The 49,919-nt window shown below is 65.5% G+C and carries 56 protein-coding genes and 2 pseudogenes (1 of these 58 cut by a window edge); 28 read left to right on the forward strand and 30 right to left on the reverse strand.

The window, feature by feature from the left end; all coding sequences use genetic code 11:
• Together A5756_RS22685 and A5756_RS22690 are read right to left on the reverse strand one after the other, a co-directional pair.
• Positions 1–628, reverse strand: the 5' portion of a protein-coding gene (locus A5756_RS22685; protein ID WP_066957674.1) for an amidohydrolase family protein. Its footprint begins 563 nt before the window's first position; 628 of the gene's 1,191 nt are visible here — the first part of the coding sequence; its start codon is at positions 626–628; the stop codon falls past the left edge of the window.
• A gap of 85 nt (positions 629–713) precedes the next feature.
• Entirely contained in the window at positions 714–1,136 is a 423-nt protein-coding gene (locus A5756_RS22690; RefSeq protein WP_066957676.1) for a lipoprotein LpqH, read from the reverse strand.
• A 111-nt stretch (positions 1,137–1,247) separates the two neighbouring features.
• Between A5756_RS22690 and A5756_RS22695 the strand changes: the two genes are divergently transcribed.
• Both A5756_RS22695 and A5756_RS22700 read left to right on the forward strand, forming a co-directional pair.
• Positions 1,248–1,994 carry an enoyl-CoA hydratase/isomerase family protein gene (locus A5756_RS22695; protein ID WP_066957678.1) on the forward strand — a complete coding sequence of 249 codons (747 nt, stop codon included), beginning with the start codon at positions 1,248–1,250 and terminating at the stop codon, positions 1,992–1,994.
• Positions 1,995–2,095: 101 nt separating this feature from the next.
• Positions 2,096–2,419, forward strand: a complete 324-nt coding sequence (locus A5756_RS22700) for a hypothetical protein (RefSeq protein ID WP_082948258.1) — start codon at positions 2,096–2,098, stop codon at positions 2,417–2,419.
• On the opposite strand, the gene A5756_RS22705 is transcribed toward A5756_RS22700, so the two are convergent.
• Positions 2,335–3,045 (reverse strand): TetR/AcrR family transcriptional regulator, encoded by a 711-nt coding sequence (locus tag A5756_RS22705; protein ID WP_066957682.1) that lies wholly within the window; start codon positions 3,043–3,045, stop codon positions 2,335–2,337. The two genes, A5756_RS22700 and A5756_RS22705, sit on opposite strands and share 85 nt — an antisense overlap.
• A 207-nt stretch (positions 3,046–3,252) precedes the next feature.
• Here A5756_RS22705 and A5756_RS22710 point away from each other — a divergent pair, with 207 nt between their 5' ends.
• Positions 3,253–4,548 carry a cytochrome P450 gene (locus tag A5756_RS22710; RefSeq protein WP_066957684.1) on the forward strand — a complete coding sequence of 432 codons (1,296 nt, stop codon included), beginning with the start codon at positions 3,253–3,255 and terminating at the stop codon, positions 4,546–4,548.
• Between the two features lies 1 nt (position 4,549).
• Here A5756_RS22710 and A5756_RS22715 read toward each other — a convergent pair whose 3' ends face one another.
• From A5756_RS22715 to A5756_RS22730, 4 genes are read right to left on the reverse strand one after another with little or no spacing between them, the layout of a single operon-like run.
• Entirely contained in the window at positions 4,550–4,834 is a 285-nt protein-coding gene (locus tag A5756_RS22715) for a cytochrome C oxidase subunit IV family protein (protein ID WP_066957687.1), read from the reverse strand.
• 6 nt (positions 4,835–4,840) lie between these two features.
• The gene (locus A5756_RS22720) at positions 4,841–5,437 is read right to left on the reverse strand and encodes a cytochrome c oxidase subunit 3 family protein (RefSeq protein ID WP_066957689.1); all 597 of its coding nucleotides are present in this window, start codon (positions 5,435–5,437) and stop codon (positions 4,841–4,843) included.
• Positions 5,437–6,243 (reverse strand): hypothetical protein, encoded by an 807-nt coding sequence (locus A5756_RS22725; protein WP_066957691.1) that lies wholly within the window; start codon positions 6,241–6,243, stop codon positions 5,437–5,439. Before A5756_RS22725 ends, A5756_RS22720 begins: the two co-directional genes overlap by 1 nt.
• Entirely contained in the window at positions 6,240–7,025 is a 786-nt protein-coding gene (locus A5756_RS22730) for a hypothetical protein (RefSeq protein WP_066957693.1), read from the reverse strand. Before A5756_RS22730 ends, A5756_RS22725 begins: the two co-directional genes overlap by 4 nt.
• Before the next feature lie 98 nt (positions 7,026–7,123).
• On the opposite strand from A5756_RS22730, the gene A5756_RS22735 reads away from it, so the two are divergent.
• A complete protein-coding gene (locus A5756_RS22735; protein WP_066957695.1) occupies positions 7,124–7,726 on the forward strand; it encodes a TetR/AcrR family transcriptional regulator in 603 nt (200 codons plus the stop codon).
• Between the two features lie 15 nt (positions 7,727–7,741).
• Here the strand turns inward: A5756_RS22735 and A5756_RS22740 are convergent, their stop codons facing one another.
• Positions 7,742–8,125 (reverse strand): hypothetical protein, encoded by a 384-nt coding sequence (locus tag A5756_RS22740; protein ID WP_197505495.1) that lies wholly within the window; start codon positions 8,123–8,125, stop codon positions 7,742–7,744.
• A gap of 217 nt (positions 8,126–8,342) precedes the next feature.
• Here A5756_RS22740 and A5756_RS22745 point away from each other — a divergent pair, with 217 nt between their 5' ends.
• The 3 genes from A5756_RS22745 (at position 8,343) to A5756_RS22755 (ending at position 10,365) form a co-directional block, all read left to right on the forward strand.
• Positions 8,343–9,098, forward strand: a complete 756-nt coding sequence (locus tag A5756_RS22745) for a hypothetical protein (RefSeq protein WP_066957836.1) — start codon at positions 8,343–8,345, stop codon at positions 9,096–9,098.
• Positions 9,095–9,709 (forward strand): hypothetical protein, encoded by a 615-nt coding sequence (locus A5756_RS22750; protein WP_066957697.1) that lies wholly within the window; start codon positions 9,095–9,097, stop codon positions 9,707–9,709. Before A5756_RS22745 ends, A5756_RS22750 begins: the two co-directional genes overlap by 4 nt.
• A gap of 134 nt (positions 9,710–9,843) precedes the next feature.
• On the forward strand, positions 9,844–10,365 hold the full coding sequence (locus A5756_RS22755) for a hypothetical protein (RefSeq protein ID WP_066957838.1): 522 nt from the start codon (positions 9,844–9,846) through the stop codon (positions 10,363–10,365).
• Positions 10,366–10,429: 64 nt separating this feature from the next.
• On the opposite strand, the gene A5756_RS22760 is transcribed toward A5756_RS22755, so the two are convergent.
• The 10 genes from A5756_RS22760 to A5756_RS22805 all read right to left on the reverse strand — a co-directional run bounded on the left by A5756_RS22760 (position 10,430) and on the right by A5756_RS22805 (position 23,046).
• Complete coding sequence (locus tag A5756_RS22760) at positions 10,430–12,175, reverse strand: MCE family protein (RefSeq protein ID WP_066957699.1); 1,746 nt, start codon at positions 12,173–12,175, stop codon at positions 10,430–10,432.
• Positions 12,176–13,432, reverse strand: coding sequence for an MCE family protein (locus A5756_RS22765; RefSeq protein WP_066957702.1), 1,257 nt, complete (start codon positions 13,430–13,432; stop codon positions 12,176–12,178).
• Entirely contained in the window at positions 13,429–14,847 is a 1,419-nt protein-coding gene (locus tag A5756_RS22770) for an MCE family protein (protein WP_197505815.1), read from the reverse strand. The genes A5756_RS22765 and A5756_RS22770 overlap by 4 nt, the downstream gene beginning before the upstream one ends.
• The gene (locus tag A5756_RS22775) at positions 14,844–15,962 is read right to left on the reverse strand and encodes an MCE family protein (RefSeq protein ID WP_066957704.1); all 1,119 of its coding nucleotides are present in this window, start codon (positions 15,960–15,962) and stop codon (positions 14,844–14,846) included. Before A5756_RS22775 ends, A5756_RS22770 begins: the two co-directional genes overlap by 4 nt.
• Positions 15,962–16,984, reverse strand: coding sequence for an MCE family protein (locus A5756_RS22780; protein ID WP_066957706.1), 1,023 nt, complete (start codon positions 16,982–16,984; stop codon positions 15,962–15,964). The genes A5756_RS22775 and A5756_RS22780 overlap by 1 nt, the downstream gene beginning before the upstream one ends.
• The gene (locus tag A5756_RS22785; protein ID WP_066957708.1) at positions 16,981–18,237 is read right to left on the reverse strand and encodes an MCE family protein; all 1,257 of its coding nucleotides are present in this window, start codon (positions 18,235–18,237) and stop codon (positions 16,981–16,983) included. Before A5756_RS22785 ends, A5756_RS22780 begins: the two co-directional genes overlap by 4 nt.
• A 19-nt stretch (positions 18,238–18,256) precedes the next feature.
• A complete protein-coding gene (locus A5756_RS22790) occupies positions 18,257–19,102 on the reverse strand; it encodes an ABC transporter permease (protein ID WP_066957710.1) in 846 nt (281 codons plus the stop codon).
• 9 nt (positions 19,103–19,111) lie between these two features.
• Positions 19,112–19,930, reverse strand: a complete 819-nt coding sequence (locus A5756_RS22795) for an ABC transporter permease (protein WP_066957712.1) — start codon at positions 19,928–19,930, stop codon at positions 19,112–19,114.
• Positions 19,931–20,314: 384 nt separating this feature from the next.
• A complete protein-coding gene (locus A5756_RS22800) occupies positions 20,315–21,520 on the reverse strand; it encodes a CaiB/BaiF CoA-transferase family protein (protein ID WP_066957714.1) in 1,206 nt (401 codons plus the stop codon).
• Positions 21,517–23,046, reverse strand: coding sequence for an aldehyde dehydrogenase family protein (locus A5756_RS22805; protein ID WP_066957717.1), 1,530 nt, complete (start codon positions 23,044–23,046; stop codon positions 21,517–21,519). Before A5756_RS22805 ends, A5756_RS22800 begins: the two co-directional genes overlap by 4 nt.
• Positions 23,047–23,327: 281 nt before the next feature.
• Here A5756_RS22805 and A5756_RS22810 point away from each other — a divergent pair, with 281 nt between their 5' ends.
• The 6 genes from A5756_RS22810 (at position 23,328) to A5756_RS22835 (ending at position 27,771) form a co-directional block, all read left to right on the forward strand.
• Complete coding sequence (locus A5756_RS22810; protein WP_066957719.1) at positions 23,328–24,029, forward strand: SDR family NAD(P)-dependent oxidoreductase; 702 nt, start codon at positions 23,328–23,330, stop codon at positions 24,027–24,029.
• Positions 24,030–24,086: 57 nt separating this feature from the next.
• The gene (locus tag A5756_RS22815; RefSeq protein WP_066957721.1) at positions 24,087–24,287 is read left to right on the forward strand and encodes a ferredoxin; all 201 of its coding nucleotides are present in this window, start codon (positions 24,087–24,089) and stop codon (positions 24,285–24,287) included.
• 48 nt (positions 24,288–24,335) lie between these two features.
• A complete protein-coding gene (locus tag A5756_RS22820; RefSeq protein ID WP_066957723.1) occupies positions 24,336–25,700 on the forward strand; it encodes a cytochrome P450 in 1,365 nt (454 codons plus the stop codon).
• Between the two features lie 120 nt (positions 25,701–25,820).
• Complete coding sequence (locus A5756_RS22825; protein WP_082948252.1) at positions 25,821–26,267, forward strand: hypothetical protein; 447 nt, start codon at positions 25,821–25,823, stop codon at positions 26,265–26,267.
• Between the two features lie 56 nt (positions 26,268–26,323).
• A complete protein-coding gene (locus tag A5756_RS22830) occupies positions 26,324–27,202 on the forward strand; it encodes a hypothetical protein (RefSeq protein ID WP_066957725.1) in 879 nt (292 codons plus the stop codon).
• Positions 27,199–27,771, forward strand: coding sequence for a hypothetical protein (locus A5756_RS22835; protein WP_066957727.1), 573 nt, complete (start codon positions 27,199–27,201; stop codon positions 27,769–27,771). Before A5756_RS22830 ends, A5756_RS22835 begins: the two co-directional genes overlap by 4 nt.
• A gap of 58 nt (positions 27,772–27,829) precedes the next feature.
• Here A5756_RS22835 and A5756_RS22840 read toward each other — a convergent pair whose 3' ends face one another.
• Together A5756_RS22840 and A5756_RS22845 are read right to left on the reverse strand one after the other, a co-directional pair.
• Positions 27,830–29,005, reverse strand: coding sequence for an acyl-CoA dehydrogenase family protein (locus tag A5756_RS22840; protein WP_066957729.1), 1,176 nt, complete (start codon positions 29,003–29,005; stop codon positions 27,830–27,832).
• On the reverse strand, positions 28,989–29,987 hold the full coding sequence (locus A5756_RS22845) for an acyl-CoA dehydrogenase family protein (protein WP_066957731.1): 999 nt from the start codon (positions 29,985–29,987) through the stop codon (positions 28,989–28,991). Before A5756_RS22845 ends, A5756_RS22840 begins: the two co-directional genes overlap by 17 nt.
• 126 nt (positions 29,988–30,113) lie before the next feature.
• Between A5756_RS22845 and A5756_RS22850 the strand changes: the two genes are divergently transcribed.
• From A5756_RS22850 to A5756_RS22875, 6 genes are all read left to right on the forward strand, one after another.
• The gene (locus A5756_RS22850; protein WP_066957733.1) at positions 30,114–30,494 is read left to right on the forward strand and encodes a carboxymuconolactone decarboxylase family protein; all 381 of its coding nucleotides are present in this window, start codon (positions 30,114–30,116) and stop codon (positions 30,492–30,494) included.
• 8 nt (positions 30,495–30,502) lie between these two features.
• Positions 30,503–31,396 (forward strand): NAD(P)-dependent oxidoreductase, encoded by an 894-nt coding sequence (locus A5756_RS22855; protein WP_066957734.1) that lies wholly within the window; start codon positions 30,503–30,505, stop codon positions 31,394–31,396.
• A 238-nt stretch (positions 31,397–31,634) separates the two neighbouring features.
• Positions 31,635–32,726 (forward strand): amidohydrolase family protein, encoded by a 1,092-nt coding sequence (locus A5756_RS22860; RefSeq protein ID WP_066957844.1) that lies wholly within the window; start codon positions 31,635–31,637, stop codon positions 32,724–32,726.
• Positions 32,727–32,755: 29 nt separating this feature from the next.
• The gene (locus A5756_RS22865; RefSeq protein WP_066957736.1) at positions 32,756–33,901 is read left to right on the forward strand and encodes an amidohydrolase family protein; all 1,146 of its coding nucleotides are present in this window, start codon (positions 32,756–32,758) and stop codon (positions 33,899–33,901) included.
• A 1-nt stretch (position 33,902) separates the two neighbouring features.
• Positions 33,903–34,301 (forward strand): Rieske 2Fe-2S domain-containing protein, encoded by a 399-nt coding sequence (locus A5756_RS22870; protein ID WP_066957738.1) that lies wholly within the window; start codon positions 33,903–33,905, stop codon positions 34,299–34,301.
• Between the two features lie 14 nt (positions 34,302–34,315).
• The gene (locus A5756_RS22875) at positions 34,316–35,182 is read left to right on the forward strand and encodes an alpha/beta fold hydrolase (RefSeq protein ID WP_066957740.1); all 867 of its coding nucleotides are present in this window, start codon (positions 34,316–34,318) and stop codon (positions 35,180–35,182) included.
• Positions 35,183–35,187: 5 nt separating this feature from the next.
• On the opposite strand, the gene A5756_RS22880 is transcribed toward A5756_RS22875, so the two are convergent.
• Positions 35,188–35,661, reverse strand: a complete 474-nt coding sequence (locus A5756_RS22880; RefSeq protein ID WP_066957742.1) for a hypothetical protein — start codon at positions 35,659–35,661, stop codon at positions 35,188–35,190.
• Between the two features lie 36 nt (positions 35,662–35,697).
• Between A5756_RS22880 and A5756_RS22885 the strand changes: the two genes are divergently transcribed.
• Both A5756_RS22885 and A5756_RS22890 read left to right on the forward strand, forming a co-directional pair.
• A complete protein-coding gene (locus tag A5756_RS22885; protein WP_066957744.1) occupies positions 35,698–37,005 on the forward strand; it encodes an NADH-ubiquinone oxidoreductase-F iron-sulfur binding region domain-containing protein in 1,308 nt (435 codons plus the stop codon).
• The gene (locus A5756_RS22890; RefSeq protein ID WP_066957746.1) at positions 37,002–37,298 is read left to right on the forward strand and encodes a ferredoxin; all 297 of its coding nucleotides are present in this window, start codon (positions 37,002–37,004) and stop codon (positions 37,296–37,298) included. The genes A5756_RS22885 and A5756_RS22890 overlap by 4 nt, the downstream gene beginning before the upstream one ends.
• 65 nt (positions 37,299–37,363) lie before the next feature.
• Here A5756_RS22890 and A5756_RS22895 read toward each other — a convergent pair whose 3' ends face one another.
• Together A5756_RS22895 and A5756_RS22900 are read right to left on the reverse strand one after the other, a co-directional pair.
• Positions 37,364–38,107: a hypothetical protein gene (locus tag A5756_RS22895; RefSeq protein ID WP_066957748.1), complete on the reverse strand. Its 744-nt coding sequence runs from the start codon at positions 38,105–38,107 to the stop codon at positions 37,364–37,366.
• Positions 38,107–39,039 carry an NAD(P)-dependent oxidoreductase gene (locus tag A5756_RS22900; protein WP_066957750.1) on the reverse strand — a complete coding sequence of 311 codons (933 nt, stop codon included), beginning with the start codon at positions 39,037–39,039 and terminating at the stop codon, positions 38,107–38,109. The genes A5756_RS22895 and A5756_RS22900 overlap by 1 nt, the downstream gene beginning before the upstream one ends.
• A gap of 184 nt (positions 39,040–39,223) precedes the next feature.
• Here A5756_RS22900 and A5756_RS22905 point away from each other — a divergent pair, with 184 nt between their 5' ends.
• From A5756_RS22905 to A5756_RS22935, 7 genes and pseudogenes are all read left to right on the forward strand, one after another.
• Positions 39,224–39,544, forward strand: a complete 321-nt coding sequence (locus A5756_RS22905) for a hypothetical protein (RefSeq protein ID WP_066957752.1) — start codon at positions 39,224–39,226, stop codon at positions 39,542–39,544.
• 150 nt (positions 39,545–39,694) lie between these two features.
• Positions 39,695–41,347, forward strand: coding sequence for an OB-fold domain-containing protein (locus tag A5756_RS22910; protein WP_066957754.1), 1,653 nt, complete (start codon positions 39,695–39,697; stop codon positions 41,345–41,347).
• Positions 41,344–42,222 (forward strand): alpha/beta hydrolase, encoded by an 879-nt coding sequence (locus tag A5756_RS22915; protein WP_066957756.1) that lies wholly within the window; start codon positions 41,344–41,346, stop codon positions 42,220–42,222. The genes A5756_RS22910 and A5756_RS22915 overlap by 4 nt, the downstream gene beginning before the upstream one ends.
• Positions 42,222–43,037, forward strand: coding sequence for an NAD(P)-dependent oxidoreductase (locus tag A5756_RS22920; RefSeq protein ID WP_066957758.1), 816 nt, complete (start codon positions 42,222–42,224; stop codon positions 43,035–43,037). Before A5756_RS22915 ends, A5756_RS22920 begins: the two co-directional genes overlap by 1 nt.
• Positions 43,025–43,834 (forward strand): annotated as a pseudogene (locus A5756_RS22925) (NAD(P)-dependent oxidoreductase); the annotation flags it as partial. The gene A5756_RS22920 and the pseudogene A5756_RS22925, both read left to right, overlap by 13 nt.
• A gap of 112 nt (positions 43,835–43,946) precedes the next feature.
• On the forward strand, positions 43,947–45,152 hold the full coding sequence (locus tag A5756_RS22930) for a cytochrome P450 (protein ID WP_066957762.1): 1,206 nt from the start codon (positions 43,947–43,949) through the stop codon (positions 45,150–45,152).
• 13 nt (positions 45,153–45,165) lie between these two features.
• On the forward strand, positions 45,166–45,366 hold the full coding sequence (locus A5756_RS22935) for a ferredoxin (protein WP_066957765.1): 201 nt from the start codon (positions 45,166–45,168) through the stop codon (positions 45,364–45,366).
• A gap of 4 nt (positions 45,367–45,370) precedes the next feature.
• Here the strand turns inward: A5756_RS22935 and A5756_RS22940 are convergent, their stop codons facing one another.
• From A5756_RS22940 to A5756_RS26570, 7 genes and pseudogenes are all read right to left on the reverse strand, one after another.
• Entirely contained in the window at positions 45,371–45,604 is a 234-nt protein-coding gene (locus A5756_RS22940) for a DUF1330 domain-containing protein (RefSeq protein ID WP_231989117.1), read from the reverse strand.
• 60 nt (positions 45,605–45,664) lie between these two features.
• Positions 45,665–45,853, reverse strand: coding sequence for a ferredoxin (locus tag A5756_RS22945; RefSeq protein WP_046181688.1), 189 nt, complete (start codon positions 45,851–45,853; stop codon positions 45,665–45,667).
• The gene (locus A5756_RS22950; RefSeq protein ID WP_066957768.1) at positions 45,850–47,121 is read right to left on the reverse strand and encodes a cytochrome P450; all 1,272 of its coding nucleotides are present in this window, start codon (positions 47,119–47,121) and stop codon (positions 45,850–45,852) included. Before A5756_RS22950 ends, A5756_RS22945 begins: the two co-directional genes overlap by 4 nt.
• Before the next feature lie 130 nt (positions 47,122–47,251).
• Positions 47,252–47,767 carry a hypothetical protein gene (locus tag A5756_RS22955; RefSeq protein WP_066957770.1) on the reverse strand — a complete coding sequence of 172 codons (516 nt, stop codon included), beginning with the start codon at positions 47,765–47,767 and terminating at the stop codon, positions 47,252–47,254.
• 17 nt (positions 47,768–47,784) lie between these two features.
• Entirely contained in the window at positions 47,785–48,378 is a 594-nt protein-coding gene (locus A5756_RS22960) for a TetR/AcrR family transcriptional regulator (protein ID WP_066957772.1), read from the reverse strand.
• A gap of 122 nt (positions 48,379–48,500) precedes the next feature.
• Positions 48,501–49,649 (reverse strand): thiolase family protein, encoded by a 1,149-nt coding sequence (locus A5756_RS22965; protein ID WP_066957774.1) that lies wholly within the window; start codon positions 49,647–49,649, stop codon positions 48,501–48,503.
• A 4-nt stretch (positions 49,650–49,653) separates the two neighbouring features.
• Positions 49,654–49,919: pseudogene (locus A5756_RS26570) on the reverse strand (hypothetical protein); the annotation flags it as partial.

A 49,919-nucleotide genomic window follows, 5' to 3' on the forward strand; every position in this document is an offset into this window, starting at 1 on the left:
ACGACCGGGGACCGCGGAAGCCGGGGACCGGAGCCGGGCGGACCAGGATGCAACGCGCGCCTCGCTTGACCGCCCACTCCAGCTCCTCGATCGCCTTCTCGACGATCGGCAGGGTGATGACCGGGGTGGTAAAGATGCGGTTCTGGTAGTTGAAGCCCCAGACCTCGTCGAGCCACTCGTTGAGCGCATGCACCAGAACGTGGATGGCAACGGGGTCGTCCGACAGCCGCTCCTCGAGGAGGCTGGCCAGCGTCGGGAACATCAGGGTGCGGTCCAAGCCCAGCTCGTTCATCTTCTCCAGGCGCGGGCCGGGCTCGAAGAACGCCGGGATCGCGCGCATCGGCTCACCGAACAACTCGCGCTTGGTCTTGCCGTCCGGGTTGCCGAATTTGAAGTACTCCTCCCAAGCGCCCGGCCGGGCGACAACCTCGAAGGTCGGGTTGGGAATGTAGTTGCTGATTTGGCCGCGGATCGCGATCTTGGTCCGCCCGTTGACCTGCACGTACTGGACGAAGTCCTTGTACTCCTTGGGCAAGAACTTCGTCAGCGCTTCCGGCGGCTCGTAGAGATGGTTATCCGCATCAAAGATGGGGAACGGGACGTCCACCTTGTGCGACAACTGACCCATGGAATCCTCCTTCGCGATTTTTGAGAATTGTATTCTCTGCAGGCGTCGAACCGCAACGTACCCCCTGGTTCGCCAAAGGGGCGGATCAGCAAGCGATGACGATTTTGAACGTGGCCGTGGTGGGTTCGTTGGGTTTGTCGGCCTTGGAGCCGTGTGCGGTGCCGGTGATGGTGAACCTGCCGCCGCTCGAACTCATGTCCACATCCCCCTCCCCCCCGCGCGAGTACATGCCGGTGAAGTTGCCCAGATTGCGGATGCGGACCGACTCGGCGGAAACCGGTTCGGCCCGCTCGTCGACGATGACATTAGCTCCGGCGAAGTCGCCGCCGATGTCGATCGTCCGGGTCCATTCCCTCTGACTGCATTTGACGACGTTGAACTTCGTGTCGATCCCGTTGACGGTCACGGAAGCAGTGCTGGAGATTTGAGTCGGCGGCCGCGGGGTGCATGCGCCGAGCATGCTGACCGCGAGTGACGCCGCGAGCACTGCCGCAATTCGATCCCGCATGTGGGCGCCCCTGTCTTCGCTGACGATAGCTCTTCGGCCTGCGGCGACGATGTTATTCTCGCACCGAGAGAATGCCAATATCGTCTGTTCTCGTCCTAGGAGCAATAACGCATGGTGGACCTGGAGATCGACGACGGGTTGGCGGTGCTGACGATCGATCGGCCGCACGCGCGCAATGCCATCGCGCTGGACACCATGCAGCAGCTGGAGAAGGCGTTGGACGCCGCGGCGGGCGCCAAGACCCTGGTGATCAAGGGGGCGGGAGATCGGGCTTTCGTATCCGGCGGTGACCTCAAGGAGCTGCGCGCGCTGCGGACCGAAGAGGATGCCGCGGCGATGGCCAAGCGGATGCGCGCGATTTGCGACCAACTGGCCAGCTTCCCCGCCCCGGTGATCGCCGCGCTGAACGGCCACGCCTTCGGCGGTGGCGCCGAGGTCGCGGTCGCCGCCGACATCCGGCTGGCAGCCGACGACGTCAAGATCGCCTTCAACCAGGTGGAACTCGAGATCATGCCGGCCTGGGGCGGCGCCGAGCGGCTGGCCGAGCTCGTCGGAAAGAGCCGGGCGCTGTTGTTGGCCGGCACCGGTACCGCCCTCACCGCGGACGAGGCCGAGCGAATCGGCCTGGTGGACCGGGTGTTCCCCCGCGAGTCGTTCGACGAGGGATGGCAATCCATCGCGAGGTCGCTGGCTCGCCACCCGGCGACCGAGATAAAGCGCGTGATCAGCGGAGTTTCGGCGGACGAAGCGATAGCATCCTTCGCACGGCTGTGGGTCGCCGACGCACACTGGCGGGCCGCAGAGCGGGTGATGAACCGCACCACGAGTGCGCGACGGGCAGCCGGAGGAGCGAAATGACGGTCAGACGGTTGAGTGTGGGCGCAGTGAGTTTGTCGGCGGTGCTGGCGGGTGCGACCGGTTCACTCGTGAGCGCGGGCCACGCCCATGCCGACCCGGCCATGCATCACGTCACGTACACGGTCACCGCGCAGAATCCGATCTACACCGACATCTACTACCTGGACCACCAGCCGGAGAAATTCTCCGATTACAGCCACAACCCCTACTCCTTCACGCCGCATGTGGATGTCGACCTCGCCCCGGGCAAACCGTGGAGCTTCGACTTGGACATGTCGAACCCCAATGACTACGCGATGGTCGTGGCGAGCACGGGCACGGAGCCCGGCACGCCCGGGCTTCACTGTGATCTGGCGGTGGACGGAGCCGTCGTCGTATCCAAGGACGGCCCCAAGGGCGTGCTCTGCTCGCTGCGCAACTGGTGAACCACCCAGGTCGGCGGGATACCTTCGATGGGTCGCGGCTCGCCTTCTAGGCGGCGCAGATATTTTTCGACCAACTCCACGGTTTCGGCGTGACCGCCGGACATGCCGATCGCCTGCTCGAGCACCAGCATTCGCGACAAGCTGCTCATCAGCACCGTCCAGACCACCGCGGGCACGTCGTCGTTCTCGGCGCCGTAGCGCTGCAACGCGGCGGCCACCGCTTTGCGCTCCTCCTCGCGGAAACGCTCGGCGTAGTAGGCGATTTCGCGCCGCATATCTTTGCGATGGTTGGCCAATGCCATGAATTCCATCGAGATCCGGGTGAACGCCGGGTCGGTGCCAAACCGCCAGAGCGCCCACAGTGGTTGCGGCGATTGCAGTAGCTGGGCCTGCGCCTGCAGCCCTTCGTCGGCGCGGCGGCGGAAGACTTCCAGAAACAGCTCCTCCATGGTGCGGAAGTAGTAGTGCACCAATTGCGGTTTCAGCCCCGCCTTGTTCGCGAGACGGCGCGACGTCACGGCGGCGTAGCCCTCTTCGAGCATCAGCTGCTCGGCCGCGTCGAGCAGCAGGCCGCGATTCTTCGCGTCCGGCGCCCCGATCCGGCGGGCCGCAGAAGCAGATGTCATGCCGTCACTCCATGCTCTCGAGACTCCGGTGTCGACCTAGTCAGATCGTAGCCAGGTCAGCGCGATGCCTCGGCGTTGCGACCTTGACCCTGACATTACCGCCATGCTAAGCAGGTGCTCAGCACATTTTCGGTTTTCCGAATCGCGCGGCCCCATAGCCTGCCGCCGAACACAGCCGGTAATCCAAGCCCAGGGAGACGCAATCCGATGAGCGACTACGAGTCGATCGACTTCTTCACCGACCCGTCTCTGGTACCTGATCCGCACCCCTACTTCGATTACCTGCGCAGTCAGAACCCGGTGCTGCGCCTGCCGCACTATGGCGTCATCGCGGTCACGGGGTACGACGAAGCCTGCGAGATCTACAAGGACCCCGACACGTTCTCCAACATCGTCGCGCTGGGCGGCCCGTTCCCGCCGCTGCCGTTCACGCCCCAAGGCGACGACATCAGCGCTCAGATCGATGCGCACCGCAGCTCCTTTCCGATGAACGAGCATATGGTGACGATGGATCCGCCGGACCACACCAAGGCCCGGTCCGTGCTGGCCAAGCTGCTGACCCCGAGCCGGCTGAAGCAGAACGAGGAGTTCATGTGGCGCCTCGCCGACCGTCAGCTCGACGAATTCCTGAGCAACGGCGAGTGCGAGTTCATCGCCGAGTACTCAAAGCCCTTCGCCACGTTGGTGATCGCCGACCTACTCGGCGTCCCCGAGGAGGACCATAAGGAGTTCCGCACCGTCTTGGGCGCCGACCGCCCCGGAGCGCGGGTCGGGGCACTCGATCACCAGTCGGTCGGCATCAACCCGCTGGAGTGGCTCGACGAAAAGTTCTGCAACTACATCGAGGACCGGCGGCGCGAGCCCCGCAACGACGTGCTGACGTCGCTTGCGTCGGCGAAGTATCCGGACGGCTCGACGCCCCCGGTCATCGAGGTGGTCCGCTCGGCGACGTTCCTATTCGCAGCCGGTCAGGAGACCACCGCCAAGCTGCTCAGCGCCGCCCTGCAGGTGCTCGGCGACCGGCCGGACATCCAGCAGGAGCTGCGCGAGGACCGCAGCCTGATCCCCGGGTTCATCGAGGAATCGCTGCGGATGGACAGCCCCGTCAAGAGCGACTCGCGGCTTGCCCGCAAGGCCACCACCGTCGGGGGCGTCGACATCCCCGCCGGCACCGTCGTGATGGTCCTGCCGGGCGCCGCGAACCGCGACCCGCGACGCTTCGAGAATCCGCACGAATTCGACCTGCGCCGCAAGAACGTTCGCGAGCACATGGCCTTCGCCCGGGGTGTCCACTCCTGCCCGGGCGGTCCGCTCGCCCGCGTCGAGGGCCGCGTCTCGATCGAGCGCATCCTGGACCGGATGCCGCGCATCGAGATCGACGAAGCCCATCACGGACCGGCCGCCGAGCGTCGCTACAGCTACGAGCCGACGTACATCCTGCGTGGCCTGAGCGAACTCCATCTCACCTTCACCACCGCGGACGCGGTCGCTGTCGCGGGCTGAATCAAAGGTTCATGCCGACGAAGTAGCAGCTGAGCAGGGCGACGGCCATCAGCAACACCCACGCGTCCGTGAGCCGGCACAGCAGCACCGGAGCGTTTCGCACCTCCATGAATTCACGAAAAATGATGCGCACCTTGACAAGTGCGATCACGATGACGCTCGACGTGACCACCGCGCTGGATTTCAACGTCCCGGCATGGCCTGCCCAGCGGTCTAGCCAGAGATAGCCGAGGGTGAGGGTCGCCAGGATCGTCCATACCACCAGCAGTCGTTTGTTGAACTTGATCGGAGATCACCTCACCACGTAGAGCAGCGCGAAGATGAGCACCCACAGGAAATCGACGGTGTGCCAATAGGTAGCGCAGGTTTCGACGAGCTGCTGGGTTTCCGGGGTTTCGTGGGGCTTTCGCGCCTTCGCGCGAAGTTGGTAGACGACGACGCCGAGGGCGACGAAGCCGATCAGCAGGTGCACGAAGTGGATGCCGGTGAGGAAGAAGTAGTAAGTGAAGAAGTCGTTGCTGTCCAATCCATTGCCCATGTGCACCAAGCGAGCCCACTCGAACACCTTGAAGAAGAGGAAGACCACGGCAAACCCGGCGGTGATGAAGACGTCGCGCAGGGCCGCACTGTAGGCGCCCACCCGGGCGGACTGGACACACCGCGCCACCGACCACGAGCTCAGCAGCAGGACCAGGGTGTTGAACACCCCGACCCGCAGGTCGAGCTGCGACTGCGCATGCAAGAACAGCTCGGGGTTGCGGGCGCGGTAGAACAGGTAGAAGCCGAAATAGCCCGTGAAAACCAGTGTCTCGAAGAGCACGAACGCCCACATGTCCGGCTGTCCCGGCACGAATCTCACCCGTTGCTTCTCGTCGGCTACATCGGCCATCACGCGGCCACCGTCTCCCGCTTGAGCTCTGGCAGGCGCCCGGTGCCGAGGTCCTCGCGCTGGATCATCCGGAACAGCATGACGATGAAAATGACTTGATAGACCCCGAACACGACCATGTCGAGCCACCAGGCGATCTGACCGTTCCATGCCAGCACGCCGCGCTGGAAGATCCAGCACGGCGCCACCACGACCTCGGTGAGGGCGTTGCACAGGTTGAGATATCCGAACCACTTTGGGAAGACCCGATTCCGGTCGAGCAGGATCGCGACCATCCAGATCAGCGATCCGATCAGGAAGACCCCCATCGTTCCGTCGAAAGACAGGAAGGCGAAGTCGTAGAGCCAGCCGACCGCTTCGGGGTCGCGTTCGGGGCGAAGCGTCCCGACGATCAGCGCGATGTTGAGCAGCAACATGCCGGGAATAGCACTGAGCGAGTAGATGATCAAATACGAATACGCGAACGCCGGACTGACCGACATCCGCCGCATCGAATAGGCGATGAGCGCGTTGTTGATCGCGATCATGCCGCTAATGGCGAAGATAACGCCGAAACCGACGGGTATCCCGAGGTGGCGTTCGTGGAACCAATGGACTTGCGTCGCCAGGTCCCAGGTGGGCTGCGGCGGCGGCTGGACTTGCGCCACGATGAAAAACACCGGGAAGAAGAGGCTGTAAAAGACGACGAGTATTCCCCACGCCACCCACAGCTCGCGCTTGGGGCCGCGCAGCAGGTGCCAGCCGATTCGGCGAAGCAGCGGACCTGGAGGTGGCGTGGAGGCCGAGGGCGCAATCACCGCGCTCATGCACTCACCAATTCTTGCCCGGGACCGGTCTTTTCGGCACGCTCGCGATAGATCGCCCGGCCTAACACCACGCCCATCACCACGATCCAGACGCCAATCGCAACGTTCTTCACCCAGAACGACAAGAAGCCGTCCCAGGCCAACGGGCCCGTCAGGGTCGCGCCGACGAACGCCGCGGGCACCAGCGCGCCGGCCACCAGCAGGTTGAAGTGGGCCACCCACCGGCTGAAGACCGGGCACGGCCGCTCGTCGAAATAGATTGCCAGGGCGAGGATCACGCTTTGCCCGATCAGAAACGGGACCAGGATCGTGAATGTGATCCAGGCAAAATCGTTGAGCAACTGGGTCAGCTCGGGGTTGCGTTCAGGACGAAAGGCGGCCAGGAGCCAGCACACGTTCGCAACGAGGAACAGCGTCGGACCGCCTGCGACGCAACCCAGCATCGCATAGGAAAAGATCGGCGTCCGATGGGCCATCCTGCGGATCTGCAAGACGATCAACGCCAAGATCGGCACCAGGCACACCCCGAACCAGTTGAACAGGATCATGCTGTACCGGATCTCCGGGAGGTGGGCCGGATCGCGATAGAACGCGGCCACCTGTTCGGCCGGCATCGTCGGTGACATCGGCGGATTGAAGCCGGGAAACAGCAAGAATGCGGCGATCCAGAGGACAAGCGCCGCCGGCAATGTCCAGAGCAGGACCAGCTCGCCGTTGGTCCGCCGCAGCGCGGTTCGCGTCAACCCCGGACACCGCGCGTCGCCAGCCCCGACGTCGGCCATCGGCCCCTCCCCTACGAGATCGCCTTACCTCACACGAATAATCAGCGAAGCTAGCCGATCGGCTAGCTTCGGTCAATAAGGTCGTCTAGTCTCGGTTCGTGGAAACAGCGCGGCAACCGGTCTCCGATGAGCAATTCTGGCTGATCGAGCGCAGCCCGGCCCGGACGCGGGTACTCGACGCCGCGTTGGACCTGTTCGCCACACACGGTGTCAGCGGTACGTCGCTGCAGATGATTGCGGATGCCGTCGGTGTCACGAAAGCTGCTGTCTACCACCAATTCCGGACTAAAGAGCAGATCGTCATCGCGGTGACCGAGCGGGAACTCGGCCGGCTCGAGCCGGCTCTCGAGGAGGCCGAAGCGTACGACGACGGCCCGCAAGCACGAGATGCCTTGCTGGTGCGCGTGATTGAGATGGCCGTTCGCGACCGCCGGTTGGTGCGCACGCTGCAATTCGATCCCGTAGTCGTCCGATTGCTGGCCGAGCACAAACCCTTTCAAGCCTTCATGGACCGTCTGTACCGGGTGCTGCTGAGCGATGCGGGTCTGGACGGGCGGATCGAGGCGGCCATGTTCTCCGGCGCGCTCAGCACCGCTGTCATGCATCCGCTGGTTGTCGACATCGACGACGAGACGTTGCTCGCCAGGGTCACCGATTTGAGCCGGCGCCTGCTCGGTCTGCCCCGGGACGGGCTCGGCTGACCGGAGACGCAGCGGCTACGTGTCGGCGCGAACCCAGGTCATTATGCCGTCGTGGGCAAAGCAAACGAGGAACAGGCCGTCGGGCGCCTGCGCCACGTAGTTCTGATAATTCTGGCAGTTGGCGCCTTCTTCTTTGACTCCCGCCATTGGCGGCGACCGGAACCACCGCGGCTGGTACCTCCTCGGCGAGCCACAGAACATCAGCCGTCCGGGCTCCGAGGCGAACGAGACGTATCCATCGGCGACGCCGAAGGCGTAGTAGGTGGTGTTGTCACACGGGGCACCCAAGACCTGGTGCGGCATGATGCCCGGGGTGCACGCGGGGTAGTCGCAGACGGTCGGCCCCGCCGAGGACGGCGGCGCGGTCAGCACACCGGCGCCGAGCAACGCGCCAGCCATCGCCACGACGAATCGCACGCAATTACTGTGCCACACCCGAAAAGAAAATTCTCCTAGTTGGAGAAGATCAGGCGTACCGGACGGCCGCCCGCGCGGGGCCAACCCCACCTGCTCCGCTTCGCGAGGTGGTGGGTAGGCATTTGCGCACGTGAGGGCCACCATTGCGGCCCTCCGATGGCGCCGTTGAGGGCGGGCGGTGGTGATAAGCTCATTCTCCGTGCACGATCCGGATGGACCTGATCCCGACGATGGGGTCGCCGCCGGCGCCGATGCGCCCGTCCCGGATGTGGACGAAGCAGACGAGGTCGCCAAGGCCGAAGCGCGCGCCGCGGCGGCTCGGGCGCGCCTCGCGAGGCTGCGCGGGGAAGCCGAAGCAAGAGACGCCGACGACGGCGCGGCTTTCCACGATGGCGAGCAGCGGCCCGCCAAATCGGCCCGGGCGCGACCGCGGATTCCGCGGCGGCCGGGGAGACCGCGGTGGCTCCGACGCCCAAGGCGGAGAACGATTGCCGCCGTCGTCGGCATCCTGCTCGCCTCCGCTTCCCTCGCCGCGAGCGGTTACATGGTGTGGCGGCACCGCGCCACCGTGCACCAACAACAGCTCGCGGCGGAGTTCACTGCGGCGGCGCGGCAACGGGTTACGACGCTGATGTCGATTGACGCCAACCACGCCCGGGACGATTACCAACGCATCATCGACGACTCCACAGGCGACTTCAAGGCCCAGATGTCGGCGATGTCAGCCTTGATGGCCAAGCAGACGGAGGAATCCAAAGTCAGCAGCAAGGCCACCGTCGAAGCCGTTGCGGTGGAGTCGATGAGCGACAATTCGGCGGTCCTGCTTGTCGCAGCGAGGTCCGATGTCATCAACGCCGACAACAGCCATCGTCCACCTGTCGTGTGGCGGATCAGCGTCGACCTCACGCGGGATGGCGGTCAGCTCAAAATGTCGAAAGTCGACTTCTTGCGATGACTATCGAGAATGGTTCCTCGCTGGACGGCGTGCAAGCCACGCCGTCCGACGAGACGGGATCGCCACCCGCTATTCAACGGGCCCGCACCGACCGTCCGGCCGCGGTCAAGCGCTGGACCGGCCGCTGTGCGAGCAGGTGGCGTTCGATAGTCGCAACTGTGTTGGTCGTTGCCGCGATGGGGCTGGCCGTCGGTCTCTACTTCTTCGTGTACCGACCCGATCAGCAGGTCTCCGAAGCGGCGGCACACCGGGCAATCCAAACGGCGTCAGAGGGTTCCGTGGCGGTGCTGTCGTACTCTCCCGACCACCTGGACCACGATTTCTCCAAGGCGAAGTCATATCTCACCGGTAATTTCCTCGCCTACTACACCAAATTCACCGAACAGATCGCGGTGCTGGCCCAGCAGAAGCACGTCACGGAGACGGCACGCGTGATTCGGGCCGCCGTTTCGGAATTGCACGCGGATTCGGCCGTCGTGCTGGTGTTCATCGACCAGACCGCGACGAGCAAGGAGAAGCCGGAACCGCAGACCACCGCGAACACCGCCCGGGTGACGTTGACGAAGGTCAAGGGTTCCTGGCTGATCTCAAAGATGGATCCGCTGTCGTGATCGCTTTCCATTGTTGGTCCGATCGCCATTTTGCCGGAGCCGAAGCGGTGTTAATCTCATTGCACGAAAAGCCGCAGCAATGTTGATACCCCATTAATAATGGCGGTTAGTTGAAGCGGATCGAGGAGCACCTGATGCGTTCAGTTCGAACACTCACCACCGCAACGCTGGTCGCTGCCACCGCGTTCGGCGGTGTCAGCACGGCATCCATGGCCCGGGCAACGACCAAGGAAGAAGTGGCCGTCAACGGGACGTTCCGCGCCACATCCATCGGCGACTGGGCCCAGAGAAACGACCAATACTTCGGCGAGCCGACGGTCGTACAAACGTGGACGATCAGCTCGACGTGCGACACGTTTCAGGAATGCCACGGCACCTTGACCAGCGACCAGGGATGGAGCGCGCCCCTGTATATGAATGACGGGGAGATGTGGAAGGTCAAACGCGAAGTGCCCAACTGGGAGCGGTGCGAGGACGGCACCGCATTTCCCGGACAGCAGACCTTCTATTTCTATCCGGTGAATCAATACGGCGGATACCAACTCGGGTCGTCCACCTACGCGGGGAAGGACAAGACGGTCGGGCCGTCTGGTGCCTGCGGGCAGAATCAGTGGCTTGACGTCGCGATGCCGTTACGCCTCGACAAAATCGGCTGACCGGGCTTTTCCACTCACTTACCTCGCCCCATCCTCGTGCGCCGCGCATCGCCGGGCAGCGGCCTCAGGTGGGAAGCATGTCCTGCCACGTCTTGGGCGCTTTCGGCGCAACGAGATCCGACTGCTGATAGAGCTTCCCGTCCGGACCCACATAACGACCAGTGCGCGGGTCATACCGGGCGACCGTGACGGCCGGCACCTGCTTACCCGGTCCACCACCGAATGAGCTCGGCGCGGCCTGCGGCCCTTCGCCGCCGGCGGTGTCGGCTGGTGCCGCGTCGGGGGCAGCGGGCGGTGCGGGCGCGGGTGGTGGCGAGGGAAGTTCCCCGGCTGCGGGGACGTCGAGTGGCGCGAAGGGCGGAAGGTCGGCCGACATTCTCGACATGGGCGCCAGCGGAGGTGGTCCCGACGACGGCACGGGCGGTACGGCCGCTCCAACCGTGCCCGGTGGTGGATTTTCTCCGCGCGGCCCCGCCGGTGTGCCGCGCGGCACCGCCCCCGGCGGCAGCGGCGTTCCCTCCACCGGGCCAAAGATCCTGTCGTTCACGGTAACCCGGTCGTCGGGCGGGACGCCCTGGGCGAGCAGGTTGGGGTCAAGCGGGTAGGGGCCGAGAACGTGCTGCTTCATCGACAGCGGCATGAAAGGCTTGTCGCTGTTGCAGATTTCGACGGTGGGCGCGCGCTTGCCGGGGTGTCCCATGCAGGGATAGTTGCGGGCACCGCGCACCCCGATCGGTGAATCCTGCGGGAGTTTGCAGTACAACCCGTCCGGTGTGTCGATGTCAGTGAGGTCGTCCGGGGATCGCCAGGTGTTCGGAGGCATGAAGCCGACCGTGCAGATCGGCGGGTCGTCGATCGTGAGCGCGAAGTCGCCCTGGGCCGTTCCCTCCGGATGGTTTGGCGCCGCCGCGGCCTGCTCGATGGCGACCGCCGACGGCAGCAACACCAGCAGCTGCTCCAGCGAGGGGTGATAGGTGACGCCGATCTGCCCGATGGTGGTCAGGTTGGCGAGCAGCACCGGCAGCGTTGGCTTGACTTGCTCGAGCAGCCGGGAAGCTTCATTGGCGGCCTCAGGACCGTTTTGCAGGATGGTCCGGAAGTGGGAATCGTTGTCGACCAACACATCCGAGATGCCGGCCAAGCTACGCGCCCACGTCCTGATCGAATCGGTGGTCTGCGCCTGGGTGTCCAGTAGCGGCCCGGTGTCTTCGGTCAGGGCTCGGGTGCGGTCGACGACGCCGTTGGCATCGCGGGACAACGTCTGCGAGGAATCGATCAGGGATCCCAGGTCGTACCCGGTGCCGTTGAAGCCCTGGAAGGCCTCGTCGAGCAGCTGGCCGAGTTTGGTCTTCGGGATGCTTTGGACCAGGGCGTTGAGCTGGTCGAGCATCGGCCCGACCGGCTGTGGAATCCTGCTGTCGCGCGCGGAGATTACCGAACCGTCGTGCAAGTAGGGCGGCGAATCGGTCTTGGGCCGCAGGTCAACGTACTGTTCACCCACCGCGGAGACGCTGAGCACCTCCGCCGTCAGGTCCTCGGGGACCTTCGGTGAAGTGCTAAGCGACAGCGTCGCTTTCGCGCCGGTCGGCGTCAGGCCCACCGACGTGACCTTGCCGAGCTGAACACCACGGTAGGTCACGTTGGAAAACCGGTACAGGCCGCCGGTTGCCGGCAGCTCCAGCGTCACCGTCATCCGACCGATGCCCAGCAGGGTCGGCGCTTGGATGTAGAAGAGCACCATCGCGATCACGCCGATGGTGCCGGCGATCGCGAAGACCGCCAGCTGGATCCGGACGAAGCGGGTCAGCATCTAGCCGCCACCTTCCGTCGGCGCCGTTGCCGGCGGTGGCGTTTGACCCGCGTCCGGCGCCGGTGCTGCGGTCGGCGGAGGCCCGGGCAGCGGGGCCGCCGGCCGAGGACCCGGCAGCGGAGGCAGGGCCGCGGGGTCGACCCACGGTGGCCGCAGGGGGTCATGCATCGGATCGTGGGTGTACTGCAGGTAATACGGGTCTCCGGGTGCCGGCACCAGCGGCTGGTCAAGCTGCCCCCAGTGGGTCCCCAACATCAAGCCGCGCTTGAGCCGTGGAATCGACAGGTCCAAATCGACGTGGAGGTTGAAGTAGTCGCCCCGGACCGCCCGGTCGACGAAGTTCTGGGTGAACGGGAACACAAACGCGGCCGCGACGGCCACGCCGAGCTCGGGTCCGACGTCGGCGAGGGCTTTGAGGGTCGGCTCCAGGTTTTTCAGGTTCTTGACCAGGTCGGCCTGGGCGTCGTTGACCAACCGGGTGGCGGTGTTGCTGAAGACGCGGAGTTTGTCCAGGGCGGCGGTCAGCCGGGGGCGCTCCTTGACCAGAACATCGAGCGCGGGCGGAATCTTCTGCAGCGCTTGGGTGAGAACGTCGCGTTGGTCGGCGAATGTGCTGGCCAGCCGGTTCAGCGCCTGGATCGAGTCGACGAGGTTGTCCCGCTGATCGTCCAGCGTCCCGACGAATGTGTCGAGGCGGGTGATCAGATCACGCACCGCGCCCTCATGCCCGGACAGGGCGGCGGAGAAGTTGTGGATGATCTCCCCGATCTGTCCAAGCCCGCCGCCATTGACGACTGCCCCCAGCGACGACAGCGTCTGCTCCGTCGACGGGTAGGCAGATGATCGACTGAGCGGGATGGTGGCGCCCGGCTGCAACCGTCCGCTTCCCGGCTGGCCGAGCGGCGTATTGAGTTCCACATGCATCGACCCCAGCAGGCTGGTCTGGCCGACGGTGGCAACCACGTTGGCCGGGACGACGACATCTCGCTTGACCGAGATCTCGACATCGGCGTGCCAGCCGCGCACCCGCATCGTGCCGACGCTGCCGACGACGACGTCGTCGATCATCACCGGCGAATTCGACTCCATCGTGCCGACATTCGGCAGCTCGACGTGATAGATGTCGGCCCCCGGCCCGCGCCCGACCGCGCCGGGCAGGGGTAGCGAGTTCAGGCCGTGGAACGCACATCCCGTCGCCGTCACCACCACGCAACAACCGAGGGCGAACACCCGCCGCACCGCAGCCCGGGCGATCATTGTTGCGGCCCGTCGGCTGGCAACAGCATGTCTGACGTGCTCTGCGCTGGGGACGGTGGGGGCGGCATCGGTGTCGACGGCGGGGGCGGCAGCGGCATCGCCGCGCCCGGTATCGGCGCCGGAGGCACGGCTCCCGGGGGGCCAACCGGGTCACCGGGCAAGCCGGTGTAGGCCGACACCGCGGGCGGGATCTCGGGCGCTGCGGGTTTCGGACCCTCGCCGCCGGGCGCCAGGCGCGGTTCGGTGTAGAGGATGTTGGCCGGGTCCACCGACTTCTGCAGGAAGATGTTGATGGGGATCGGCAGGTTGTTGAAGTTGAGGACTCGCAACCCAGGACCGAGGAACAGGGAGCACAGCTTGCCCGACTCCACCGCGGTGACGTTCTCGATGGCGCCGAGCGCCGTGCAGCCCGGGACGGGGAGCGGAACCATCAAACCCGAGAACGTGGGGTTGGCGAAGTTCATGATCCCGAACCCTCCCACGATGGTTCCGGTGTCGGCGTTGTAGTCGTTGAAGAAGTTGCCGAGCGCATTGGGCGCCGCGTGCAAGATGTTCTCCAGGTCCATGTGGTGATCGACCAAATTCTGTGTGACATCGGCCAACCGGGCGATCTGCTCGCTGGTCTGGTTCCGCGTCCCGGCGATGAAGCGCTGCACCTCGCCGACCGCCGTCGACAGATCGGTCAACGCCGCGTCGAGGTCGGATTTGCTGTCGTTGACCACACTGGTGAGCGTCGCCAGGCGGTCGTTGAACTGCACGATCTGGACGTTGCTGTCGCGCAGCGCGCCGACGAAGGTCTGCAGGTTCTTGATGATGTCGACGATGTTGCCGCTGCCGTTGGCGAGGATGCGGCCCACCCCCGACAGTTGACCCAGGGTTTGCCGCAGCTTGTCACCGTTACCGTCGAGCGCGTTGGCGGCGCTGTCGATGAACCGGCCCACCGACGTGCCCGATACACCGCTCTTGGGTCCCAAATCCGTTGCCAACCGCATCAATTGGGTCTTGACCTCATCCCATTCGACCGGCACTGCGGTCCGCTCGACCGGTATGACCGCGCCGTCGTGCATGACCGGCCCGGTGTCTCGGTAGGCCGGCGAGAGCTGGACGTAGCGGGCAGACACCAGATTCGAGGCGACGATCACCGCCTTGGCGTCCGCCGGGATGGGCACGCCGTGGTCGACCTTCAGGGTCATCTTGGCCTGTGTGCCGTGCGGCTCGATGGATTTGATGTTGCCGACCTTGACACCCGAAACCCGCACCTCGTCGTTGGGGTAGATCGCGGTGGCGGTGGTGAAGTAGGCGGTGATCGTCTGCTGCCGGAACAACGTGTTGCGGACGAGTACGGCAGCTCCGGCAACGATCAGCCCGACCAGGACGATCCCCACCACGGCCGTCAGTCGGTTGTGGCGGATCACTGTGATCCTCCGACCCTGCCGCCCAGCGTGCAGCCAGGGCACACCGGAATACCGTTGTAGGGCCAGGGAGTCAACGACCGAGGCAGCGGCGACGGGTAGCCGGGGCCCTTCGAAGTGTCGAAGGTGCGGAATCCCCAGAGGTAGTCGATGATCGGCTGGAAGAGTTGCGGCGCAAGGAAGTTCGGGACGAACGCCTGATAGGCGTACATGCTGGAAATGCCCTCACCGACCGTGATCTGGAACTTCTTGAGGCCCTGCATCGCCTTGCCGATGTTGTCGCGGTTCTTCTCCAGCATCGCGGTCACCGAATTCAGCCTCTCAAGCGTCGGTGCCAGTTTGTTTTCGTTCTCGTGCACCAGAGCCGTGAGCTGTTTGGCGACCACCGACGTGTTCGCCAACAGGTCCACGATCTCTTGGCGCCGAGCCACCAGCACTTGAAGCAGCGAGCCGGAGTTGAGGATGAGTTTGTTGACCTGCTGGCTGCGTTCGGAGAGAACCCCGGTGACGTCGCCGGCGCTCTTGAACAGCTCGCCCAGACTCTTGTTGCGGCTGTTGAGGGTACGGGACAACCGGGTGAGCGCGTCGAAGGCCGGGCCCATTTGGGGCGCGATCTGGTCGAGGGTACTCGCCAGCGTGTCCAGCGACCGGTTCAGCGCCGCGGTGTCGGTTCCAGCCGTGTCGGTCGTCAAGTCGCTGACCGCTTCCGTCAGCGAGTAGGGAGAAGACGTGCGCGAGACGGGAATCAGCGTCATCGGATGCATCGTGCCGCTGCCGGCGGAGTCCAGCGCCAGCATCCGCTCGCCCAGCAGCGTGCCGGTGCCGATGTGCGCGGAAGTCTCCGACCCGAGCAGGATGTTGCCCTTCATCACGAACGTGACCAGAGCATCGCCACGACGCAGCTTCACATCCGACACCGTGCCGACCTTCACGCCCGACACGATCACGGGGTTGCCCGTCGCAAGGCCACCGGCTTCCGTGAACAGCGCCTGGTACCTGACCATCGTCGCCCACGAGATGAACCGGTCGGGCGACAGGCCGACGAGGATGACCAGCACCGCCAGAACGACGCCGATGAGTCCGGCCTTGACGAGCCCGGCTCCGTGATACTTGAGCATTAGGGTTCAGTGCACCTTCCAGCGTCTGACCTGAATATGGGGGCTTTCACAGTCCGGCCCTGAAGGTCCGTGCCGCGGAGCTCCAACTGGCAGAGGTAGTACGGGATGGTGGCCCCGTCCGCGCCGAGCCGAACCAGCTTGCGGTAGTTCCTCGGCGCCTTGCCGATTGCGGCGTCGAGGCGGTCCTTGTCGTTGTCGAGGATCGGCGCCAACCGATTCAACTGATCGATGGTGCCCGACAGTGGCGGCCGCGCGTTGCTCAGCAGATCCGCCAGCGAGGCGGTTCCGCTGTCCAGGGCGTCGATGGCGGAGCCGATGGTGTTGCGGTCGTCCGACAGCCCGCTGACCAGCCGCTCGAGGCGATCGATTGCGCCGGAGAACTTGGTGCCGTCCTTGGAGATCGTGCCGATCACGACGTTGAGGTTGTCGATCAGTTGCTGCACGGTTTGATCGTTGTCGGCCAACGCATTTGAGAACGACGTCGTCTTGGCGAACAGCGAGTCGAGCGTCCCGCCCTGGCCCTGGAAGACCTGCAACAATCCCGCGGTCAACGCGTTGACGTCGCGCGCGTTCAGGCCCTGGGTAACTGGTTTCAGTCCGCCGAGCAGCAAATCGAGGTCGAGCGCGGGCGCCGTCCGGTTGACCGGGATCTGACCGCCGGCGGGCAGGTGCTTGGTCGAACCCGGGCCATCGACGAGCTCGAGGTAACGATCGCCCACCAGGTTCAGGTAGCGGACCGCCGCCCTGGTGCCCTCGGTGAGGACGACGCTGCGATCGGCGTCGAACTCCACCACCACTTTCTTGTCCGGCTGCAGCGAAACACTATTGACCGTGCCGACCCGGATACCGGCGACCCGCACCGACTGCCCCGCCTTGAGACGCGAGACGTCGGAGAACACCGCCGTGTACCCGGTCGTCGCACCCGTCCGGTACTGGCCGAAGATGAAGAACAGGAAGGCGGTCAGCATCGCCATCACGACCGCGAAGATCGTGAACTTGATAAGCGTGGCGCGTGTTCTCATCCTGGCATTCCCACCTGGGCGGAGTTGCGCGGCGGGCCGGCGATCGGTCCGTACAACAGCTGCTTGAGGAGATCGGAGTTGATCAGTACCTGCGGGTTTCCATAGCCCACCGGGTCGGCACCGATATCGGCGATGAGTTGCTTCGGGTGTGTGTTGAACGGCAGGTTCGGCAGACCCATGCACTGGGGGCCACCCGTGGCCGCAACCTTGGGCAGGTTCGTCGGATAACGGTAGCGCTCACCGCCCCAGGTGAGGCTCGCCGAGATGTTGATGCTCGGCTCCGACAGCGGCGGACCATGCGAGATGTTGATCAACCCGCCGAAACCACAGGTGAACACCTCGTGATATTGGTTGGTCAGGTCGAGCGTCGGCACCAGCAGATGCATCACGTTCGTCAGCGGTTGGCGGTTGGTCGACAAGACGTCGTTGCCGATGTCGGCCAAGCCGATCGCGCTGATCAGCAAGGCATCCAAATTGCGCTGCTCGTCGACGATCGTCTTGCTGATCCGGGTCGCGTTGGCCGCGGTCTTCACCAGGTTCGGTGCCGCGTCCGCGTAGGCGTTGGACACCACCGGTAAGACCGAGAGGTCATGCCTGAACGCAGGCAGGCTCGGCTCCAGCTTGGCCAGAAACGAATCCAGATCGCTCAGCGACTGGCCCAGCTGTGGGCCCCGCCCACTGAACGCTTGTGCGAGCGCACCCAGCGATTCGTTGAGCTTGGGCGGGTCGATCTGCTCGAGAACCGAAACGAGTTGCTGGAACACGGTATTGACTTCGACCATGACGTGCTGGCCTTCCAGCGTCTGGCCACCGTGCAGGCGCTGGGCCGCGGGCTGTGCGGGTTCCACCAGCTGGACGGACTTCGCGCCGAACACCGTCGACGACGCGATGTCGACAAGCACGTTGCTGGGAATGAAGCGCAGTTGCGACGGGTCCATCGCCAAGTGAATGGCCGCTTGGCCGTTCGGCAGCGATTCGACCGAGGCGACCTTACCCACCTGCACGCCGCGCATCTTGACCTTGGCATCCGGGTTCATGACCAGGCCGGCGCGTTGCGAGATCACGGTCACCGGAACGGTTTCGGTGAAAGAGCCCTGAAACAAACCGACCGCCACGGCGAAAATCAAGCCAATGATGAGAACAGTCGCCAATCCGAGCAACGGCGCCAGATAGCTTCGCCCGGCGGGCCGGGCATGGCCGGCGCGCGGAGGTCGCCCGGCGGCCGCGCGACCCGCTGGCACTCTCTGCGTCACTGCCGTTCCACCTCCTTCGCTAACCGGACAGGTTGAAGTTGCCGTTCGTACCGTAGATAGATAGCGAGACCAACAGCGTTACCGACACCACGACGATCAGCGAGGTGCGCACTGCGTTACCGGTCGCGTTGCCGACACCGGCAGGTCCCCCCGAAGCGAAATAGCCGTAGTAGGTGTGGATCAGCAGGATCGTGAGCGCCATCAGGATGGCCTGCAGGAATGACCACAACAAATCAATTGGGTTCAGGAACGTGTTGAAGTAGTGCTGGTACAGACCCTGCGATTGGCCGAGCAAGAACGTCGTGGTGAACTGACTGGCCACGAACGACAAGATGACGGCGATCGCGTACAACGGCGTGATGGCCAACATTCCGGCCAGGATCCTGGTGCTCACCAAGTAGGCGACCGGCCGAATCGCCATGCTCTCCAACGCATCGACTTCTTCGTTGATCCGCATGGCACCGAGCTGAGCGGTCACCCCGGCGCCGAAGGTGGCCGCCAGACCGATCCCGGCGACCACCGGTGCCGCGATGCGCACGTTGATGAACGCAGACAAGAAGCCCGTCAGCGCCTCGATGCCGATATTGCCCAGCGAGGTGTAGCCCTGAATGGCCAGGGTTCCGCCCGCCGCCAGCGTCAGGAAGCCGACGATCACAACGGTTCCGCCGATCATCGCCAAAGTGCCCGCGCCCATGCTGATCTCGGCAACCAGCCGAACGACTTCACGCGTGTAACGGGTGGCGGCGAAGGGCACTCCGGCCAGCGCCTTACCGTAGAACAGCGTGTGGTCGCCGATCCGCCCCAACGAGGCGACCGGCCTCTCGAATTGGCGGATTAATCGCGGATATGTGGCCCTCAGCGCCATTGGCTGCCCCTACTTCGCCGTCATCTTGATGCCGATCGCGGTGACGACCACGTTGACGACGAACAGGGACATGAAGGCGTACACCACGGTCTCGTTCACCGCGTTGCCGACGGCCTTGGCGCCCCCGCCGGTGATCGAAAGGCCCCGATAGCAGGCCACCAAGCCGGCGATGAGGCCGAAAAGGGCTGCCTTGACGCACGAGATGATGACCTCGGGCACGCCCGTGAGCAACGTGATACCCGCGGCGAACGCGCCCGGGTTGACGTCTTGCACAAAGACCGAAAAGACGTAGCCGCCAAGGACGCCGATGATCACAACGAGGCTGTTGAGCAAGAAGGCGACCAATCCGGACGCCAGCATGCGCGGTGTGACCAAACGCTGCACCGGATTGATGCCCAGCACCTCCATCGCGTCGATCTCTTCACGGATCGTTCGTGCTCCCAGGTCCGCACACATTGCCGTAGCACCCGCGCCCGCCACGATCAAAACCGTGACCAACGGTCCGAGCTGGGTGACTGCACCGAACGCGGCGCCCGCACCGGATAGATCCGCCGCGCCCAGTTCGCGCAGGAGGATGTTGAGCGTGAAGCTGACGAGGACGGTAAACGGGATGGCTACCAACAAGGTGGGAGCCAGCGACACCCGTGCGACGAACCAGGACTGCTCCAGGAACTCCCGCCACTGAAACGGCCGACGGAACGCGAACTTGACCGCATCCGCCGACATTGCGAACAAGGCCCCGACGGCCTGCATAGGCCCCGACATGTCCCATTTCAGCCTCAGCTGGGGCAATCCCGCTGACCAGTGGTCCGCTCCCTTAGTTGCCATCGGCCTCAGGCTCTTTCCCGAGTTACGAGACTGACAGTCTTGTTCTCGCTTACTGACTGTTGTAGATTTGACTCAACCGTCGGCCACGGGGGCGTGTTGGAGACGTCGAAAGGCCCTGTGGGCGACCGGAATCCGGCATATGCCTCGGGCATGACAGCGCTGTCCATCCTCACGCCAGGACCTCCGTTCTGTTGCGTGAGTAGACGCTTCAAAACGTGGGGCCCCGTGTCTTGAAGCGTCCGGCGATTATGACTCATGCTGAGTCCGGGTGGAACGGAAAATGCATAACCGTTATCGGACAAGCCATCAGCACACCGCTTAGCCAGGACGATTGAGGCACAACGGACGCGACGGTCGGCACAAACATTGAGGGCACCTCCGGCTCTAGGTGACGGCGCCGGCCGTCTTGAGTTCGATGATGCGGTCCCAGTCGAGTCCGAGTTCCGTCAAGATGTCGTCGGTCTGCTCGGCGAAGCCGGGCGCCGGGCCGGTCTGTGGGGCCGCGACGTCGAACTGGACCGGGTTAGCGACCAACTCGAGTTCGCCTGCCTGCACGATGTACTCGTTGGCCCGGATCTGCGCGTCTTTGGCGGCTTGCAGGGTGTCCTGCACGGGCGCCCAGGGACCGGCCAGCGTTGCGAAGCGTTCGCTCCACTCTTCGAGCGTGCGGGTGGCGATGACCTTGGTCAGGATCTCCACCGCCTCCGCCGTGTTGGCAGCGATCTTCTCCACCGTTTCGAAGCGCGGGTCCTCGGCCAACTCCGGCAGGTCAACATGCCGGCAGACGTCGGCCCAGAACTTGGTGGGCTGCATCATCACGAAGGAGATATAGCGACCGTCGGACGTGGTGTAAAGCCCGACCAACGGGTTGTTGGGAGCGCCGTGCACCCCGGGCGGCGGCGCTTCAAGCCGCTGGCCCAGATGGTTCGTCAGCGCGACCGTGTGCCCCATTGACCAAAGACCGCTGCCGAGCAGCGACACATCGACCACGGACGGCTCGTCGGTGCGCTCCCGTTTGAGCAGCGCCGCCGCGATGCCACCGGCGAGGTTGGTGCCGGAGATGGTGTCGCCGTACGCCGGACCGGGCGGCGCGATCATGCCCGGCATGCCGGCGGGGGTGATCGTCGCTGCGGTTCCGGCCCGGCACCAGAACGCGGTCATGTCGTAGCCGCCCTTGACCGCCTCCTCGCCCCGCGGGCCGAGCGCGCTTCCGCGCGCGTAGATGATCTTCGGGTTCACGGCCCGAATGTCGTCGACGTCGATCCCGAACTTCTGACGGGCGCCGGGCAGGAAGCTGGTGAGGAACACATCCGATCGGCGGGCCAGCTCGTAGAGCACCTCCTTGCCCTCGGGCACGGACATGTCCAGCCCGATGCTGCGCTTGCCGCGGTTCGCGTGCTCGATGTTGGGGTTGGGGTCACCTTCGACGCGCAGCATGCCGGTCTGTCGCAGCCCTCGCTGCGGATCGCCGGTCACCGCATGCTCGACTTTGACCACGTCGGCGCCCCATTCGGCGAGCACCGCACCCGCCGACGGGACGAACCCGTACATGGCGACTTCCAGGACGCGGATGCCCTCGAGCGGCCTCACGCCGTGGCCCGCCGCACCGCCGGGACTGCATATGTTTTGCGTTCCAAGAATTCCTCCAGCCCGGCCACACCCATCTCGCGGCCCACCCCCGACTGCTTGAAGCCCCCGAACGGGCTGTCCGCGCCGAAGTAGTTGCCACCGTTGATCGAGAAGGAGCCGGTCCGGATCCGGCGCGCCACCGCAAGCGCCCGGTCCTGGTCGCCGCTGAAGACGGCGCCGGCCAGGCCGTAGATCGAGTTGTTGGCGATGCGCACCGCGTCGTCGTCATCGTCGAATGCGATGACGACGAGCACCGGCCCGAAGACCTCCTCCTGAGCGATCTCGCTGTCGGGATCGACGTTGGTCAGCAGCGTCGGTGCGTAAAAGTAGCCCGGCTCCAACCGCCGGCCACCGGTGACCAGCGTCGCGCCTGCGGCAACAGCCCGCTGCACCATGCCGTCGACCTTGTCCCGCTGGCGCTCGTTGATGAGAGGGCCCATGTAGGTTTTCGGATCGGCCGGGTCGCCGTGGCGGACCTTGGCGAAGTTCTGTGCGATCAGCCCGACGATCTCGTCGTGATGCGACCGGGGCACCAGCAGCCGGGAGGTCAGCGCACACCCCTGCCCCGCGTGGGTCACCATGCTGAACGCCGCGAACATGGCCGCACCGGCGAAGTCGGCATCGTCGAGCACGATGGCGGCCGACTTGCCGCCCAGTTCCAGGAAGACGCGCTTGACCGTTTCGCTCGCGGCGGCCATGATCTTGCGCCCCACCGCGGTTGACCCAGTGAAGGTGACGACGTCGACGCCGGGACTGGTGGTCAGCGCCTCGCCCGCTTCGGGGCCCGAGGAGCTGAGCACATTGACCACGCCGTCGGGTATGTCGGTGTGATTGGCAATCAGCTCACCGAGCGCCAGCGTGACCAACGGCGTATCCGGCGCGCCCTTGAGGACCACGGTGCACCCGGCTGCCAGCGCGGGGGCCAGCTTCGCCAGCGCCAGCTGGTTTGGGTAGTTGTAGGCGATGATCGCGGCGACCACCCCGGCCGCTTCCTTTTCCACCCAGCGGTGGTGGAGCATGCCGCGCGATTCTTTCTCGCCGAGGTCTTCGGAGAACGCGTAGCTGCGAAGCAGATCCGCGTAGAAGCGCACGATGCCGATCGGCTCGTCGAGCTGGGCGCCCTGGGTCAGCGCTCGGGTGGCGCCCACTTCGGCGATGGTCAGTTCCCGCAGCTCGTCGGCGTGTTCGAGCAGCGCCCGGTGCAGTTGGTCGAGGCAGCGGATCCGCAACTCAACGTCGGTGGGCCAACTGGTGGTGTCGAACGCAGCCCGGGCCGCGGCGATCGCCGCTTCGGCCTCCTCGGCACCGGCATCCGGGGCGTGCCCGATGACAGCGCCGGTGGCGGGATTGATCGACGCGAAGGACTTATCGGTGGTGACCAGCCGGCCGCCGATCAACAGTCGGCGGTCGGCGGTGGACCCAGGCGCGGCGTCCGCGATGGTCGCTGCAGTCGCAGTGGCGGGCTCTGCCGTGTCCTGGGCAGGCATTCCGTACCCCCTAATGTGGTGACGGTCACGATAATTTGATTCTCTTCCCCGGCGAATCTTACATTCGACTCTCGATAATTCAAGAAAGTCTCAGGAATCAGGACGGGCGGCTGACCAGCAACGCGAACGTCGACGGGCCGCCGTGTCGAGTAGTTTGACGCAGGCCGAACAGGGTTTCCAGAGTGTGTTGCACCACACTCTGGCGTGAGAGTAAGGTTCTCATAATTGTAAGCGAGATTCTTTGTGACTGAGACGGTCACCTTTGGAGTAGAGGCCTCAACGTGAAGACTGCGGTGGTCACCGGTGGCGGATCCGGCATCGGCCTTGCCGTCGCGCAACGGTTGCGCGCCGACGGTCTCGACGTCGCCACGATCGACCTCCGGCCGTCGGACGGCGACCATTCCTTCACGGCGGACGTCACCGACCGACCGCAGGTGGACGAGGCCTTCGCCGCGATCCGCGCGAAGCTCGGGCCGATCACCATTCTCGTCAACGCCGCGGGCCTGGACGGATTCAAGCGCTTCAACAACATCGCGTTCGAAGACTGGCAACGGGTCATCGACGTCAACCTCAACGGCGTCTTTCACACCATTCAGGCGGTCTTGCCCGACATGATCGAGGCGAAGTGGGGACGCATCGTCAACATCTCTTCGTCCAGCACGCATTCCGGGGCTCCCTACATGAGCCATTACGTGGCGGCCAAGTCCGCGGTCAACGGGCTCACCAAATCCCTGGCGCTCGAGTACGGCCCCAGCGGCATCACCGTCAACGCGGTGCCGCCGGGCTTCATCGACACCCCGATGCTGCGCGCCGCGGCGCAGAACGGATTCCTGGGGGACATCGACGAGACCATCGCGCGGACCCCGGTGCGCCGGATGGGTAAGCCGGAAGACATCGCGGCGGCATGCGCTTTCCTGGTGTCCGACGAAGCCGGCTACATCACCGGTCAGCTCTTGGGCGTCAATGGCGGTCGCAACACCTGAGCGGTGACGATTCGTCAGCGGTGTCCGGAAACCAGATCAGGTGAGAGGAGACAGCCCGTGAAGGTTTGGGTGGATTCGGAACGATGCCAGGGCCACACCCTGTGCGCGATGATCGCGCCGGAGTCGTTTCAGCTCAGCGACATCGACGGCAGTTCTTCTGCAATCGACGAAGTGGTCCCCGTAGACCGGCAAGACCAGGTGCGTGAAGCCGCTCAATCCTGCCCGGAACAGGCCATCGTCATCACCGACGACGCCTGAGTCCGGCATCCCGGTACTGACCGACGAAATACCTAGGGAGACAGAGCTTTGAGTGTCGACGACGTCGTCAGCGACAGCGACCGCAAAAAGAACCGGTACCACTTCGATCGGCATTCCCCGGAGTACCGGTCGCAGTTCAAGTCGATCACCAAGGAGATGCACGCCAAGTGCCCGATGGCGTGGAGTGAGACCTACGGTGGGCATTGGGTCGCGGCGGGCAGCCACGAGGTCTTCGAGCTGGCCCGCTGCCCGGCCGTCTCCAACGATCACGACATCAACGACGAACGCCGTGGCTACAAAGGCATTTCGATCCCCACCGCCAGCCGGGTCAGCGTGGTGCGCGGCGGCATCCTGGAGATGGACGATCCCGATCACCGCATTTACCGCACCGTGCTCAATCCCTACCTGTCGCCGGCAGCGGTCAAGCGCTGGGAGCCGTTCATCGACGACGTGACGCGCGCCTGCCTCGACGAAAAGATCGAGGGCGGCAGCATCGACTTCGTCGACGATCTGGCCAACATCGTTCCGGCCGTCCTGACGTTGGCGATGATGGGCATCCCGCTGAAGAAGTGGAACATGTACAGCGAGCCGGTCCACGCCGCGGTGTACACGCCCGAACATTCCCCCGACATCGAGCGCGTCACCGAGATGCACAAGCAGATGGGCCTCGACATGGTGAACAACATGCTCGAGATCCGCGAGAATCCGAGGCCGGGAATCGTGAATGCCCTGCTGCAGATGCGCATTGACGGGGAGCCGGCGCCGGACCTGGAAATTCTGGGGAACCTCGGCTTGGTCATCGGCGGCGGCTTCGACACCACGACGGCCCTGACCGCCCATTCGTTGGAGTGGCTTTCCGAGCATCCCGAGCAGCGGGAACTGCTCAGCAACGAGCGCAAAACGCTGCTCGACCCCGCCACCGAGGAATTCCTGCGCTACTTCACCCCCGCCCCCGGCGACGGCCGGACATTCTCCGACGATGTCGAGCTCGACGGCACTCAGTTCAAGGAGGGTGAGCGGCTGTGGATCTCGTGGGCGATGGCCAACCGCGATCCAGCCGTGTTCCACGACCCGGATGACATCGTGCTGGACCGTAAAGGCAACCGCCACTTCAGCTTCGGCCTGGGCGTCCATCGGTGCGCCGGGTCGAACGTGGCACGCACGGTGTTCAAATCCATGCTCACCGCGGTGCTCGATCGGATGCCCGACTACCGATGCGACCCCGAAGGCACCGTCCACTACGAGACCATCGGCGTCATCCAGGGCATGCGCAAACTGCCGGCGGCCTTTACGCCCGGCCGCAGGGTCGGCGCCGGCCTGGACGAAACCCTGGAGAAGCTGCAGCGCATCTGCGACGAACAGGAACTCGCCCGACCGATCACCGAACGCAAGGAAGCCGCGGTAATCGATTGAGCCACCCCAGGCGGCCGGGCGCGTTACCCAGCCGAAAGTGCGCCGTTGACCCCCGCAATTTTTACGAGTAGGCCTGTTCAACGTGACCGCGCCTTATATTTGCAGCAACCGCGTGCACAGATGGGAGACGCATCGGTGAAGATTTTCGCGCTGAGCCTTGCGCTCGCCATGGCCGCGCTGACCCTCGAGCCGACCGCCCACGCGGACATCCAGGTTGGCAACTACCGGCTGGACACGCCACGCGACCCCGGCCACAGCTGGATTTGGGCCATCCGACCCTGCCGATACGACCAGGGACCGGAATGCCTGACCATCCAGGCGGTTCCGCAACCCAACGGGCAAGCGGCGTTCTGGAACGCCAACGCCCACCTGGTCAACGGCCGCTACACCATGGCCGTCGATGTGCCCGACGGTGTGCGCTGCGTGGTCCAGTTCTTTCCCTCGCACGACGTCTACTCGTGGGACCCGGTGACGATGGCGGGTCAGGTGGACTCGACGTTCGACACCGGCTGCGGAGGCGGACCGGGGGGCACCAACAGTTGGCCGTTCTCGCTCGTGCGATGGTAGCCGCGTGAGGCGCACAGCGAGTCGGTCGATGATGAGGGCGACGGACAGCGAGCACGATGGCTGAGTCGAAGAGACCACAAGATTCGGCGACCTCGAAAGCCGACGTGCAGGCGTTGCTCGAGGAGGCCGAGGCCGAAGCGGCCGAGGCCGAGGCGCTGGCCGCCGCGGCGCGCGCCCGCGCCCGTGCCGCCCGGCTCCGGCGTGAAGCGCAGGCCCAAGCAGAGGCCGAGGCCGAACCGGAGGCGGAGGCGGAGGCGGAGACCGCCGAAGAAGCGCCGGACGCCGACGAGGACACCGCCGACTCCGACGAGCCGGAGACCAAGGACGATGTCACCGACACCGTCGAAGCGGCCGGCCAAGCGGAGGCCCTTAAAGAAGAAGACGTCGACGAAAACCCGGACGAGTCGGGGTCAACATCCAAGCCGGGCCGCTCGCGGCGACGCCCGCGGGTGCCATCGTGGTCCGTGACATGGAAAGTGGCCGTCGTCGTCGCCATCTGCGCCTTCGTAGCGGCCAGCGGATACATGATGTGGGAGCGTCATGAAACCGCCGAGCGCAACCAGCGCACCGCCAACTTCATCGCGGGGGCCAGACAGGGCGTCGTCAACATGTTCTCGATGGACTTCAATCGGGCCAAGGAGGACGTTCAGCGGGTGATCGACAGCTCGACCGGCCAGTTCAGGGACGACTTCCAGCAGCGCGCAAAAGATTTCACCACCGTCGTTGAGCAGTCCAAGGTGGTCACTCAGGGCACGGTGAACGCGGCCGCCGTCCAATCCATCGATGGGAAGTCCGCGCTGGTACTCGTGGCGGCGTCGTCGCGGATCAGCAACGCCGCGGGCGCCAAAGACGAACCGCGCAATTGGCGGCTCAAGGTGACCGTCACGGATGACGCCGGGCAATACAAGATGTCCAAACTGGAGTTCGTTCCATGAGCGAGGACAACCACGGCAGCGACGCCGGGAAAGCGTCTTCCAAACTCACCGAAGACGGCGCACGCAGCGAACCCCGCGCGCGGCGCAACGTGAAAGCCGTTCCCATCGTCCTGATTTCGCTGCTGCTGCTTTCCGGTGGCGTGGCGACCTGGCTGTACTTCAAGCAGTACCGGCCCGATAAGCAAACCGACCCCGGCGTCGCGAGCGCCGTCGTAGGTGCGGCGTCGGACGGAACGGTCGCCTTGCTGTCCTATTCGCCTGACACTCTCGACAAAGACTTCGCCGCCGCAAAGTCGCACCTTTCCGGGGATTTCCTGTCGTATTACAACCAGTTCACCGACCAGATCGTCGCTCCGGCGGCCAAACAGAAGGCGCTGAAGACCAGCGCGCGGGTGATAGGCGCCGCGGTCTCGGAGTTACATCCGGACTCGGCGGTGGTGCTGGTGCTGGTCGACCAGAGCACCACCAGCAAGGACAACCCGGACCCCGCGATGGCGTCCAGCAGCGTGCTGGTGAGTTTGACCCGAGTCCACGGCCAGTGGCTGATCACCAAATTCGACCCGGTCTAGACCCGTCGGATGCCGCTGCCGCAGAGCGGAACTCGCGAACCGACGTCGCGCCGCTGCGCTAACCGCGTGGGAGGCCGAGCACCCGTTGGGCGATGATGTTGCGCTGGATTTCGGAGGTGCCCCCCGCGATCGTCCCGGAAAAGCTGCGGGCGTAGCGCTCGAACCAGCTGGCGAAATAGTGGTCGAGGTTCATGTGCGCGTACGGCCCGGTCAGGCCCGGGTGAACGAGCCCGTCGGAGCCCGCCGACGTCAGTGCAAGCTCCATGCCACGCAACTCGGCCTCGGACCCGAGCAGCTTGAGCACCGAGATTGCCGCCACGTCGTCTTCGCCGCACGACGCGCGAGCCAGCGCCACCGAACCGAGCAGGCGCAACGCCTGCTTGTCCATGATCGTGCTGGCGTACTGGTCGCGCTCGACCTCGGTGCTGGGATGGAAGTCGTCGATCATGTTGTCGAGCCGATCGGCGAAGCCCAGCCACATCATCGTCCGTTCGTGCCCCAGCGATCCGTTGGCGACCCGCCAGCCCTGGTCGAGCTCACCGACCAGACTCTCGGCCGGCACCCGGACGTCGGTGAAGAACACCTCGTTGAAATCAAGATCGTCGGCACCGCAGATCGACGGGAACGGACGGCGCACCAAGCCCGGGGTGTCGGTCGGGATGATCAGCGCGCTGATTCCCTTGTGCTTCGGCGCATCTGGATTGGTACGCACAAAGGTCAGCAAGATGTCGGCGTCGTGGGCGCCCGAAGTCCATACCTTCTGACCGTTGACCACGAAGTGATCGCCGTCCAGCACCGCGCGGGTGCGCAACGACGCCAGGTCGGAACCCGCGCTGGGCTCACTCATCCCGAGTGACGCGGTGATCTCGGCCCGCAGGATCGGGACCGCCCAGCGCCGCTTCTGTTCGTCGCTGCCGAACGACAACAGCGAAGCCCCAACGATGTTCACGCCCTGCGGGTTGAAGCTGTGGTAGATCCGCCGTCGGCTGAGCTCTTCAAGATAGACGAACTGCTGAATGACCGTCGCGTTGCGACCACCGAACTCCGGTGGCTGGCTCGGCAGTAGCCAGCCGTTGTCGAACAGCAGCCGCTGCCAGTCGCGTGCCCACTGCGGCATGTGGGAAACCGACCGCGGCCGCTCGAGCGTTTCGCTTGCGGGAGGCAGGTTCTCGTCGAGGAAGGCCGCGAACTCCGCGCGGAACTCCTCGACGTCGGAGTCAAAAGTCAGCTGCACGGTATTCCTCCGCGATCCGCGCCCGGTGCTCGGCGGCGCCGCCGAGCATCAGCTCACCGGCTTTGGCTCGCTTCAGCGCGAACTGCAGATCGTTCTCCCACGTGAATCCCATTGCGCCGTGAAGCTGTAAACCGTGCCGGAACACCAGCGACTGGCACTCCCCCGCCGACGCCTTGGCCATCGCCGCCGCGAGCCGGCGGCGAGGATCGTCGGCCGCGATGGTCAGCGCCGCGAAGTACGCCAGGGCACGGGCCCGTTCCACCGCTACATGCATGTCCGCGGCCTTGTGCTGGACGGCCTGGAACGACCCGATCGGCACACCGAATTGCTGACGGCTGCGGACGTGTTCGAGCACCAGATCGAGAATGCGTTGGCAGGCACCGACCATGGTGATCGCCATGCCCGTCAGGGCCGTGTGGTGCGCGCGTTCGGAATCGACCGTGAGGCGGGCGCTGTCGGGCACCCGTACGCCGCAGAACGACAGGTCGGCGACGTGCAGGACGGGGTCGAAGACGGCGGCGCGGCGCACCGACACCTGGTTCGACCCGGTGATGAACACCCCGGCGTCTGTCACCACCGCCAGGCGGTCGACGCGATCGCCGTCGAGGACATGGCGCGCCGTACCATCCAGCACCCAACCCTCGGCGTCCCGGTGTGCCGCCACCCCGGTGTACACGGCGGTGCCCGATTCGTGCGGGTCGAACTGTTCGGCGGCCAAGGGGGCGAACTGGGTCATCGTCGCCAGGAACGGGGTGGGGTCGGTCGCGCGCCCCAACTCCTCGAGGACGATGGCAAGTTCGACGGCGCTGACCGGATCGTTCAGCTCGGTCCAGCCCTGATCGACGTACGACTTCCACAACGGGCTGGGATCGACACCGTCCTCGGCCACGCCGCGCACCAGCGAGGGCGGGCACTGCTTCGCCACGGCGTCGCGAACGGTCTTCTGCCACAGCCGCTGATCGGCATCGAACTCCAACAGCATGAACGCCGCCTCCTGTCATCACCGACGCTGCGAGAATATCATTCTCGCACGCGGAAGTAATAATCTCGCAAACCGGTTACGGGGTGCCCATGGGGACGAGCGCCTCCACGACGAAGGAGAAGGCCATTGGATCGCGAAACCTATCAGCGGGGGCTGCACATCCGCTCCGACGTGCTCGGCGAGGACTACGTCAACCGGGCCCTCGCCGACGCGGACGACTTCACCCGGCCTCTGCAGGATCTCGTCACCGAATACTGCTGGGGCGCGATTTGGGGTCGCGAGGAGCTGCCCCGGAAAACGCGCAGCATGCTCAACCTGGCGATGATCTCGGTACTGAACCGGCCCAACGAATTACGCACGCACGTCAAGGCGGCGCTGACGAATGGCGTCACCCGCGACGAGATCCGCGAGGTCTTCCTGCAGGTGGCCATCTACGCGGGCGTGCCCGCCGCGGTCGACAGCTTCCGCATCGCGCGCGAGGCGTTCGCCGAACTGGATGAGGGCTAGGGCCGGGCATGGAGGTCGGATTCATCGGGCTGGGAAACATGGGTTTTCCCGTGGCGCGCCGCTTGATCGAGAGAGGCGACGATGTCGTCGCCTTCGACACGCGTGCCGCCGCCCTCGATCGCATCGTCGCCCTGGGGGCGCGCCCCGCGGCATCGTCGAGGGAGGTTGCCGACCGTACCGAAACCGTCATGGCCAGCCTCCCGACGCCGAACGCCTCACTCGAGGTGGCGACGGGTGCGGCCGGCGTGATCGAGGGCGCAAGAATCAAGCGCTATGTCGACCTGTCCACCGTCGGCAGCCGCACGGCAAGGCAGATCTTTGACCGACTTGCCGAGCGGGACATCGTGGCGATCGACAGCCCGGTCAGCGGCGGCGTCGGCGGGGCGGAGAAGGGCGCACTCGCGGTCATGGTGTCGGGGCCGCGCGATGAATTCGACGTCATCCGAACCACGCTCGAGGCGATCGGCCGGCCCTTCTACGTGGGAGACAAACCGGGGTTGGCGCAGACGATGAAACTGGCCAACAACATCCTTGCCGCCAACGTGTTGGCCGCGACAGCCGAGGTCGTCGTGATGGGCGTGAAGGCCGGCCTCGACCCCAGTGTGATGATCGAGGTGCTCAACGCCGGCTCGGGGGCGACGAGCGCGAGCCGGGACAAATTTCCCCGCTCGATCCTCTCCCGGACTTTCGATTACGGCTTCGCTACCGGCCTGATGGTCAAGGACGTGCGTCTGTACCTCGAGGAAGCGGAAGCGCTTGGCGTGCCAACGGACGTCGCCACAACGATCGCCCGCCTCTGGGAGACGACCGCCGATGACCAGGGCCCCGACTCGGACTTCACGACGGTGATCAAACCGCTCGAGAAGGCGGCCGGCGTGATCGTGGGCCGCTCGCCGGCCTAGCCGGCCGGTCCCCCTGGATAGAGGCGGATGGCCCTTATCCGCGATCGGGAGAATGGTATTATCGCAATTCAAGAACCGTACTTGCACGAGGACCGCGAAAGTGGTCGCTACCAGGCACGTTGATTAAACGAAACGCTTACCGGAAACCCGTTGATTGGCCCCCGAGAAGAATGTTAGGTTATCTATCATATGACCCGACTGGGTTCGCTCTGAGTGCCCGAGTCGAAGGATGGCTTTCGTGATCGAACACGCTGACGGAACCAGCACACCGCTCATCGACGCGAGCGTGCACATCTTCTTTCCCTCCAACAAGGCGCTGCGGAAGACCCTGCGTGAGCCGTTCAAGAGCCGAGGCTTCCCCGATTACGAGATGGACTGGTACGGCGCCCCAGGCGGTGAATACGCGCCCAATACCGAGGGCCCGGATCGTCAGTACCCCGGTTCCGATCCGGATTTCGTTGCCAATGAGCTCTTTTCGAAACGCGGGGTCGACATTGCGGTCCTGCACCCGATGGCCCGCGGCATCATGCCCGACCGGCACCTGGGCAGCGCGCTGCACGCCGCGCACAACGAAATGATGGTCTCGGACTGGTTGGAGTCCAGCGAGTTCGGCGAGCGATTCCGCGGCACCATCCGGGTGAACCCCGATGACATCGCCGGCGCGCTGCGGGAGATCGAGAGGTGGCGTGGGCACCCTCGGGTGGTGCAGATCGGCGTTCCGCTGCAATCCCGCGAGCTCTACGGCAAGCCACAGTTCTGGCCGCTGTGGGAAGCCGCGGTCGACGCAGGACTTCCCGTTGCCGCGCACATCGAAGTCGGGTCGGGCATCGCCTTTCCGCCGACGCCCAACGGGAACACCCGTACCTACGAGCAGTACGTCAGCTTCATGGCGCTGAACTACATCTATCACCTGATGAACATGATTGCCGAGGGCGTGTTCGAGCGCTTCGACGGCCTGAAGTTCGTCTGGGGCGACGGCGCGGCGGACTTCGTGACGCCGTTCATCTGGCGGATGGACACGTTCGGCCGTCCGCACCTCGAGCAGACACCGTGGGCACCGCGGATCCCCAGCGACTACCTGCCCGGTCACGTGTATTTCGTCCAGGGCAGTCTCGACGGTCCTGGCGACACCGAGTTCGCCGGCGAATGGTTCGGCTTCACCGGCAAGGACGACATGGTGATGTTCGGCTCCAGCTATCCACACTGGCAGTGCGGCGATATCAAGAAGCTTCCGCGCGCCCTCTCCGCCGAACAGCGCGAGAAGCTGTGCTGGCGCAACGCGGCGCAGCTCTACAACATAGACATTCCCGCCGGGGTGGGCGCACAGTAGAAGTACGACCTGATACCGAGGAGTTTCAGATGACGTTGACCCATTCGCAGGAGCGGGTTCCCGCTGCCGAGCGCATAGCCGTCCGATGCGTCGACTCAGATGTCCACCCCGCACCCAAGCGCGGAGAGCTCCTGCCGTACATCCCCGAGCCATGGCGCAGCAAATACTTCCTCACCCGCGCCGTGGGTGAGCAGATTTACTACGACGCCCCGGACTACGCCCACTCCTACGCGATGCGGGTGGACTCCTTCCCCGCCAACGGCGAATTCCCTTGCAGCGACCCGGATATGGCGTTTCGTCAGCTGATCATGGAGGCCGGCTCGGACATCGCGATTCTCGAACCGGCCGCCTACCCGGCCCGCCTGCCCGAAGCGCAGCACGCGATGTCGAGCGCGTTGAACGACTGGCAGGCCAATCACTGGCTGGACAGCCACAACAACTGGCACCAGCGCTGGCGCGGGTCGATTTGTTGCGCCATTGAGGAGCCGGCAGAGTCCGTGCGCGAGATCGAGAAGTGGGCCGGTCACCCCTACATGGCCCAGATTCTGATCAAGGCCGAGCCGCGGCCGTCTTGGGGGCATCCGAAATACGACCCGATCTGGGCGGCCGCCACCAAGCACGACATCACGGTGAGCTGTCACCTGTCGCGCAGCCAGTTCGACGAGCTACCGATCCCGCCGGTGGGATTCCCCAGCTACAACCACGACTTCATGGTGACCTACTCGCTGCTGGCCGCCAACCAGGTGATGAGCCTGATCTTCGACGGCGTGTTCGACCGGTTCCCGACGCTGCGGATCGTGTTCGTCGAGCACGCGTTCAGCTGGATCCTGCCGCTGATGTGGCGCATGGATTCGATCTACGAGGCACGCAAGTCGTGGGTCGACATCAAGCGCAAGCCGTCGGATTACGTCAAGGACCACATCAAGTTCACCACCCAGCCACTGGACTACCCCGAAGACAAGACCGAGCTGACCCGGGCGCTGGAATGGATGGAGTGCGAGAAGATCCTGCTCTTCTCCTCGGACTACCCGCACTGGACGTTCGATGACCCACGCTGGCTGGTCAAGCACCTGCCCAAGCACGCCCGCGACGCCGTGATGTACAAGAACGGCATCGCGACCTACCACCTGCCCGAGACCGTTCCGGTCCTCGAGGGTCAGACCAGGGTGCTCTGAGTTGACGGAAGAAACCAAACGGCCCGAGCCCCGTCTCGCCCAGGGCCGCGAGCATGTTGTTGCGACCGTGGACGAGATCCCGCCGGGCAAGCACAAGCTGGTGCCAATCGGGCGGCACGGCGTCGGCGTATACAACGTCAACGGCAGCTTCTATGCCATCGCGAATTACTGCCCGCACCAAGGCGGTCCGCTCTGTTCGGGCCGGGCCCGGGGCCGCACGATAGTGGACGAGACCGCGCCCGGAGACTCGGTCATGGTGCGCGACCTGGAGTACATCTATTGCCCGTGGCACCAATGGGGTTTCGAGCTGGCGACCGGTACCACCGCGGTCAAGCCCGAATGGAGTATCCGGACCTATCCGGTGCGCATCGTCGGCAACGACGTTCTGGTGCAGGCCTAACCACAGGAGAATCGGTGCCTTCAATCGAGATCAATGGGGGAAATGTCGTCTACGAAATCCTCGGTGACTCGGGCGATCTCATTGCCCTGACGCCCGGCGGCCGGTTCAGCAAGGAGATCGAGGGCTTGCGTCCGCTTGCCGACGCGCTCGCCGCCGGCGGCTACCGCGTGCTGCTGTGGGACCGGCCGAACTGCGGTGCTTCCGATGTGCAGTTCTACGGTCAGAGTGAATCACACATGCGCGCCGAGACGTTGCACAAGCTGGTGACCGGGCTGGGCTTCGAGCGCTGCATTCTGGCCGGCGGCTCCGGCGGCGCAAGGGATTCCATGCTGACCACGATGCTCTACCCGGAGATGGTCACCAAGCTCGTCGTATGGAACATCGTCGGTGGCATCTACGGCAGCTTCGTGCTCGGTTCCTTCTACATCATCCCGAGCATCCTCGCGGTGCGCGGCACCGGCATGGACGGCGTGGTGAAGGTGGCCGAATGGCGTGACCGCATCGGGGAGAACCCCAACAACAAACAGCGGTTCCTCGACTTCGATTCCGACGAGTTCCTCAAGGTGATGCTGCGCTGGCTGAACGCGTTCGTTTCCAAGCCTGGACAGACGATCCCGGGCGTCGAGGACGAGATGTTCGACCGGATCAAGGTGCCCACCTTGATCATTCGTGGCGGCGAGAACGATATGGATCACCCGAAGCGAACGTCACTGGAGGTCAGCTGCTTGATCAAGGGATCAAAGCTCATCGACCCCCCGTGGCCGGAGGACGCATGGGAGCGTGCGTCCGAGGACCGCGCGGCCGGGCGGGTGAAGCACTTCAACATGTTCGACACGTGGGTGCAGGCGGCGCCCGCGATCCTCGAGTTCCTGGGTTCGTGATGTCCCTACACGGTGCGAATGTGAACCTCGCAGTTGAGCGAGGCCTCGAGAGCCGTGTGAACCCGGCTCTCGGGAATGCGTTCGAGGTCCTTCTCGCGCAGCGTTACGTACACGATGTCGAAACCGTCGCCCCCGGGCGTCCGCTCGATGTCACCGGTGAGCCCGAAGCCGGACAACACACCGTGGGCGTCGTCGTCGGTCCCCCGGCTGATGAAGGTGACGACTCCCGCAACCGGTTCGGCGGCGAACACCCTGCCGCACAGGCGGATCGCCAAATCTCTCGCCGCGTCGACGTCTTCGGCCGCGATCAGCAATTCGACTTCGCGGCGCCCAGCGGGCATCGACGCGAGGTCGTTCTCGACGACGTCTGCACCCTCCGCACGCGCAAGCCCGAGGAGCGCTGCCATGCCGTCTCGTAGCTGTGGGACCGTGCAGACACTCTCCGGGTCGACATTGACGCGCACGACCGCAGTTCGCATGTGCGCAAGCCTAACTAAGACGATGGCAGGCCAGCCGTGAACACCGCCCAATCCACCACCATCACCACCGCGAACTTTCCCGGTTTGGAACCCCGGCTGCTCTTCGAACAAACCGGCCAAGCCCGCGAGGGCCTCGCGACGTATCGACGGTTCGGCGGCTACCGCCCGCTTGCCGACGCCGATGGATTGCTGAGCGAGGTGGAGGCCAGCGGGTTGGTCGGCCGCGGTGGTGCGGCGTTCCCGCTGGCAATCAAGTTGCGCACGGTGCGCGATAACGGGCGCATTGCCGGCGGTGCCGTGGTCGTCGCGAATGGCGAAGAGGGCGAACCGGCTTCGGTCAAGGACCGCTGGCTGCTGCGCAACCGGCCCCACCTGATCCTGGACGGGCTGCGGTTGGCCGCCGCGGTCGTGGGCACGAACCGCGCCCACATCTACCTCTCCGATCCGGAGTCGGCGCACAGCGTCGAAACCGCGCTCGGCGAGCTCGATTCCGACGCGCTCGGCGATATCACCGTCAGCATGTTGACCGTGCAGCCCGGATACGTGGCCGGCGAGGAGACCGCCGCCGTCCGCGCGATCAACGGCGGGCCGGCCAAGCCGACGGACAAGCCGCCCCGCCCATTCGAAGCCGGCGTCGATGATCGGCCCACACTGGTGAGCAACGTCGAGACGCTGGCCAATTTGCCTTTCCTGCAGCGGCATGGCGCGAGCGCGTTCCGCTCGCAGGGCACATCGCTCTCCTCTGGCACCTTCCTGGCCACCATCACCGGGGCCGGACGCCCGCCAGTTCTCTACGAGCTTCCGCACGGCTTGCCGTTCACCGACCTGCTTGCCCTGCACGGTGTTTCACCGGACCAGGTACGTGGGGCGTTGATGGGCGGCTACTTTGCCGGCCTGCTCAACCGGAGCGTGCTGGAGACAACCTTGGACCACGAGACGATGCGACGTGTCGGCAGCGGTTTGGGAGCGGGCGCCATCGCGGTGCTCACCGACGACTGCCCCGTCGCGGTCGCGGCGTCCGTGCTGGCCTACTTCGACCGTGAAAACGCCGGGCAGTGCGGCTCGTGCTTCAACGGAACGGCGGCCATGGCGGCAGCCGCCGGTGCGCTGCGCGACGGCGCCGCGACGACCGAAGACGTCGAACGGTTGCGCCGCTGGTCGGTGCTGCTGCGCGGACGGGGCGCGTGCGCGACGCTGGACGCCGCCACCAACGTCGCGGCCGGCCTGCTCACACAGTTCCCGGGCGAAGTCACCGCACATCTCGACGGCACGTGCCAGGGCTGCGCCCGCGGCGCGTTCCGCGCCGACCGTCCCTACGAGGCCGAAACTTTGAGGCTGGCATGAAAATCCGCCTGGACCGCACCGTCTGCGACGGTTTCGGCATCTGCGCGAAGTACGCGCCCGGATACTTTTCGCTCGACGATTGGGGTTACGCGTCCCTCATCGGCGATGGCACCGTGGCAGAGGCGGATCGCGACGCCGTCATGCGCGCGCTGATGGACTGCCCGGTCCACGCCATCGCCGAGATCGGCGAGCGCACATACCCCACACCCCGCCCTCCGCTCGCCGACGCGGACGACCCGGCAGAGCGCCTCAAGACCGAGGAGAACGAGGCGGAGTGGGGCTTTACCCGTTGACCCGCTGATCACAAAGCCCGACAGAGCGACGAACTCCTGGACGCCATCGGGATGCGGCCCTACGCCTACGGCACATAGCGGTCCCACTCAAACGGCACCACCGCGAAAAACGGTGCGGCGAACAACGGTTCGACACCCGGCTCCTCCCAGCGCGCCGACAACACCGGCCGCAGGCGTTCCCCGACGGCGACGGGATCGTCATCGAGGAAGCAATACGTAATGGTCTGGCCCGCTTGAGCACTCGCCAGATTCGCGTCGACTTGCCGCGATGTCCCAGACCATACGCCGGCGACACCGGGCACTTCCACCAGCGGGCCCGCCGGAGCCGATCCCCGCTCGACCAGTAGGAACGCCCCCCGCGCGGGCAGCCAGGGCAGGACGTCCGACCCCACTCTGACCCGGGGCGCGGCCGTCTTGGCCCGCACCTCGTAGACGCCGCGCTCGACCGGTGGCAGCAGCGGGAGCTTGCGGCCGGCGTTTCCGAGTGCCGAGGACAGTTCGTTGAACCCACGCAGCCCGGCCGGGTCGGTGAAAAAGTACGTCATGACGTGGTCGACCCCGTCCAACGGTCCACCGCTGATCGTCCGCGCAGAGCGGCAGGCCGGCGTCGACACCAACCGCAACGAGGCGCGCACCGCCGCCAACCGGTGTTGCTCGGGTCGGTGGTCTAGGGTGTGCCAGCGCAGGTACTCGGCGTCCAGACCGTCGGGATGGCGAGTCGCCATGGACACGAACAACGTGGAGATCTCTCCGCGCCCGGCGGCGAGGATCTCGGCGACCTGGTCCGATGGCGTGCCGGGAAGCTGCATCACGGCTGTTCGCACCATCTCGTCGAGTCGTATTCGGGCAGCGCGATTTCGGGGTGCCGGCTCTCGATCATGCGCCGGAAGCCTTCGCGCCAGGGCATTTTCGTGCGGCCGAGCATCTCGTGCATGCGGGCGACATCCGGCCACAGCGGCGTGTGCGCGTCGGTCGTGTATTCGAAGATCGGCTCGACACCGATCAACTGGCCCATGAACGTGCAGTAATCCTCGACGCTGACCGTTTCGCTACCGGCCCAGTTCACCACGACCGGCGGCACCGCGGCGACCTCCATCGCGCGGATGCCGAGCTCCACGTAGTCGTCCTCGTAGATGGGGTTGTAGTTGTTCGGCTTATCGGGATGCAGCCGAATTGGTTTGCGCGCCACCATGGCATCGAGGCGATCGGCGGGAGCACCGCCCTCCGGCCCATAGGTTGAGCAGACCCGGATGATGGTCAACGGTATTCGATAATGCCTGGCGATCCAGGTGCACACCGACTCCGCCGCGACCTTCGAGAAGCTGTAGTTGGCGCGCAGCGGCACACCCGGCGGATCGGTTTCGGCCAACGGTCGCTGACCTTGGTACGCGTAGATCGACCCAGTTGAACAGAAGACGAAGCCCTTTGCGGCGCGGCAGTGGTACAGCAGTTCGCCGGACATGTGCGCATTCGTTTCGACGCAGCGGTTCCAGTCGCCCGCGCCGGTGTCCACCGCAGCGTGAAAGACGTAGGTGAAATCCTCTGGAAGATCGGAGAAGTCACCCGCGCCGATGTCCAGCGGGACGGGTTTGATGCCGGCGTCGACGAGCCTCCTTTGGTCGGCGGGGTCTTTGAGGCGCGCGGCGCCCCACACCTCGTTTGAAGCCGCCAGAGCGCGCGCGATGGGAAACGCAATCTTGCCCGTCGCCCCGGTGATCAGGATCTTTTCTGCGTCGAGCAACCAGCCCTCCCGAATGTGAAGTACTTGATATGCCGGTTGGCAGCATAACTCCCCGCTGAAGGAACATGGCAGGACAGGTCCGTTCGGAATCGCGTCGTGACCGCGGCTCTTACCTGGTCATGACGGTTTCAAGGGAATAAACTGAGACCGCCAAGGCCAGGATGGCCCCACCGGGAGGCCCACCATGAGATGGTTTGCTCGTCGTCTGACCGCCGTCGTCGCGGTCGCCTTCGTGGCGATGGCGGTCGCGGTGATCGCGACGCCCGGAATCAGTTCGGCGCAGTGCGATCACAACATGTCGTTTAATCCGGTGACGTTCGAGTGCAAACCGCCGCCGGCATCACCGGCGTGGTACACACTCCCGCCGGCATACGCGCCCTCATTCGCCGGGCAGGAAGTTCCGCCGCCGCCGCCACAGCCATGGTGGACGTCGGAGCCCCCGATGTGGAGTGTCGGCTTCCACCAGTGGGGAATCTATGTGGGCGGCGTTTGGGTGCCGCTCTGACCGGTCCGCGGTCTTCCCGCGACGCCGCTTGACGGGCAACGCAGATACCGTCTCGATCACCCTTACGCGCGAGTGATAACGTAATTCTCCGATTCGTATAACGGTCCTACCAGGTTGCAATTCGGGGACCGTTCGACTCGCGGAGGTGACGTGTCTGCACCGGGACGCCCGCTGCCCCTGATCACGCAGGAAAACGAATTCTTCTGGACCTCGGGCGCCGACGGGAAGCTGCGCCTGCAGAACTGCAATGCTTGCCAGTCGCTGATCCATCCGCCGGCACCGGTGTGCCGGTACTGCCGATCTCGCGACATGGGCGTGCGGGCGGTCTCCGGGAAGGCGACGCTGGCCGGCTTCACCATCAACGAGCGGTTCAGCCTGCCCGGATTGGTCGCACCCTATGTGATCGCGCAGGTGGCGATCTTTGAAGATCCGCGGGTTCGGCTGACCACCAACATCATCGAGTGCGAGCCCGATCAGCTCGAACTGGGCCAACAGGTCGAGGTCGTCTTCGAACACGTCGAAGACGTGTGGTTTCCGCTGTTCCGACCGGCGCAGACCGCGGAACCCGGTCCACTGCCCACGGACGAAATAGCGCCCGAGCGATTCGGCGAACACGTCCGGCCGATGCTGACCGTCGAGAAGTTCGAGGACAAGGTCGCGCTCACCGGGATCGGCATGTCGCCGATCGGGCGCCGGCTGATGCAGCTGCCGCTGGCGCTGACGGTGCAAGCCTGCGAAGCGGCAATCGCCGACGCCGGCCTGACGTATGCGGACATCGACGGCCTGTCCACCTACCCGGGCGCCATCAACGTCGGCGGCTTCGGAGAAGGCGGCGTCACCGCGCTGGAAGCGGCGCTCGGCATCCGGCCAACGTGGCACAACGGCGCCATGGAGACGTTCGGCCCGGGCGGATCGGTGATCGCCGCCATGCAGGCGGTCGCCTGCGGCCTGGCCCGCCACGTGCTCTGCTTCCGGACGCTGTGGGAAGCGACTAATGGCGAGCTGATGAAGCAGGGCAAGATCAGCCCTTCGACGGGCCGGATGTCGGGCTGGCAGATGCCGTTCGGCGCCACGTCGGCGGCCCACACCTTGGCCATGAACGCGCAGCGGCACTTTCACCGTTACGGCACCACCAAGGAGACCCTGGGCTGGATCGCGTTGAATCAGCGGGCCAACGCCGAGCTCAACCCCACCGCCATCTACCGGTCCCCCATGACGATGGACGACTATCTGAACGCGCGACCGATCACCACACCCTTCGGCCTCTATGACTGCGACGTGCCCTGCGACGGCGCCATAGCGGTGATCGTCTCCGCCATCGACGCCGCCCGCGACCTGGCCAAGCCCCCGGTGCTGGTGGAGGCGGTGGGTACGCAGATCGTCGAGCGAATCGACTGGGACCAAAGCACTTTGACCCATGAGCCGCAGGTGCTGGGGCAGGCCGCGCACGTGTGGACTCGCACCTCGCTGCGGCCCGTCGACGTCGACGTCGCCGAGCTCTACGACGGCTTCACCATGAACTGCCTGTCCTGGATCGAGGCGCTGGGGTTCTGTGGGATCGGCGAGGCCAAAGATTTCCTCGACGGCGGCAAGAACATCGCCCGCGACGGGCCGCTGCCGCTCAACACGCACGGCGGCCAGCTTTCGCACGGCCGCACCCACGGCATGGGGCTGGTTCACGAGGCCGTCAGCCAGTTGCGCGGGGAGGCCGGCGAGCGCCAGGTCGCCGGTGCACGGGTTGGCGTGGTCAGCAGCGGCGGCCTGACGCCCAGCGGAGTGCTGCTCCTGCGGGCCGACACATGAGCGCGCCGCGGCCCAGGCTGGTGATCGTCGACGGAGTTCCGATGTCGGCGCTGGTCGCCGAAGCCCCCGAACCCAAGGCTGTGATCTTGGCGATCCACGGCGGCGGCACCACCGCAATCTATTTCGACTGTCCCGGCCATCCGTCATATTCGCTGTTACGGACCGGCGCGGCAGCGGGATTCACCGTGGTGGCCCTCGACCGGCCTGGCTATGGCAGCTCGGCGCCCTATCCCGAGGCGATGGTCGAGGGTGACCAGCGTGTCAAGCTGGCTTACGGAGCGGTCGACCGCATCATCGGCGAACGACCAAGCGGTGCGGGTCTATTCGTGATGGGCCACTCGGGCGGATGCGAATTGACGATGCGGATGGCCGCCGACGAGCGCGGCGCCGATCTGCTAGGCATCGAATTGGCGGGCACCGGGCGGCACTATCACCCCGCGGCCAAGGAAATACTCAGAACGGCGACTCGCGAACGCCGCCCGCCGGGCATGCGCGACCTGCTGTGGAGCCCGGAGCACCTGTATCCACCCGAGGTACTCGGCGGCGCGACGGTGTCCCCGTCGGCCCCGGCGTATGAGGACCAGATGGTCTCGGACTGGGCACGCCAAACCTTCCCGACGCTGGCCCCCGCCGTCCGGGTGCCGGTACACTTCAGCATCGCCGAGCACGAAAAGGTTTGGCAGACCGATGATTCGGCAGTAAAAGAGATCACCGATATGTTCTCGTCCGCGCCACGCTTCACCCTGCACCGGCAGCTTCGGGCGGGGCACAACATCAGCCTCGGCCACACCGCTGCGGATTACCACGCGGAGGTTCTTTCGTTTGTAGGGGATTGCCTGGCCACCACCTCGTCGGACGAAGAGGAGGCCGGTTGATGCGGGTGGGATTCATCGGCCTGGGCAGCCAGGGCGGCCCCATGGCGCGGCGGATCATCGAGGCCGGCTACGAGACGACGCTGTGGGCGCGCAGACCCGCAACCCTCGAGCCGTTCGCCGACACCGAAGCGAAAATCGCCGAATCGCCGGCCGACCTCGCCGCGGCCAGTGATCTGGTTTGCCTGTGCGTGGTGGGCGACGCCGACATCGACGAGATCGCGAGCGGTGCGCGCGGGCTGCTGGCGGCGATGGAGCCGGGTGGGGTGATCGCCGTGCACAGCACCGTGCATCCCAACACCTGCCGCGAACTGGCGGACAAGGCTGCCGCCAAGGGCATTTCGGTGATCGACGCGCCCGTGAGCGGCGGGGGGCCGGCGGCGTCCGAAGGGCGCCTGCTGGTGATGGTCGGGGGCGACGCCGACGTCGTCGAGCGTTGCCGGCCGGTCTTCGCCACGTATGCCGATCCGATCGTCCACCTCGGCGAGCTGGGTTCCGGTCAAACCACCAAGCTGCTCAACAACCTGATGTTCACCGCCCACCTGGCCACTGCGGCCACCGCGCTGTCGCTGGCGGGTGCCCTCGGCGTCGACCCGGACCGCCTTGCCGAAGTCGTCTCTCGCAGCAGCGGGAATAGCTTCGCGCTCAACGCCCTTGGCGGCATCGGCGGGTTGGACCGGCTTGCCGGGGTGGCCGGGACGTTGCTGCAAAAGGACGTCCGCCTGGTGGTGGACCTGGCCGAACGAGCCGGGGTGAGCGGCGGTGCCGTGCTGGATGCGGCCGACGCCGCGCTGGCGCTAATGGACCATCCGCGGTGAGGGTCGGGTTCGTCGGCGCGGGCCGGATGGGCCGCCCTATGGTGGCCCGTCTGATAGCTGCCGGGCACGAGGTCCGGGCCGTGGGCCGGACCGCGGACAGGCGGGGCGATCTCGAGCAGCTCGGCGCCCGGGCGGTCCACGAGGTCGCCGAGGCGGGTGCGCGGGCCGACGTCGTGGTGCTCTGCGTGTTCAGCGACGAACAGGTGCGGGAGGTATGCCTGGACGCCGGGTTGCTCTCCGCCATGCCGCCCGGTTCGGCGCTGGTGGTGCACACCACCGCCAGCCCGAAGACAATCGATGCCCTGGCCGCACGCGCCGATTGCGTCGACGTCATCGATGCGGCGGTCAGCGGGGGCCCGCACGACATCGCGGCCGGCCGGCTCACCCTCTTCGTGGGTGGCACCGACGATGCGGTGAAGCGGGTGCGGCCGGTGCTGGACTGCTACGGCGATCCCGTCTTGCACGTCGGGCCCACCGGAACCGGACAAAAGGTGAAGCTGGTCAACAACGCCTTGTTCGCGGCGCAGATCGGGCTGCTCGCGGAATCGATCAGGCTTGGCGAGCAGCTGGGCGTGCCGGAGTCGACGCTGCTGACCGCCCTGGGGCACGGCAGCGCGAGCAGCCGCGTCTTGAGCCTGGCGGCGGCGGGCGGCTCCGTCGAGTCGTTCATCGAGGTCGCCGGCGAATTCGTCAGCAAGGACGTGACGGTGGTGCGCAACATCAGCGATGAACTCCGCATCGACCTGGGCACACTCGACGACGCCATCAACGCCACGAACGCCGCGAAGACGGGTTGAGATGCCCGTGTTTCGGTCTTTCCGGTTCGTCACGAAGGTATTACCGTTACCGTTACAGTGAACGACTCCGCTGTAAAGGTTTCAGCCCGCCCTCGCCGCTGAGGAGGATTCAGTGACAAAACCGAAGGTCGTCTTCGATCCGTACTCCGAGGACTACTTCAATAACCCGTTCGACACCTATCGACGGATGCGCGAGGAAGCGCCGCTGTACTACGACGAAAAAGAGGACTTCTACGCGCTGACCCGCCACGAGGACGTCGCGGCCGCGTTCAAGGACTTCGAGACCTATTCCTCGGCGCGCGGTTGCGACCTGGCGATGGTGCGCCGGGGCATAGCCCCCGAGCAGAAGTCGATCATCTTCATGGATCCGCCGGAGCACCGCCACATGCGCAGTCTGCTCAACAAGGCGTTCACCCCGCGTGCCATCCAGTCCCAGCGCGAGACGATCGTCGAGGTGATCGACAAGTACCTGGGCGCCGCCGACCCTGACAACTTCGACGTCGTGCAGGACTTCTCCGGGCCGTTCCCGGTGGAAGTCATCACCCGGATGGCCGGGGTGCCGGAGGAATACCGCCAGCAGGTGCGCCACTGGATCGACACCAGCCTTTCCCACGAACCGGGTCAGATCGAGATCAGCGAAGCCGGCATGCAGGCCAACATCGACACGGCGATGTACTACTTCAGCCTGGTTCAGGAGCGGCGCCAGGAACCGCAGGACGACATGATCAGCCGGCTGATCGCGGCCGAGATCCCGAGCGAAGACGGCCAGCTGCGCAAGCTCGACGACATCGAGATCTGCGGATTCGCAACGCTGCTGGGCGGCGCGGGCGCCGAGACCGTCACCAAACTGATGGGCAACGCGGCGGTGATCTTCGCCCGCAACCCCGACCAGTGGCAGAAGCTGCAGGAGGACCGCGACAAGATCCCGGGGGCGGTGGAAGAGCTACTGCGCTACGAGGGTCCGGTGCAGTACAACGTCCGCTACACCCTCAGGGAGGCGCACGTCAGTGGTGGCGTAATTCCCCCGGGCAAGCCGGTGTTCCTTTGCGGCGCAGCGGCGAACCGCGATCCGGAGGCCTTCACCGACGCCGACACGTTCGACATCGAGCGTGACCAGACCGAGGCACAGCATCTCGGTCTCGGATACGGAATCCACAGCTGCCTCGGCGCCGCGCTGGCCCGCCTGGAAAGCAGGATCGCGCTCGAGCGGCTCCTCGACTTCATGCCGCGCTACGAGGTGGACTGGGCGGGGTGCAAACGGGTGAACATGCAAAACGTCGCGGGCTGGAAGAACGTGCCCGTCAAGGTGCTTCGGTAAGGGGGTTGTTGCCGTGACGAAGAAAATTGAAGTCGATTGGGGGCTCTGCGAGAGCAATGGTGTCTGCATGGGCATCAATCCCGAGATCTTTCTCCTCGGTGACGACGACATGCTGACCGTCTTGCAGGAGGAGGTCACCCCGGAGAATGAGGCCGACGTGCGCGAGGCCGTTCGTCAATGCCCCCGGCAGGCCATCTCGATCGTGGGCGAGTAGCGGGTCAGAAACCGGCGATGATGACGGCGTTGCAGTCGGCCGCCGCCTGCCGCAGTTTCGCCGCCTTTTGATAGCCCTCGGACTCGTACCACGCGCGCGCCGCGTCCACCGATTCGAATTCGAGCACGACGGTCTGGTCGCCGTGCCAGGTGCCTTCGATCACCTTGGGCGCGGTGTCCACCGCGAGAATGGTGGCACCGGCCAAGGCCGAACCAGCGGCCTGCGCATAGGCTTTCATGCCCTCCGGATCCTTGATGGCCTCCGTGAGGATGACGTACCCTTTCGCCACTGAATCTCCTTAGATTTTGCTGATGGCCTGTTCGGGGCAGCACTCGATGGCCTCTTGGGTGGCGGCCTCGAATTCCGTTGGGACGTCGGATGGTATCGCCTCCGCGTAACCGTCGTCGGTGAGGCTGAACACCTCCGGGCACAGCGTCGTGCAGACGCCGTGACCGCGACAGCGCTGGTCGTCGACTGTGACTTTCATGCCGGCGTGAACTCCAGGTGCAGTTCCGTCAGGCCGCGCAGGATGTACGTCGGAACGTATTGGTAGCGGCGGTCATTCGCCGGGCCGTGCATGTCTTCGTTGATCCTGATGTCAGACGTCCGGTCGAGCAGGCGCTCGATCGCCACCCGGGTTTCGGCGCGCGCCAGCGGCGCGCCGGGGCAGCTGTGGATACCGCGCCCGAACGAGATGTGCTGGCGGGCATTCTTGCGGGCAGGGTCGAAGGTGGCGGGGTCGTCGAACCGGCGGGGATCACGGTTGGCGGCCGCTTGGACAACCATGACGGTGGTGCCCGCGGGCAGGTCGACGCCGCCGACGTTGGCGGGCACCCGATTCAATCGGAAGTCGCCCTTGACCGGGCTCTCGTGGCGCAACGACTCTTCGATGAAGTTGGGGATCAGGCTGCGGTCCTTGCGCAACTGCGCCTGGATGTCGGGCCGCTCCCCCAACGTCTGCAACGCCGCGCCCAGCAACCGCACGGTGGTCTCCTGGCCCGCCGAAAAGACGTTGCTGGCCACCCGCGCCACGTCCTCCACGTCGGGGGTCGAGCCGTCCGGGTAGGTGGCAGTGGCCAGGCCGGTCAGCACATCGTCGCGGGGCTCGCGCCGGCGGTCGATGACGTAGTCGGAGAAGAGACCGTAGAGGAATTCCAGCGGGCTGTGCGCCAGTGAGCCCTTGGTGCCCCCGACGCCGCCGCCCGAGTGGTCGCGGATGCCCTTGACGAACTTGTCGCGATCCTCCTCGGGCACGCCGAGCAAATCGGCGATGACCAGCAGCGTGAAGGGGCCGGCGAAGCCCTTGATCCAGTCGCCGCGGCCGGGCGCCAGGAACGTGTCGAGCACCTGGTCGGCGAGCACCCACATGGCGTCCTCGTTTTCCTTGAGGCGCTTCGGGGTGATCAGCCGCATGAGCAGCGAGCGGTGGTTGGTGTGGGTTGGGGGATCGAGGGTGGGCAGCTGGTCGCTGAACGGCAATTCGTCGCGGTGTTTCTCGATCAGCTCGGTGACGTCGTCACCCTCCAGCGGTACCGGGAAGCCGGGAAACGGGCCGGTGACGGAGACGCATGAGGACCACGTCTCGGCGTCGTTGAGCACCGCGCACGCCTCGTCCCAACCGGTGATCATCGTGACGTCGTGATGGCTCTCCCGCGTGACGGGGCACTGCCGGCGCAGCGCCTCGTAATAGGGGTACGGGTCTTCGATCAGCTCGCTGCCGCGGAAGAAGTCCAACTCGGAGAATTCGTTCGGCATCTCCCGCTCCTTGAATCTCGGCTAGCGAGAACGTGCCTCTCGCAGATGAGTATTACATTTCCACACGGCCTGGTTGGTCGTCAACGAGGGGTCGGCCGTCGCCGAGGGTGCGAGGGGGCGGTGTGCGGCGTTAGCTGGCGGGAACCAGATCCGCGGCGACCGATGGCCAGGCCAGCAGCCCGCTGCGGAAGGTCTCCACGTGACCGATCGAGCCGTGGCGCACCGCGGCGGCGGCCAGGGCCTGGGCTTTGAACGTGTGGGCGGCCATGCTCAACCGGTGCTGCACCAGGCCGACACTCTCGTCGAGCTCGGCCGGCCAGTTCTCCCCCCACAGCGTGACCTCGGTGACGCCGTGATCAAGGGCCTGCAACACCCCTTGCCGCACCCGCGGGTCGCAGCCGAACAAGTCCGCCGCCGCCGCCAGGGCCTGAGGACGAGGACGAGACTGCACCGCCGCCAACGCGTCTTCCAGATCGACCACACGCGCGCCAAGGATCTGCAGCGGCCGGTCGTCGGCGTGGTCGGCCAGGTCCGCCAGGAGCACGGTGACGTCCCACCCGGCCATCGCCCGGTCGAAAAGCCAGCCGCCGGCGAACCGCACCACGTCGACGACGGTGGCGGCGACCACGTCGAGCCGATATCTCATGTCCTCGCGACGCTCTTCTACGGGGCGAAGTCCCGCGCCAGAGTCTCGGCGTACTGCTTGAACACCTCGGTTAGCGGTATCGATGGATCGAGCAACCATGTGGTTTCCATTCCGTGGACGAAGGCGAGTATTTCCACTGCCTTGACGGCGGGGTCTACGTCTCTGCGGTACCGGCCGTCCGCCTGCCCGCGGCGGATCAGGTCGGCGACGATGTCGGTCGCGGCGCGATGCCGGGCCAGCATCCGGTCGTGTAGCGGAGCGTCGGGAAGGATGTTTTCGACCAGCAGCACGGTGAACGTTCCGACCAGCTCGGGTGCCCGGTTGAACCGATCGGCGACCTGGGCGATCTGGGCAAACAGATCCCCGGCCCGGTCGGCATGGAGGTCGTCGTCGAGATCCCGCGCGTCGAGGACGGCGTGCAGCAGCTGCTCCTTGGACTCGAAGTGATGGAGCAATCCTGCGGGGGTGACCCCGACCTCGCCGGCGATCTGGGCGAGAGTGGTGCTGCGCCAGCCATTGTGGGTGAGCAGCCGTTGAGCGACGTCGAGTATCCGCTGCTTGCGGTCCTCGCCTTTCGCGAGCAACGTGTCATATCGCCGTGCGTCGGGCACCGGACTCCTTTGACCGATCGGCGGGCCGAACCAACCTAGTGAACACACAGTAGGTTAGTTTGCCCGCTGTGACAAGGGTCACCCGGGGGCGCCATTTCTCGGCCTGCGGCTGGGCCGCCGGACTACCGCACGAGCTCGACCAGGGTGGCGTTGGCGGTGCCGCCGCCCTCGCACATGGTCTGCAGCCCATAGCGAATCCCGTTGTCGCGCATGTGGTAAGCCATCCGCGTCATCAACACCGCACCGGAAGCGCCCAGCGGGTGCCCCAGCGCGATGGCACCACCGAGGGGGTTGACCCGTCCGGGGTCCGCCCCCGTTTCGGTGAGCCATGCCAGCGGCACCGGCGCGAAGGCCTCGTTCACCTCGAAGGCGCCCACTTCTGGGAGGCCTACGCCGGCCTTCTTCAGCACCTTCTCGGTCGCCGGGATGGGCCCGGTGAGCATCAGGACCGGATCCGCCCCGGTCACCGCCCCGGCCAGGTAGCGAACCAGCGGCGTCAGCCCCAACTCGACCGCCATCTCCGCCGTCGTCACCAGCAGCGCGGCCGCGCCGTCGGAGATCTGCGAGGAATTGCCCGCGTGGATCACCCCGTCTTCGGTGAAGGCCGGCTTGAGTCCGCTGAGTTTCTCGACCGTGGTCCCCCGCCGAATTCCCTCGTCGGCGGAAACGACCGTTTCGTCCTCCGTGAACACCGGCACGATCTGGTCGGTGAACGCGCCGGCGTCCTGGGCCGCGGCGGCCCGCTCGTGGGACTGGGCGGAGTACTCGTCGAGCCGGGTGCGGGAGAATCCCCACTTCTTGGCGATCATCTCGGCCGACAGGCCCTGGTTGAAGGAGAAGCCGTCATAGCGGGCGAGCACCCTCGGGCCGTACGGCATGCCGGTCGCCCTGGCCGAACCCAGCGGAACGCGGCTCATGACCTCAACACCGCCGGCGACGACGACGTCCTGCTGACCGGACATCACCGCCTGCACGGCGAAATCGAGCGCCTGCTGACTGGAGCCGCACGCCCGGTTGACGGTGGTCCCGGGGATGGTCTCGGGCCATCCGGCCGCCAGCACCGCGTAGCGGCCGATGTTGCTCGACTGGTCGCCCACCTGGGACACACATCCCCAGACCACGTCGTCGATGATCTGCGGGTCGACACCCGTGCGTTGCAGGAGTTCGTTGAGGACGACGGCGGACAGGTCGGCGGCGTGCATCCCGGACAGGCCGCCGTTGCGCTTCCCCACCGCTGTACGCACGGCTTCGACGATGACTGTTTCCCGCATATCCCTACTCCGCTTCCTTCTCCGATTTCGACAGCGCCCACCGGCCAGTAAACGACGGCTCCCGCCGCTCCGCGAAAGCGGCATACGCCGCGGCCGCGTCCGCCGTCGCGAAATTGCCCACACCAAGGCTCTGCTGAACGAGGGAGCCGACAGCACCTTGCGCGACGCGCTGGCCAACGAGGCCCGCGCTCAGGTGGGCAATTTCGCGACGGCGGACGCGGCCGCGGCGTATGCCGCTTTCGCGGAGCGGCGGGAGCCGTCGTTTACTGG

The sequence above is a fragment of the Mycobacterium sp. 852002-53434_SCH5985345 genome (assembly GCF_001667155.1).
In the GTDB taxonomy this organism is placed as follows: Bacteria; Actinomycetota; Actinomycetes; order Mycobacteriales; family Mycobacteriaceae; genus Mycobacterium.

Excerpts from the sequence above, each read along its gene's own strand:
- A5756_RS22690 (WP_066957676.1), bottom strand. The coding sequence starts at position 1,136 with ATGCGGGATCGAATTGCGGCAGTGCTCGCGGCGTCACTCGCGGTCAGC.
- A5756_RS22695 (WP_066957678.1), top strand. The coding sequence starts at position 1,248 with ATGGTGGACCTGGAGATCGACGACGGGTTGGCGGTGCTGACGATCGAT.
- A5756_RS22700 (WP_082948258.1), top strand. The coding sequence starts at position 2,096 with ATGCATCACGTCACGTACACGGTCACCGCGCAGAATCCGATCTACACC.
- A5756_RS22705 (WP_066957682.1), bottom strand. The coding sequence starts at position 3,045 with ATGACATCTGCTTCTGCGGCCCGCCGGATCGGGGCGCCGGACGCGAAG.
- A5756_RS22710 (WP_066957684.1), top strand. The coding sequence starts at position 3,253 with ATGAGCGACTACGAGTCGATCGACTTCTTCACCGACCCGTCTCTGGTA.
- A5756_RS22720 (WP_066957689.1), bottom strand. The coding sequence starts at position 5,437 with ATGGCCGATGTAGCCGACGAGAAGCAACGGGTGAGATTCGTGCCGGGA.
- A5756_RS22725 (WP_066957691.1), bottom strand. The coding sequence starts at position 6,243 with ATGAGCGCGGTGATTGCGCCCTCGGCCTCCACGCCACCTCCAGGTCCG.
- A5756_RS22730 (WP_066957693.1), bottom strand. The coding sequence starts at position 7,025 with ATGGCCGACGTCGGGGCTGGCGACGCGCGGTGTCCGGGGTTGACGCGA.
- A5756_RS22740 (WP_197505495.1), bottom strand. The coding sequence starts at position 8,125 with ATGGCTGGCGCGTTGCTCGGCGCCGGTGTGCTGACCGCGCCGCCGTCC.
- A5756_RS22750 (WP_066957697.1), top strand. The coding sequence starts at position 9,095 with ATGACTATCGAGAATGGTTCCTCGCTGGACGGCGTGCAAGCCACGCCG.
- A5756_RS22755 (WP_066957838.1), top strand. The coding sequence starts at position 9,844 with ATGCGTTCAGTTCGAACACTCACCACCGCAACGCTGGTCGCTGCCACC.
- A5756_RS22760 (WP_066957699.1), bottom strand. The coding sequence starts at position 12,175 with ATGCTGACCCGCTTCGTCCGGATCCAGCTGGCGGTCTTCGCGATCGCC.
- A5756_RS22765 (WP_066957702.1), bottom strand. The coding sequence starts at position 13,432 with ATGATCGCCCGGGCTGCGGTGCGGCGGGTGTTCGCCCTCGGTTGTTGC.
- A5756_RS22775 (WP_066957704.1), bottom strand. The coding sequence starts at position 15,962 with ATGCTCAAGTATCACGGAGCCGGGCTCGTCAAGGCCGGACTCATCGGC.
- A5756_RS22780 (WP_066957706.1), bottom strand. The coding sequence starts at position 16,984 with ATGAGAACACGCGCCACGCTTATCAAGTTCACGATCTTCGCGGTCGTG.
- A5756_RS22790 (WP_066957710.1), bottom strand. The coding sequence starts at position 19,102 with ATGGCGCTGAGGGCCACATATCCGCGATTAATCCGCCAATTCGAGAGG.
- A5756_RS22795 (WP_066957712.1), bottom strand. The coding sequence starts at position 19,930 with ATGGCAACTAAGGGAGCGGACCACTGGTCAGCGGGATTGCCCCAGCTG.
- A5756_RS22805 (WP_066957717.1), bottom strand. The coding sequence starts at position 23,046 with ATGCCTGCCCAGGACACGGCAGAGCCCGCCACTGCGACTGCAGCGACC.
- A5756_RS22825 (WP_082948252.1), top strand. The coding sequence starts at position 25,821 with ATGGGAGACGCATCGGTGAAGATTTTCGCGCTGAGCCTTGCGCTCGCC.
- A5756_RS22830 (WP_066957725.1), top strand. The coding sequence starts at position 26,324 with ATGGCTGAGTCGAAGAGACCACAAGATTCGGCGACCTCGAAAGCCGAC.
- A5756_RS22835 (WP_066957727.1), top strand. The coding sequence starts at position 27,199 with ATGAGCGAGGACAACCACGGCAGCGACGCCGGGAAAGCGTCTTCCAAA.
- A5756_RS22845 (WP_066957731.1), bottom strand. The coding sequence starts at position 29,987 with ATGCTGTTGGAGTTCGATGCCGATCAGCGGCTGTGGCAGAAGACCGTT.
- A5756_RS22855 (WP_066957734.1), top strand. The coding sequence starts at position 30,503 with ATGGAGGTCGGATTCATCGGGCTGGGAAACATGGGTTTTCCCGTGGCG.
- A5756_RS22865 (WP_066957736.1), top strand. The coding sequence starts at position 32,756 with ATGACGTTGACCCATTCGCAGGAGCGGGTTCCCGCTGCCGAGCGCATA.
- A5756_RS22880 (WP_066957742.1), bottom strand. The coding sequence starts at position 35,661 with ATGCGAACTGCGGTCGTGCGCGTCAATGTCGACCCGGAGAGTGTCTGC.
- A5756_RS22890 (WP_066957746.1), top strand. The coding sequence starts at position 37,002 with ATGAAAATCCGCCTGGACCGCACCGTCTGCGACGGTTTCGGCATCTGC.
- A5756_RS22895 (WP_066957748.1), bottom strand. The coding sequence starts at position 38,107 with ATGCAGCTTCCCGGCACGCCATCGGACCAGGTCGCCGAGATCCTCGCC.
- A5756_RS22905 (WP_066957752.1), top strand. The coding sequence starts at position 39,224 with ATGAGATGGTTTGCTCGTCGTCTGACCGCCGTCGTCGCGGTCGCCTTC.
- A5756_RS22915 (WP_066957756.1), top strand. The coding sequence starts at position 41,344 with ATGAGCGCGCCGCGGCCCAGGCTGGTGATCGTCGACGGAGTTCCGATG.
- A5756_RS22920 (WP_066957758.1), top strand. The coding sequence starts at position 42,222 with ATGCGGGTGGGATTCATCGGCCTGGGCAGCCAGGGCGGCCCCATGGCG.
- A5756_RS22940 (WP_231989117.1), bottom strand. The coding sequence starts at position 45,604 with ATGAAAGCCTATGCGCAGGCCGCTGGTTCGGCCTTGGCCGGTGCCACC.
- A5756_RS22945 (WP_046181688.1), bottom strand. The coding sequence starts at position 45,853 with ATGAAAGTCACAGTCGACGACCAGCGCTGTCGCGGTCACGGCGTCTGC.
- A5756_RS22950 (WP_066957768.1), bottom strand. The coding sequence starts at position 47,121 with ATGCCGAACGAATTCTCCGAGTTGGACTTCTTCCGCGGCAGCGAGCTG.
- A5756_RS22955 (WP_066957770.1), bottom strand. The coding sequence starts at position 47,767 with ATGAGATATCGGCTCGACGTGGTCGCCGCCACCGTCGTCGACGTGGTG.
- A5756_RS22965 (WP_066957774.1), bottom strand. The coding sequence starts at position 49,649 with ATGCGGGAAACAGTCATCGTCGAAGCCGTGCGTACAGCGGTGGGGAAG.